Below are 57,671 nucleotides of genomic sequence, written 5' to 3' on the forward strand. Positions count from 1 at the left end.
ACTGTTGTCTATCGCGCAATAATGTCCACGACCCGACATCGTGTTGGACGACGCGCTTTGCATCACAATCTAAAACTTTGCAGAGACTGCACGTTTGGTCCTAGGGTTCTGCCGTGACCTCCAACGACCCGACGCGGCTGGGCCGACGCGACCGCAAGAAGCGGCAGACCCGCACCGCCCTCGCCACCGCGGCGCTGCGCCTGGTCGCCGAACGCGGACTCGACCAGGTGACCGTCGAGGAGATCAGCGAGGCGGCCGACGTCTCCTCGCGGACCTTCTTCAACTACTTCCCGTCGAAGGACGACGCTCTGGTCGGTGACACCGAGGCCGACCGGGACAGCGTGCTGCGCGCCCTCGCCGCCGTGCCTGCCGAGCACTCCGCGCTGGAGGCGCTACGGCGCAGCTTCGCCGAGGTCGTCACCGAAGTGCAGGGCGACGCCGAACTGTCGCTGCTGCGGATGCGGGTGGTGACGCAGTACCCCGTGCTGCTGGCTCGCCTGATCTCCGGCAACGCGGTCACCGAACGGGCGCTTGTCGAGGCGATCGCCGCGCGAACCGGGCTACCGCCCGAGCACGCGTACCCCGCACTCGTCGTGGCGGTCGCCGGAGCCGCCCTGCGTACCGCGTTGATCCGGTGGGCGACCGACGGCGGCACCGGCTCCCTGGCCGCGCTGCTCGACGAGGCGTTCGCCGTCGTCGCCGCCGGACTGCCCGACCCCCGCACCGGTTGACGGCCGCGCGGACCGCCCCCGACTTCCGTTCCCACCGCCGGCGTGACCGCGCCGGGGGCAGCACCATGCGTGAGGAAAGGTTCATGACAGCTTCGACCGAGCCGATCGACGCGCCCGAGACGGGTGCCGACCGGATGTCCCGCCGGGAGATTCTCCAGGCCCTCTCGGGGTTGATGGTCGGCATGTTCGTGGCGATTCTCGCCTCGACGGTGGTGGCCAACGCGCTGCCCCGCATCATCGCCGACCTCAACGGCACCCAGACCGTCTACACCTGGATCGTCACCACCGAACTGCTGGCCATGACCGCCACCGTGCCGCTGTGGGGCAAGATGGCCGATCTCTACAGCAAGAAGCTGCTCATCCAGCTCTCCCTGGGCCTGTTCGTGATCGGCTCGCTGATCGCCGGCCTCACCCCGAACGTCGAGGTGTTGCTGGTCAGCCGGGTCGTGCAGGGCATCGGCGCCGGCGGTATGACCGCGTTGGCGATGATCGTCATGGCCGCGATGATCCCGCCGCGGGAACTGGGCCGCTACGCCGGCATCTTCGGTGCCGTCTTCGGCGTCGGTACCATCGCCGGTCCGCTGATCGGCGGCGTTCTGGTCGACACGTCCTGGCTGGGCTGGCGCTGGTGCTTCCTGATCGGCGTGCCGTTCAGCATTCTCTCCATCGTGCTGCTCCAGCGGACCCTGCACCTGCCGGTCGTCCGCCGCAAGGTACGCATCGACTGGCTCGGCGCGGCGCTGATCACCGCCGGGGTCTCCACCCTGCTGATCTGGTCCTCGCTGGCGGGCCACAAGTTCGCCTGGGCCTCCGGCTGGACCGCGCTGATGGTCCTCGGCGGTCTGGCACTGCTGGTGGCGGCCGTCCGGGTCGAGGCCCGGGTACCCGAGCCGATCATCCCGCTGAAGATCTTCCGTAGCCGTACCATCGCGCTGACCACCGTCGCCAGCATGCTGGTCGGAGTGGCCCTCTTCGGCGGCACGGTGTTCCTGTCCCAGTACTTCCAGACCTCGCTGGGCAAGTCACCGACGGTCGCCGGCCTGATGAGCCTGCCGATGATCCTTGGCCTACTGGTCTCCTCCACGGTCGCCGGCCAGCTCATCACGAAGTACGGCCGGTGGAAGGCGTACCTGGTGGCCGGGGCCGCGGTGATGGTCGTCGGGATGCTGCTGCTGTCGACAATCGACGTCGACACTCCGCTGCCGCTGCTGTTCAGCTACATGGCGCTGCTCGGCATCGGGGTCGGCATGCTGATGCAGAACCTGGTCCTGGCGGCGCAGAACGACGTACCCGCCCACGAACTGGGGGCCGCCACCTCCGTGCTCACCTTCTTCCGCAGCATGGGCGGCGCGATCGGGGTGAGCGTTCTGGGTGCGGTGCTGGCCAACCGGGTGACCAGCCTGATGACCGAGCAACTCGGGCCGGCGGCCAGCCCCACCGGCGGCGGTACGACCGAGGTACCCGACCTGTCCGCGCTGCCCGAGCCGATCCTGCGGATCGTGCGGGACGCGTACGCCACCGCCACCTCGGAGTTGTTCCTGATCGGTGCGCCGATCGCCTTCCTCGCCCTGGTCGCGGTCCTGTTCATCCGCGAGAAGGCACTGCACACGGTCAGCGGCGACGAGCGGGCCCGCCAGGAGGCGAGCCTGACGGCCGGCCACTGACCACCCGTGCCCGACAACGCGGGGTGTCCGGTCCGCCGGGTGCCCCGCGTTGTCGTACCGTCGGGCCGCGCACCTGAGCAGGGTGCGCGGCCCCGCCTGCTCAGCAGGCCAACCCTGTCGATGGCGCACCCTCAGCAGGCGCCGCCCTGCCGGAAGTTGCGCTCCACGAAGGACGCCGGGCCGACCTGGAAGGCACCCACGCCGGGCCGGATCGGATGCCCGGTGAACAACTCCACCCGCGCACCCACCCGCACCAGGTACGCGGTGGCGGTGCCCGCGTCGTTGCTGATCAGGCCACCGCGCGGGCCGTAGATCGTCTCCAACTGAGCGAAGGTCATACCGACTCCCGCTCCGGCGGGGGAGTAGGGCGGGACGGTGGCGGTGCTCACCTCGACCAACCGGCCGTGCCGGAAGGCCAACAGGATGACGCCCGCCCAGGTGCCGGTCGCGCCGGCCGCGACCACACCGTCGCAGGTCGCGACGGACCAGTCGATCAATCCGGCGGCGGTGAGCCGGTCAAGGCTGGCCCCGATCCGGTACGGCCCGGCACCCCGCACGCTCATCACGGCGGTGGTGGTCGGCGGCTGTGCGGCCACCACCGAGGGGACCGAACGCGGTAGTGGTGCGGCGTTGGCGGGAGCGGCTCCGACCAGGGTCAGGACGGTCGCGACTGCGACATACACGAGACGGTGCACAGAAATCGCCTCCTCGGCATCGAGTTCCTACTCCCTTCGTCTCCCCACCCACCCCCACAGTTCGCCCCACCCCCCACCACCCCCACCCAACCCCGCGATCTTGCAGTTGTGGTCGCTGATTTGCGTCTTATGTCCTTTATGGTGGGACGAAAACTGCAAGATCGCGGGGCTGGGTGGAGGGGGTTGCTGTGGGGGTGGGGGAGGGGGAGGGTGGCAGGGAAAGGACAGGGGGAGGGTGGGGAGGGGTTGGGAGGGGCGGGTGGTGGGGGCGGAGCGGATCGGGGCGTACCGGGTGGAGCGGTTGCTCGGTGTGGGCTCGTTCGCGACCGTCTGGCTGGCGTACGACCCGGTGCTGGACATCCGGGTAGCGATCAAGGTGCTGGCGGAGAACTGGCACCACGACATACGCGTCCGGGAACGGTTCCTGGACGAGGCCCGGCTGCTGCGCCGGCTGGAGGACGACCGGCTGGTCCGGGTACGCCTGGTGGGAGAGCTGGCGGACGGACGGCCTTACACGGTGCTGGACTGGGCCGACGGCGGCAGCCTTCGGGAGCGGCTGGCCGCCGGACCCCTACCCGTGGCAACCGCCCTGACCATGCTCGCCGAGATCGCCGCCGGGGTGGCGGTGCTGCACCGGCACCGGGTGGTGCATCGCGACCTGTCGCCCGGCAACATCCTGTTCCGCTCGACCGCTGACGGCGAGCGGGTGCTCATCGCCGACCTCGGCCTGGCCAAGGCGCTCGCCGTAGCGTCCGGGCTCACCATGCGTGCCGGCACCCCCGGTTACATGGCGCCCGAGCAGGACGACGCCCTCGCCATCGTGGACGAGCGGGCCGACGTGTACGCCCTCGGCCGGCTCGGCCTCCGACTGCTCGCCCACCCGGCCCGCGACGCGGAACCGACCGCCGCCGCGGCTGTCGAGGTGGGACCGAACGCCTCCGCTGCCGACGCGGGACTGTCCGCCTCCGTGGCGGCGGTGCTGCGCCGGGCCACGGCCAGCCGCCCGGACGACAGATACCTGGACGCCGAGGCGTTCCGCACGGCACTGCTGGAGGCGGTGCGGCAGACCCGGGATCCGATCAACCCGGGCACCGAACCGGAGCCGGCCCACGGCCCACTCCCCGTCGACGCCCCAGCTACGGCCCCGGCTTCTGCGGTCCCGGCTCGTGCGGGTCCGGGGACGGCGGGTGGGGCCCGTTCGCCGTGGCTTCGTGCGATCGCACTGACGGTGGTCCTGGTGGCGGCGGCGGGCGCGGTGGCGGCGGACTCGGCGACGCCCAGCGGTACGGCGACGAGTGGCCCGCTGACCGTCGTGCTGCCGGACGGTTGGCGGGCGGCCGGCACCGGCTGGGCCGGGCGGTACGACACGTCCGGCCGGCTCGAACCGGCGCTGGTGATCTCGCCGGAGCCGCGTCGGTGGGCGACCGACCCGAGGGTGCCGGGCGCCTTCCTCGGGCTGTCGGCGGCCGCCGGCAACACCGATCCGGGTACGTTCGTCGCCGCGCAGCCGCACGCCGACTGTGCCGCCACGCCGCCACGGCGGGTACGGCGAGGTGGCCTGGACTGGGTGGTCGCCCGCTTCGACTGCCCGTACGGGCGTCCGGTGCTGGTGGAGGCCGCCGCCCGGGGCACTGCCGGGCTGCTCTACGCGCAGGTCGTGCCCCCGCCCGGGGCCGGTGACGAGTTCGTCGACGCGTTGCTCGACGGGGTACGGACCCGACGTCCGGTCATCGCACCACCACCGTGATCACGTGGGTGCCCGCCTCGCGGGGAATGAACACGTCCACGGTGCCGGTCCGGACGAACCGGAGATCGACCACGCCGGCCTCGTACTGGCTGTCCACCAGGTCCTCGCGGTCGACGGTGACCTCACCCGGACCGATGCCGGTAAGGCGCAGCACCCCGCCGGTGGCGAAGCAGAGTGACGTGGGTAGTGGTCCGGGGTCGGACAGGGGCAGCTCGTAGCGGACCGCGCCGAGGCAGGTCTCGGACATGGTCGCGGTGGGCGTCGGGGTGCGGGTGCTCCGCCCGGGGGTGGGGGACCGAAGCGCCGGAGTCGGTCGCGTGTTCGGGACCGTCCCGACGGTCGGTGCCGCGACGACGGGTGTCCCGCTCGGCCGGGCCGTCGGCGGAGAGGGCGGAACCGGCGGCGGCGCGGTGCTCGGGGCGGGTGGGCGTACCGGCAGCGGCGCGACGGGCTCGTCGGCGCAACCGGCGGCACCCACGACGAGCACGACGGCCAGGGCCAGCGCCGTCGGACGGTGCCGGCCGGCCGGGTCAGCCGGCACCGGTGAGCCGCCGCCGGACCTGCCGGCGGGCCTCGTGGATGCGGGACTTGACAGTGCCCTCGGGTACGTCGAGCAACTCGGCGATCTCGCGATAGTCGAGATCGAGCACGTCACGCAGGGTCAGCGCCTCGGCCAGTTCGGGTCGGACCGCGTCGAGGGCCTCCAACAGGTCCAGTCGGGTGCCGGCGACCACGCTGGTGCGGCGCGGGTCGGGGCGGTCCGGCAGCGGCGTCCCGGCGGCCTCCATCAGCCAGCGTCGGCGCAGCGCCCGGTAGGTCGAGCGGGCCCGGTTGGCGGTCAGCCGGTACAGCCAGGTGTGGAACGACGAGCGGCCCTCGAACCGGTCGATGCCCCGCGCCACCGCGAGCAGCGCGTCCTGGCAGGCCTCCTCCGCGTCCTCCCGGTTGGGCAGTAGCCGACCGCAGAGCCGCAGCACCTCCGGGCGAATCGCCGCCAGCAGGGCGTCCAGGGCGGCCCGGTCGCCGCGGGCCGCGGCGACGGCCAGGTCGTCGATTCCGTCCGCGAGGGTCATCGCGCCGTCCCGTGTTCGACGGTGTTGCGGTGGTCGTTCAGGCTACGCCGACCGGGCCGCCGTGTCCGGCCCCGAGTCCACCAGCCGACAGGGCGCCAGCGTCGACAGCGGCCGGACCGGGCGCCGCCGACCGGGGGCGGGACCGGACCGTCGGGCGGTGCGGCGGGGCCGCCGATCCCGGCGCGCGGCGCGCTGGAGTGGCCGGCGGCGGCGGGGTTAGGGTTACCCCCGACCGACTCGATCATCCGACCCGGGGGGGCCTCCGCATGGGCGATTCGTTCGCGCATCTGCACGTGCACACGGAGTACTCGATGCTCGACGGGGCGGCCCGGCTCAAGGACCTGTTCGCCGAGGTCAAACGGCAGGGCATGCCGGCGGTGGCGATGACCGACCACGGCAACATGCACGGCGCGAACGACTTCTACAAGCAGGCGATGGCCGCCGGGGTGACCCCGATCCTGGGCATCGAGGCGTACGTGGCGCCGGAGTCCCGGTTCCACAAGTCTCGGGTGCGGTGGGGCCGGCCGGAGCAGAAGAGCGACGACGTCTCGGGTAGCGGTGGCTACACCCACAAGACGATCTGGGCGCGTAACAAGACCGGCCTGCACAATCTGTTCGCACTGACCTCGCGCTCGTACACGGAGGGCTACTTCGTCAAGTGGCCACGGATGGACACTGAACTGCTCGCCGAGTACTCCGACGGCCTGATGGCCACCACCGGCTGTCCGTCCGGCGAGGTGCAGACCCGGCTGCGGCTCGGCCACGACGCGCAGGCCCTCGAAGCCGCCGCGAAGTACCAGGACATCTTCGGTAGGGAGAACTACTTCCTGGAGCTGATGGACCACGGCCTGGACATCGAGAAGCGAGTCCGCGACGGGCTGCTGGAGATCGGCCGCAAGCTCAACATTCCGCCGGTGGTCACCAACGACTCGCACTACACCCACGAGGCGCAGTCCGAGGCGCACGATGTGCTGCTGTGCGTGCAGACCGGCAGCAACGTCGCCGACCCGAACCGGTTCAAGTTCGGCGGCAGCGGCTACTACATCAAGTCGGCCGACGAGATGCGCGGCGTGGACAACTCCGACGCCTGGCTGGAGGGCTGCCGCAACACGCTGCTGGTGGCGGAGCGGGTCGACCCGGCCGGAATGTTCGAGTTCCACAACCTGATGCCGCGCTTCCCGGTGCCGGAGGGGGAGACCGAGGAGTCCTGGTTCCGTAAGGAGACCTTCGCCGGGCTGGCCCGCCGGTACCCGGAGGGCATCCCCGAGGGGCACGTCGTGCAGGCCGAGTACGAGTTGGGCGTCATCATCCAGATGGGCTTCCCGTCGTACTTCCTCGTGGTGGCCGACTTCATCCAGTGGGCCAAGGCGCAGGGCATCGCCGTCGGTCCAGGCCGTGGCTCCGCGGCCGGTTCCCTTGTCGCGTACGCCCTGGGCATCACCGACCTGGACCCGATCCCGCACGGATTGATCTTCGAGCGGTTCCTCAACCCCGAGCGGGTCTCGATGCCGGATGTCGACATCGACTTCGACGAGCGTCGGCGCGGTGAGGTGATCAAGTACGTCACCGACAAGTGGGGTGAGGACAAGGTCGCCCAGATCGCCACCTTCGGCACGATCAAGGCGAAGGCCGCGATCAAGGACTCGGCCCGGGTGCTCGGCTACCCGTACGCGGTCGGCGACCGGATCACCAAGGCGATGCCACCGGCGGTGATGGGCAAGGACATCCCGCTCACCGGCATCTTCGACCCGAAGCACCCGCGTTACGCCGAGGCCGGCGAGATCCGCGGCCTGTACGAGTCGGACCCGGACGTGCGCAAGGTGATCGACACCGCCAAGGGCATCGAGGGGCTGATCCGGCAGACCGGGGTGCACGCCGCCGGCGTCATCATGTCCGCCGAGCCGATCATCGAGCACATCCCGCTGATGCGCCGCGACGCCGACGGGGCGATCATCACCCAGTTCGACTACCCGACGTGTGAGTCGCTCGGGTTGTTGAAGATGGACTTCCTCGGCCTGCGCAACCTGACCATCATCGACGACGCGCTGAAGAACATCGAGCTCAACCACGGCCTCAAGGTGGACCTGCTCAAGCTGCCACTTGACGACAAGCTGACGTACGAGCTGCTGGCCCGCGGCGACACCCTCGGTGTGTTCCAGCTCGACGGCGGGCCGATGCGTTCGCTGCTGCGGCTGATGAAGCCGGACAACTTCGAGGACATCTCCGCCGTCCTGGCGCTCTACCGGCCCGGCCCGATGGGTGCCAACTCGCACACGAACTACGCGTTGCGGAAGAACGGGCTCCAGGAGATCACCCCGATCCACCCGGAGCTGGCCGAGCCCCTGGAGGAGATCCTCGGCCCGACCTACGGCCTGATCGTCTACCAGGAGCAGGTGCAGCGCGCCGCCCAGGTGCTCGCCGGTTACAGCCTCGGCAAGGCCGACCTGCTGCGCCGGGCGATGGGCAAGAAGAAGAAGGAGGTCCTCGACAAGGAGTTCATCCCGTTCCGCGACGGGATGAAGAGCAACGGCTACTCCGACGAGGCCATCAAGACCCTGTGGGACATCCTCGTCCCGTTCGCCGACTACGCCTTCAACAAGGCGCACACCGCCGGGTACGGGCTGGTGTCGTACTGGACCGGCTACCTGAAGGCCAACTATCCGGCCGAGTACATGGCGGCGCTGCTGACCTCCGTCGGTGACGACAAGGACAAGATGGCCATGTACCTGTCGGAGTGCCGGCGGATGGGCATCCAGGTGCTGCCACCTGACGTGAACACCTCGGCCGGCCCGTTCACCCCGGTCGGTCGGGAGATCCGCTTCGGCCTCGGCGCGATCCGCAACGTCGGCGCGAACGTGGTCGCCGCGATCATGCGGTGCCGCGAGGAGAAGGGCGAGTACACCGACTTCTACGACTTCCTGTCCAAGGTGGACGCGGTGGTCTGCAACAAGAAGACGATCGAATCCCTGATCAAGGCGGGCGCGTTCGACTCGCTGAAGCATCCCCGCAAGGGCCTGCTCACCGTGCACGCCGACGCCATCGACGCGTACGCCGACGTCAAGCGCAAGGAGGCCGTCGGGCAGTACGACCTGTTCGGCGCCGGCTTCGGTGACGCCGAGGTGGCGACGAACACCACTGTCATGCCGGTCATCGCCGAGGGGGAGTGGGACAAGCGCGACAAGCTCGCCTTCGAGCGCGAAATGCTCGGCCTGTACGTCTCCGACCATCCGCTGTTCGGCCTGGAACACGTCCTCGGCGCGGCGGCCGACACCACCATCGCGGCACTCTCCGAGGAGGGCACCGTGCCCGACGGCGCGGTGGTCACCCTCGCCGGCATCCTCTCCGGCGTGCAGCGGCGGGTCACCAAGCAGGGGCGGGCGTGGGCCTCGGCGACCCTGGAGGATCTCGCCGGTGGCGTGGAGACACTGTTCTTCCCGAACACCTACGAGGTGATCGGGCAGTACATCGCCGAGGACGCGATCGTGGTGGTCAAGGGTCGGGTCGACAGGCGCGACGACACCCCGCGCATCATGGCGATGGACATGTCCCTGCCGGACGTCAGCATGAGTACGGCGAACAAGCCGGTGACCCTCACCATCCCGGTGACCCGCTGCACCCCTCCGCTCGTGGAACGGCTCAAGGAGACCCTGGTGCTGCACCCCGGCGACGCCGAGGTGCACGTCAAACTCCTCAACGGCACCCGCACCACCACCCTGCGCCTGAGCCCCGTACGCGTGGCCGCCACCACCGCCCTCATGGCCGACCTCAAAAGCGTCCTGGGCCCCGCCAACGTCACCTGACCCCCCACCCCCACCCCCCGGGCTGGGTGGGGGCCACGAGGGTGGGATTGGCGCTTCGGGGTGGGGCGGCGGGGCGGTTAGCGTCGGGGCGTGGAACTGGAGCAGGCGCAGAAGCTGTGGCAACCGCAGCCGGGCTGGCTGAACACCGCCAGCTACGGGTTGCCGCCCGACCCGGCCTGGGACGCGTTGCAGGACGCGCTGGCCGCGTGGCGGGTGGGCCAGGGTTCGTGGGAGACCTGGGGTACGGCGACCGATAGGTGTCGGACGGCGTTCGCTCGACTCGTCGCGGTACCGGTGGCCGATGTCGCGGTCGGTGCCACCGTCTCCCAGTTGCTGGCGCCGGTCGCCGCCGCGCTACCCACCGGTGCCCGGGTGCTGGCGCCCGAGGTCGAGTTCACCTCGAACCTGTTTCCCTGGCTCGTCCAGGCCGAACGGGGCGTCGAGGTACGCACCGTCCCGCTGCCCGAGCTGGCTGCCTCGGTCGACGCCGACACCGACCTGGTGGCGTTCAGCCTGGTGCAGTCCGCTGACGGCACCGTCGCCGCGTACGACGAGATCGTCGCGGCGGCCCGGGCCCACGGCGCGCTCGTCGCGGTCGACGCCACCCAGGCGTGCGGCTGGCTGCCGTTCGACGCGGCCCGCGCGGACGTCGTGGTGGCCGGCGGGTACAAGTGGCTGATGGGTCCCCGGGGCACCGCGTTCGCCTACCTGGCTCCCGGGTTGCGGGACCGGCTGCGACCCGACGCCGCCGGCTGGTTCGCGGGTCGCGATCCGCACGCCTCCTACTACGGGCCGCCGCTGCGGCTGGCTGACGACGCCCGCCGGTTCGACCTCTCGCCGGCCTGGTTCAGCTGGGTCGGCGCCGCCCCCGCGCTGGAACTGCTGCTGGAGATCGGGGTCGAGCAGGTACGGGCGCACGACGTGGCGCTGGCCAACCGGTTCCTCACCGGCCTGGGGCAGCCAACCGGGCGCAGCGCGATCGTCACCGTCGAGGTGCCCGGCGCGCAGGAGAAGCTGGCGCGTGCCGGGGTTCGCGCGGCGGTGCGGGCCGGTCGGGTCCGGGCCTCGTTCCATCTCTACTCCACCACCGAGGACGTCGACCTGGCCCTCGACGCGCTCACCTCCTGACCGCGCCGTCCTCGCCGCACCGGACGGCTCGCCGGTGTGCGGCCGGCGCTCGCCGCCCGCCCTCATCACCTGACCGGTGAGGGCGGGCGGCACTGTTGGCGCCCCCTCGGCCCGGGGCCGCCGTACGGTCGGGACGTCCCCCGCGCCGGTCCCGCTGATCCGCGGTCGGGACGTCCCGGTGACGGCCCGCCGGGTCACTTGCCGGTGACGATGCCCGGGTTGATGCACAGGCCCGGCGTGCTGCCGTGCTTGTCCGCGATCTCCAGGCAGCGGGTCACCTTGTCGACGGTCGCGTTGGTCTCGGTGACCTGCTTCTGGATCTCGGCGTTGAGGCGGTCCTGTTCGAGGTTGCGGGTCTGGGCGAGCTTGTCCTGGAACGCCTTGATGTTGCCCTCGGTCTTGTCGTCGTGGTTGACCCGGGTGATGGTGACCGACAGGATCTCGACGTCGTCGGCCAGCCGTCCCTCGGCGTTGGACTTGATGCTCTCCGAGAAGGGCTTGAGGTCGACGTTCAGGTTGCCGGTCTTCGAGTCGATGCGCTCCAACGGGTTGTAGGTGGCGAAGGCGTCGTTGACCGCGCTGTCGAGCTGGACGCCGACCCGCTGTCCCCGGAAGCTCTCGAAGTCGCCCTTGTAGTCCATGAACTGCTGCGGGGCGTTCTCCGGCTGGACCTGCCACTCGACAAGCACCTCCACGCACGCGTCCGCGAGGGTGCCGGTACGCACCCGCACGCACTGGTCGCTGCCGATGTGGTCGTACTTCTGCCGCCCGGCGTCCCACTCGCCGACCCGCTGCCACGGGGTGACCCATTTCAGGCCGGAGCCGGTGACCTCGCCGGTCGGTTTGCCGAAGCTGGTGACGATGCCGACCGAGCGGATCGGTACCGAGTGGGCGCTCGATGCGACGGTGAGGACCGCCGTCCCGACCAGGGCGCCGACCGCCGTCAGGACTCCGATCTGCCGCACCTGGCGTTGCGAGCTGAGCAGGACGACGGCGACGGCGATGATCGCGATGACGGCGGCGACGATCGCCAGGATGAAGCCGAATGGCATGACGGGACCTTTCCGGGAACGGCCGTGCTGAGTTGATCATCAACGTAGCTGCCCCGGTCAAGGTCACCGGCGAGCGCATCCGGGACGCGGCGTCCCGACGAATTCCTCGGTGGAGAGCTGTTCATCCGGGAGGAAGTCTGGTGTCTGGGGTACCGATGCCGGCCGAGGTCGTGCAGGTCGCGCGTAAGCGCCTGACGACCGCCGCCGAGGAGTTCGACGGCAACCGGGTCGCCGCGCTCGTGGTCGAACTGGCCGAGGAGTGGGGCGTCGTACGGCTGTGGGACGACGTCTGCGTGCCGGTGCTCACCGTGCGGAGCGGGCGCACCGCCGCCGGGATCGCCGTCGAGCACGCCCTGTCCGAGGGCGTCCGGATCGGTCTGGACGTGTTCCGCCGAGATCCGGCGGTCGGCCCGCCCGCCGACGGCGTGCTGCTGGCCGGGGCGGAGCAGGAGGAACACTGTCTCGGACTGCACGCCCTCGCCGCCGCGTTGCGCGAACGCCGCCGGGGCTGCCTGCTGATCGGGCCCGCGCTGCCGTGGCCGGCGTTGGCCAGCGCCGTCCGCCGGGCCCGGCCGCACACCGTCGCGGTCTGGTCCCAGTCCGCGGTGACCGGCCGGTCGTACCGCATCGGCCGCTTCGCCCGGGACTTCCCGGGTGTACGGGTGTACGGGGCCGGCCCCGGCTGGGTCGGACCGCTCGCTCCACCCGTGCGGCGCCTGGACTCGCTCTCCGCCGCTGTCCGGGTGTTGCGGGAGAGCCCGGTCGTCGACCCGGCGCTGTGACTGGCGTCATACCGAAACGGAACCGTGCCGTATCGTAAAAGCTCTACGCTCAGAGTCGACGCGGACGGGACCGTATCGAAAACCGGGGGCGGAGATGCAGCCGAACGAGAACACCGGACACCCGAGGAGGTGGGCGATCCTCGGGGTGCTGGTGATCAGCCTGCTCGTGGTCGTCCTCGACAACACAATTCTCAACGTCGCGCTTCGGACGCTCGCGGACCCGGTGCACGGACTCGGGGCGAGCCAGGGCGAGCTGGAGTGGGCGATCAACTCCTACACCCTGGTCTTCGCCGGGCTGCTGTTCACCTTCGGGGTGTTGGGGGACCGGGCCGGCCGACGCAGGATGCTGCTGATCGGGCTGGTGCTCTTCGGTCTGGCGTCACTGCTGTCGGCGTACGCGCAGACTCCCGGCCAGCTGATCGCGGCCCGGGCGCTGATGGGGGTCGGCGGCGCGGCCATCATGCCGGCGACGCTGTCCATCATCTCCAATGTCTTCGACCCCCGGGAACGGGCGCGGGCGATCGGCATCTGGGCCGGCGCGGTCGGTCTGGCGGTGGCGATCGGGCCGGTCCTCGGCGGGTTGTTGCTGGAGCACTACTGGTGGGGCTCGGTCTTCCTGATCAACGTGCCGGTGGTGGCGCTCGGCGTGACCCTGGTCGCGGTGCTGGTGCCGGAGTCGCGCGACCCAGCGCCGGGCCGCATCGACGCGTTCGGTGTGCTGCTCTCGGTGATCGGCCTGGTCGCCCTCACCTACGGCATCATCGACGGCGGCGAGCACGGCTTCGGCCGACCCCTGGTCTGGGCCTCGATCGTCGGCGGGGTCGCGGTGCTGGCCTGGTTCGTGCTGCACGAGCGGCGCAGCAGCCACCCGTCGCTGGACGTCCGACTGTTCCGGGTGCCCCGGTTCGCCGCCCCGGTGGCGATGATCGGCCTGGTCTTCTTCGCCGCGATGGGCGTGATGTTCTTCAGCTCGTTCTACCTGCAACTGGTGCGCGGCTACAGCCCGCTCGAGACCGGCCTGCTCTTCCTGCCCTTCGCGGTCGCCCAGCTCGCCTTCGCCCCGCGCAGCGCCACAATGGTCCGCAGGTACGGCGGCCGGGCGGTGTCGGTGGTGGGGTTGGTGCTGACCTCGGTCGCCCTTGGCGCGTTCGCCTTCGTCGACGCCGCCACGCCCATCTGGGTGGTGCTTGTCGCCTTCTTCCTGCAGGGCGTCGGGATGGCCAACATCATGCCGCCGGCCACCGAATCGATCATGTCGGCACTGCCCCGGGAGAAGGCCGGCGTCGGCTCGGCGGTCAGCAACACCATCCGGCAGGTGGCCGCCGCGCTCGGCGTCGCAGTGATCGGCTCGGTGCTGGCCGCCGGCTACCGAAACGGGATCGAGCCGGCCCTGGCGGATCTGCCGCCGGCAGCCGGCGAGGCGGCCGGTGAGTCTCTCGCGGGGGCGTACGCCGCGGCCGGTCAGCTCGGTTCGGCGGGCCCGCAACTGGTCGCCACGGCCAACGACTCCTTCGTCTCGGCCATGCACCTCTCGGCGGCGCTCGCCGCGCTGGTCGCCGCGGCCGGCATTCTGGTGGCCCTGCGCTGGATGCCCGGCCGGTCCCCGACCGGGGGGTCGGCGCCGATCGGCGAACCCGAGTTGGCCGGTGCCGCACCACGGCAGGGACAATGAGGCAATGACCAGCACGGCGGACGCCGCACGACCACCCGGGCGGCCACGGAGCGTCCGCGCCGACGAGGCCATCATCGAGGCCACCCTGGATCTGCTCGCGGAGGGCAGCACCATCGAGACGATCTCGGTCGAGGCGATCGCCGCGCGGGCCGGGGTGGGCAAGGCCACCATCTACCGCCGCTGGTCAGGCAAGGACGCGCTGCTCCGCGACGCGTTGCGCACGCTGAAGGGCAACGTGCCGCAGCCGGCCGGGCGATCCGTCCGTGAGGACCTGATCACACTTGTCGGCGCGGTCGGGCACGCCATCGACCCCCGGGCGGAACGGATCATGCCCTGCCTGGTGCCCGAGGTGAACCGCAGTCCCGAGCACCACGCGCTCTACCAGAACATCATCGAGCCGCGCCGGGCGGTGATGCGGGAGGTCCTGCAACGCGGCGTGCGCGACGGCGACCTCCGAGCGGACCTCGACATCGACGTGACCATGGCGATGCTCACCGGTCCGATGCTCATCCAGCGGGTGATGCGCTGGCATCCCGACCTCGACGAGACCACGCTCGCCGAGAAGATCGTGGACGGCGTGCTCGCCGGCATCCGCCCCAGCGATGCGTGATGTCGCGCGTCGGTGGCGCGGGCGCGGCCTGGACTACGGACGGGGCCTAGACTACGGACGTCCGCAGGCATGCGGGCAATACGACCGTAGCCTTCGGAGGGTTCTTCGTGCCGACGCCCATGACCACTCTGGCCCTCGGACCGGACTGGCTCGATCCGGAGTGGCTGATCTCGACGTTCGGGTTGATCGGCATCCTGGTGATCGTTTTCGCCGAGTCCGGGCTGCTCATCGGGTTCTTCCTGCCGGGCGACTCGCTGCTGTTCACCACCGGGCTGCTGGTCGCCGACGGCCGGTACCTCAAGTACCCCCTGTGGCTGGTGTGCCTGCTGATCACCATCGCCGCGATCGTCGGCGACCAGGTGGGCTACCTGTTCGGCCGGAAGGTCGGCCCGACGCTGTTCCGGCGCCCGAACTCGCGCCTGTTCAAGCAGGAGAACCTGCTCAAGGCGCACGAGTTCTTCGAGAAGTACGGTGCCCGCTCCATCGTGCTGGCGCGGTTCGTGCCGATCGTGCGGACGTTCACCCCGATCGTGGCCGGAGTGAGCCGGATGAACTACCGCACCTTCGTGATCTACAACGTGGTGGGCGGCATCCTCTGGGGTACCGGCGTGACGGTGCTCGGCTACTTCCTGGGCCAGATCCCGTTCGTCAAGGCGAACATCGAGTACATCCTCATCGCCATCGTGGCGATCTCGGTCCTGCCGATCGCGGTCGAGCTGCTCCGGGCGTGGCTGGCTGCCAAGCGCGGCACCACCGCGCAGGAGCGGGCGGCGGCCGAGGAGGCGATACGCGAGGCCCGGCAGCACCTCGGCGAGCACTGACCACGACCGCCATCGAGAGCGCGGACCGCCACCGAGGTCACGGGCTGGCGGCGAGGAAGACGAAGGCGGCGAACAGTACCAGGTGCACCCCGCCCTGCAGCAGGGTGGCGCGCCCCGGCACGATGGTCAGCACTCCGGTGACCACGGTCAGCGCGAGCAGCGCCATCTCGGTGCCGCCGAGGCCGAGTAGCAGGGGTCCGTCGAGCCAGATCGAGGCGATCGCGATCGCCGGGATGGTTAGGCCGATGCTGGCCATCGCCGAGCCGAGCGAAAGGTTCAGGCTGATCTGCATGCGGTCACGGCGGGCGGCGCGGGCCGCGGCGAGCGTCTCCGGCAGCAGCACCAGCAACGCGATGATCACCCCCACAAACGCCGGCGGCAGGTTCACCGCGGCGACACCCGCCTCGATCGCCGGCGAGACCGACTTGGCGTCACCGACCACGGCGACCAGGGCGACCAGCAGCAGCCCGACGCTGACCATGGCCTGCCGGGTCGACGGCGGGTCGGCGTGCACCTCCTCCGGCAGCGCCGTTCCCTCGCTGCCCACCGGCAGGAAGTAGTCTCGGTGTCGGCCGGTCTGCACCATGACGAACAGGCCGTACAGGGCCAGCGACACCACCGCGGCGAAGGTCAACTGGGCGGGGCTGAACTGCGGGCCCGCCCGACCGATGGTGAACGTCGGCACCACCAGGCTCAGCGTCGCGAGGGTGGCCACAGTGGCCAGCGCCCCGCCGGTGCCCTCCGGGTTGAACACGGCCACCCGGTGGCGCAGTGCGCCGATCAGCAGCGACAGGCCGAGGATGCCGTTGCAGGTGATCATCACGGCGGCGAAGACAGTGTCCCGCGCGAGGGACTGCGTCTTCTCCCCGCCACTGATCATCAGCGTGACGATCAGCGCCACCTCGATGACGGTGACGGCAACCGCGAGCACCAGTGACCCGTACGGCTCACCGACCTTGTGCGCGACCACCTCGGCGTGATGGACGGCCGCCAGCACCGCGCCGGCCAGGAACGAACCGACCACGATCACCATGACGCCGTCGAGCTGCTGGTTCCAGGTCAGGGCAAGTACCAGGAGAGCGGCGACCGGGATGGAGACGGTCCAACTGGTCAGGGAGCGGAGCAGCGCGAGCACGATCTACATCCTGCCACATTTGTGATCATGAGCAGTGAAAACCCGTCGAGGTCGACGCTCCGTCGTGGTCGTCGTCAGCCGGGCGTACGCAGGCGGTGCAGACGCAGGGCCAGCTGCACCTCCAGGGCCCGGTCGGGTCGCTGCCAGTCTCCACCGAGCAGCTGCCCGACCCGCTCCAGGCGCTGCGTCACCGTGTTGACGTGCACGTGCAGCTGCTCGGCGGCCCGGGCCAGGCTGCCACCCACCCCGAAGTACGCCTCCAGGGTCCGCACCAACGCGGTACCCCGCCGGGCGTCGTAGTCGATCACCGGCCCGATGGTCGCGGTGAGGAACCGGCTCACGTCGGCGTCGCCGCCGTCGTCGACGGCCCCCAGCAGCAGCCCGACGAAACCCAGCTCGGCGCTGCTCGCCCCCTGCCCGGACCGGCCCAGCGCGCCGAGCGCGGTCAGGCAACGGTCCGCCTCCCGGAAGGCGGCGGCCAGCGACCCGGGGCCGGTCGACGGGCCGCTCGCCCCGGCGGTCACCGGCCGACCGGTGATCCGGGACAGGTCCCGGGCCACCGCCCGGGCGCTGCCGCCGGCGTCCTGCCCGGGCAGCATCAGCGCCACCCGACCGTCCCGCGCCGCGGCCAGCCCACCCCGGGTCGAGGCGTACGTGGTGGCCCAGGAGAGCACCCGCAGTCGGGCGGAGCCGGTCGCCGCGATGGCGTCGTCGCCGACGGCCACCAGCACGTGCGGGGCGTCCAGGTCGACGCCCAGCCGGCGGGCTCGACTACGCAGCGCGTCGGTGTCGCGCAGCGGTCGGGCGATCAGGTCGTCGAGCAACTCGCCCCGGACCCGCCCCTCCGCCTCGGCGACGGTCCGCCGGAACAGCAGTAGCAGGGCGGTCACCAGCGCCGCCCGTTCCAGGATCCGCTGGTCGGCGTCGGCCGGTTCGCCCTCGGGACGCAGGACCAGCACGCCCAGGTTCTCCGCGCCGGCCACCACAGCGGCGTACCACAGGACCCCCCGGCGTACGCTGCGTCCCTCGGTCCGCGACGCCGCGACCGCCTCGACGATCTCCGTCCGGTCCGGCTCGTCGATCTCACCGACCTGGGCCAGCCGCCGCCCCTCGGCGTCGAGCGCCAGCAGCGCACCACCGAGCACGTCGGTGACCGCCGCGGCCACGTCCTCCACCCCGCCGCCGCGCAACACCAGCGCGGTCATCCGGTCGTGGGCCGCCGCGGCCCGCTCCACGGAACTGCTGTGCGCGCTGATCGTGGTGTTCGCCGAGGACAGTTCCTCGAGTGCCGAGCGGGTCTCGGCCAGCAGCCGGGCGGTGTCGATCGCCACCGCGGCGTGGGCCGCCAGCGAGAGCAGCAGCGCCACCTCCTCGCGGGCGAACGGCCGGGCCGTGCGGTTGGCCGCGTAGAGCACCCCGATGCTCGTCGAGCCGAGCCGCAGTGGCACCCCGAGGATGGCCACCAGCCCTTCCTCACCCACCCCGGCGTCGATCTCCCGGGTGTGGTGGAACCGCTCGTCCTGCGGATAGTTGGCGGTGACGTACGGGGCCCCGGACTGGGCCACCAGACCGCCGAGCCCGGCACCCATCGGCAGCCGCAGCCGCTGGAACTGGGCGGAGACCGAGCCGTCGGTCACCCGCATGTAGGTGTCGCCGCGCTCGGCGTCGTTGAGCGTCATGTAGGCGACGTCCGCGCCGAGCAGGTGCCGGGCCCGGTGCACGATCGCCCGCAGCACCTCGTCCAGGTCGCGTAGCCCCGCCAGGTCGCTGACCGTGTCGTACAGGCCGGACAGTTCGCTCTCCCGGCGGCGGCGGCGTTCCAGCAGCGCCCGGACCCGCAGCGCCACCGTCTTGGCCTGCTCCAGCTCGGCGAGGCGCTCGGCGGGCAGCCCGGCCGAGCGGGCCGCGACCAGCGGTCCCTCGAACTCGACCGCGGCCGCCTCCCGGGCGAGCAGTTCCAGGAACTCCACCGGCGACGACATGACCGACATTCTGCGGGTGGCCGGCGCTAATTCGCCGTCCAGCCCCCGTCGAGCGCGATCGAGGCACCGGTGAGGAACCCCGCCGGGGGCGAGCAGAGGTATGCCAGCAGCTCCGCCACCTCCTCGGGCTCGATCAGCCGCTTGACCGCCGCGCGGGCCAACATGATCTTCTCGATCACCTCGGACTCGGGGATGCCGTGGGCGGCCGACTGGTCGGCGATCTGGCTCTCCACCAGCGCCGTCCGCACGTACGCCGGGTTGATGCAGTTGGCGGTCACCCCGTGCGCCGCCCCCTCCAGCGCGACCACCTTCGACAGCCCCTCCAGCGCGTGCTTCGCCGAGACGTAGGCCGCCTTGTACGGCGAGGCGCGCAACCCGTGCACCGAGGAGATGTTCACGATCCGGCCCCAGCCACGGGCGTACATGTGCGGCAGGGCCCGCCGGATCAGCAGGAACGGTGCCTCCACCATCACCCGCTGGATGTACTCGAAACGCTCGACGGGAAAGTCCTGGAGCGGTGCCACGTGTTGCAGGCCGGCGTTGTTGACCACGATGTCGACGTCGGCGTCGAGCGCGTCCACCGCCGTCGGGTCGGCGAGGTCCACCCCCTCGGCCCGGCCGCCGGCCTCGGCGGCCACCAGCTTGGCCGCCTCGACGTTGCGGTCCACCACCACGACCGTGGCGCCGGCCGCGGCCAGCCGCAGGGCGCAGGCCCGGCCGATGCCGCCGCCCCCGCCCGTCACGAGGGCGGTACGACCGGCCAGGTCGACGTTCACGACGTGGGGGACCGCCACGGGTTCTGCCGTCATGGCGCATGAAGTTACGAGCTGTGTGGTCGGGCGCACATGGGGTGGCGGCACATACTCCCACCGCACGCTGTGGTCGGTCCCTACACTGCTGTCCCGCCCGCCGTGACGGGCGTGTCCCGCGGCGCGGCGTGGCGGCGGCATCGGTAGGGTGTCGAACACACGTACTGCCCCGGCGGCTGGAGGGAGGCGGCGTGCGGGTGCTCGGCGTCGACCCGGGGTTGACCCGGTGCGGGGTGGGCGTGGTCGAGGGGGTGCCCGGACGGCCCTGCACGCTCATCGCCTACTACGTCGTCTACACCGACCCGGCCGACGAGTTGCCCACCCGCCTGCTGCACCTGGACCGCTCGCTGACCGAGCTGGTCGCCGAGCACCGGCCGGACAGCGTGGCCGTGGAGCGGGTGTTCAGCCAGCACAACGTGCGTACGGTGATGGGCACCGCCCAGGCCAGCGGGATCGCCGTGCTGGCCGGGGCGCGCGCCGGGCTGCCGGTGCAGACGTACACCCCGAGCGAGGTGAAGGCGGCGGTGACCGGATCCGGCCAGGCGGACAAGGCCCAGATGACCGCGATGGTCACCCGGCTGCTGCGGCTCTCCGAGCCGCCCCGGCCGGCGGACGCCGCGGACGCCCTCGCGCTGGCCATCTGCCACGTCTGGCGCGGCGGCACCCGGTCGAAACTGGCCGCCGCGGCGGACCGGGTCAGACGAGGAGGAGCGAGATGATCGCCAGTGTGCGTGGCGTGGTGACCGCCACCGGTCCAGACCACGCGGTGATCGAGGTCGGCGGGGTCGGCCTGGCCGTGCAGTGCGCCCCGGGCACCCTCGCCGACCTGCGGGTCGGCCAGTCGGCGCGACTGGCCACCAGCCTGGTCGTCCGGGAGGACTCGCTCACCCTCTACGGCTTCGCCGACGACGACGCCAAGGCACTGTTCGAGCTGTTGCAGACCGCCAGCGGCGTTGGCCCGCGCCTGGCCCAGGCGGTGCTCGCCGTGCACACCCCGGACGCCGTGCGCAAGGCCATCGCCAACGCCGACACGGCAGCGCTGACCAGGGTCCCCGGCATCGGCAAGAAGGGCGCCGAGCGGTTGGTGCTGGAGCTGCGGGACCGGATCGGCCCGGTGCCGATCGGTGTCGACGGCGCGGCCGGGGTGACCGGCGGCGGCTGGCCCGAGCAGGTCCGTCAGGCGCTGATCGGGCTCGGCTGGACTGCCGGCCAGGCCGACCAGGCCGTGGCCGCCGTCGCCGAGACTGTCGACGGTCCCACCCCGCCGGTGCCGGTGCTGTTGAAGCAGGCCATCCGGCTGCTGGGCCGTACCCGATGACGGGCCCGGACGGCGGACTGGTGTCGGCGTACGTCAACGACGCGGAACGGGACGCGGAGGCCAGTGTCCGGCCGAAGCGGCTTGACGAGTTCATCGCCCAGCACCGCGTCCGGGACCAGCTCGACCTGCTGCTCCAGGGCGCGATGCGGCGCGGCTCCCCACCCGACCACATCCTCCTGTCCGGGCCGCCTGGCTTGGGTAAGCCGGTCGCTGTCGATGCTCTGGTCCTGCTGGAGGACGGCACCCGACGGCGTCTCGGTGACATCGTCGTGGGAGACCGTGTCATCAGCCGGACCGGTGAGGGCGCGACGGTGGCCGCCGTGCACGAGCAGGGGGAACTGGACAGCGTCCGGATCCGTACGGCGAGCGGACGGGAGGTGGTGGCGGCTCCCGACCACCCGTTCTGGACGCCGGAGGGGTGGGTCAAGGCAGGTGATCTGACCGATCGTGATTTCGTGGCGAACGTCCTGTCGCCGGATCTCGTCGCCGACGGCACCGAGAGCACCGACGAGTACCGCCTCGCCGGGTACCTCGTCGGCGACGGTTGCACGACCAATCAGGTGACCTTCACCGGTGGTGACGATGACGTGCTGGCTGATTTCCGGTCCACCTGTGATCGTCTCGGATATGGCCACATCACTCGGCCGAACAGCGCCCGTAGCTCCCTGATCCGCATCTCGGGGCTGCTGCCCTGGCTCTCCGAACACGGCCTGCTCGGCAAGAACGCCTGGTCCAAGCGGGTGCCGGCGTTCGTGTTCCGGGGCGACACCTGGCAGGTGTCGGCGTTTCTCGGTGCCTACTTCGCCTGCGACGGGACGGTGAGTCGTCGTGGGCGGGACAGGTACGACGTGGTGGTCGAGTACTACAGCGTGTCCCGGGAACTGCTCGCCGACGTACAGCACCTGCTTCTCCGACTGGGCGTGCAGTCACGGTTGAAGCTCAAGCGGGGCCGGTACCAGGGCAGACCGCACGAGTCGTGGCGGCTCAGCATCACCAGCCAGGACGACGTGGCCAGGTTCGTGCAGCGAGTCACAGTGCTCGGTGAGCGGGGCAGGCGGTTGGCGGAGTGGGCTCCGCGCCGGGATCGGTTCGAAGAGCGGCTGGCGGCCGACCGAGTGGTGTCCGTAGAGCCGGTCGGCTTGCACGAGTGCCGGTGCCTGACGGTCGACGGCGACCACACGTTCACGGTGAATGACCTGGTCGTGCACAACACGACCCTGGCCAACATCGTCGCCGCCGAGCTGGGTGCCGGCATCCGGGTGACGAGTGGGCCGGCGATCGAACGCTCCGGGGACCTGGCGGCGATCCTGACCAGCCTGGCCGAGGGGGACGTGCTCTTCATCGACGAGATCCACCGGATCGCCAAGCCGGCGGAGGAACTGCTCTACAGCGCGATGGAGGACTTCCGGGTCGACGTGGTGGTCGGCAAGGGGCCCGGTGCCACCGCCATCCCGCTGGACGTGGAGCCGTTCACGCTTGTCGGCGCGACCACCAGGTCGGGCCTGCTCACCGGCCCGATGCGGGACCGGTTCGGCTTCGTGGCGCACCTGGACTTCTACTCACCGGCCGACCTGGAGACGCTGCTGCACCGCTCGGCGCGGATCCTCGGAGTGCCGATCACCGACGACGGGGCGGCGGAGATCGCCGGGCGGTCCCGGGGCACGCCCCGGATCGCCAACCGGCTGCTGCGCCGGGTGCGGGACTTCGCCGAGGTACGCGCCGACGGCGTGGTCACCATCGAGACCGCCCGGGCCGCGCTGACCGTGTACGACGTGGACGCCCTCGGGCTGGACCGGCTGGACCGGGCGGTGCTGACCGCGCTCGTGGAGTCGTTCAAGGGCGGTCCGGTCGGGCTGTCGACCCTGGCCGTGGCGGTCGGGGAGCAGCCGGACACGGTCGAGGAGGTCTGCGAGCCGTTCCTGGTGCGGGCCGGGCTGCTGGCCCGTACGCCCCGAGGGCGGGTGGCCACCGAGGCTGCCTGGCGCCATCTGGGTCGTAATCCGCCGAATGGTACATTTGCGGCAGAAGCTCCGTCCGCGCCCGATCTGTTCTCGGTGGACATCGGCGAGCCGTGATCTGTTCGTGATCTGTGCCGCATTCGGCGTTCCCAGGCAGAGCGACTAGACTCGCCGCGGTCTGTACAGGATGTGAAAATCCGCCTCCGTTCCGGCGCCGACGCGCCGGTCCGGCGGCCAATGGGAAGGTCGACAACCGTGTACTACGCAGCAGAAGGCGGCGGAGCGGGCGGCTTCACGCCGATCCTCATGATCGCTCTGCTCTTCGGCGTCATGTACTTCATGATGATCCGTCCGCAGCAGAAGCGCCGCCGCGAGGCCGAATCGATGCAGGCCAACCTCTCCGCGGGCGACGAGGTGGTCACCATCGGCGGGCTGTACGGCACGGTCACCGGTGTCGAGGACGACAGTGTCCTGCTGGAGGTCGCTCCCGGAGTGCAGACCCGCTTCGCCCGGCCGGCGATCGCCCGGGTGGTCACCCCGGCGGAGCGCCCGGTCGAGTCGGCCGTCGAGGAAACCGACTCCGTCAAGGACTGACGTCGAGTCCCGTCCGGGTTCGCCGGTCCCTCGGTGGCTCGGACGGGGGGCATCCGCACGCGTTCCCGGGTGGGTGTCATCCTCGAACCGCGTATTGAGACAATTGGATAGCAGGCCGGCGCCGGGCGCCGGCGCGCCGGCTCGTACCCGGTCCACGCGCCCGCGTCGGCCACCCGAGGCGGCGGCGCCAGCCCGGGCGCCGTCGGAAGGCAGACCGTCGGTTGGGGGATACCGGCCGACCCGCCGCCGCGCCCGCGGCGGCGTGACCACAGGGAGACAGGACAGCCGTGGCACCACCTCAGGGACAGATGCGCCCAGGACGGCAGTTGGCCGTGCTCGGGGCCATCTTCGTCGTCCTCTATCTTTTGGTGTTCTTCTCGGGCGGCGCCAGCGGTGGCTGGAAGGATCGGCTCGAACCCCGCCTCGGTCTCGACCTGGTCGGCGGTACCCGGCTGACGCTGGAGGCCACAAACACCCTGGACGGCCGGGCCCCGACAGCCGACAACCTGGAGCGCGCCCGCCAGATCATCGAGAACCGGGTCAACGCGTACGGCGTGGCCGAGGCCGAGGTGGTCACCGAGGGCGACCGCAATATCGTCATCTCCCTGCCCGGCGAGAACCGCGACCTGAACGAGGTCGGCAACCCCGCTGAGCTGCGCTTCCGCAAGGTGCTGAAGATCGTTGACGGCAGCGGGTCGATCCCGTCGCCGGCGCCGACGGAGAGCCCCGAGGCGACCCCGTCCGGCACGGCGAGCCCCGGTGCCACGCCGTCGGGCACCGCGAGCCCCACGCCTGACGCCGAGGCCACCTCGTCGCCGTCGCCAAACGGCGGCCAGGGCGGTGGCGCGCCGACGCCGACACCGTCGGAGAGCCCGTCGCCCACTCCGGCGCCCACTGCGAGCGAAGAGGTGACGCAGACCATCGAGGAGCAGCGCCGCGCCGTCGAGCAGAAGGTCGGCGCGGAGGCGTGGGCCGCCGCGAGCGGATTGCAGGCACCTGCCGACCTGAGCGCCGACCCGTCGCTTGCCGACAAGCTCAAGCCGTTCGGTGAGCTGAGCGGGCGTGAGGTCGCGGTGCTGCCGGCGCAGATGCAGTTCAACGTGCCGACGATCAGCTGCGTCCAGCTCGACGACCGGCCTCCGGCGTCGATCTCCGACCCGGAGCAGCAGGTCATCGCCTGCGAGGGTGGCTACGCCAAGAACCTGCTGGACGTGGCGAAGGTGCTCGGCACCGACGTCTCCGGCGCCAGCGCGGTGCGCGACCAGACCAGCCAGTGGGTGGTCAGCCTGAACTTCACCAGCTCCGGCCAGGAGAAGTGGACCGCGCTGACCCGCGAGGCGTTCAACAACGAGGGCCAGGCGTGCGACGCGTCCGCGCTCGGCGACGAGGGCAAGTGCCGGGTCGCGGTGGTGCTGGACAAGCAGATCGTCTCGTCGCCGCAGATCCAGGGTGTGCTGACCGGCAACTCGCAGATCACCGGCAACTTCACCCAGGCCGACGCCGCCGAGCTGGCCGGCTTCCTGAGCTACGGTGCCCTGCCGGTCACCTTCGAGGCGCAGGAACAGCAGAACGTCACCGCCACCCTGGGCGCCAGCCACCTGCGGGCCGGTCTGCTCGCGGCCGGTATCGGCATGCTGCTGGTCATCATCTACTCGTTCTTCTACTACCGCCTGCTCGGCTCGGTGATCTTCCTGAGCCTGATCCTGTCGGCGCTGCTGCTCTTCGGTGCGCTGGTGTTCCTCGGCCGGCAGATCGGCTTCACGCTCACCCTCGCCGGCATCGCCGGCATCATCGTCTCCCTCGGTGTGGCGGCGGACTCGTTCGTCATCTACTTCGAACGACTAAAGGACGAGATCCGGGAGGGGCGCAGTCCGCGCAGCGCGGTGCCCCGGGCCTGGATCCGGGCCCGCCGGACGATCATCTCCGCCAACGCGATCACGATCATGTCGGCCCTGGTGCTCTACATCGTCTCGGTCGGCACGGTGAAGGGCTTCGCCTTCGCTCTCGGCCTGGCCACGGTGCTGGACCTGCTCGTGGTCTTCCTCTTCCGGCATCCGATCATGACGATGCTCGCCCGCAGCCGGGCGTTCCTGTCCCCGCGGGTCAGCGGCCTCGGCCGGGCACTCCCGGCGCGGTCGGAGCAGGCCCAGCCCCGCAACCAGCGTGTCAAGGAGGCCTGAGATGGCTGAGACTGGTCTGGCAGCCCGCCTCTACCGAGGCGAGGCCGGCCTCAACATCGTCGGCCGACGCAAGATGTGGTTCACCGTCGCCGCGCTGCTTGTGGTGATCGCCCTCGGCAGCGTCATCTTCCGGGGCTTCAGCCTCGGTATCGAGTTCGAGGGTGGCAACTCGTTCCAGGTGCCGACGAGCGTCGGCACCATGGAACGGGCGGAGACCGGTGCGAACGAGGCGCTGACCAGCGCGGGCGACGGCGCCCACGTGGTCACCGCCCAGCAGGTCGGTGGTGGTGGCGGCGACTTCTATGAGCTGCGTACCACCCAGCTCGACGCCGAGCAGGCCGAGGCGGTCCGGGCCGAGATGGGCCGGCTGTTCAACATCGACCCGGCGGAGATCGCCAGCAACCGGGTCAGCGAGGCGTGGGGCAGCCAGGTGACAAACCGGGCCCTGCTCGGTCTGCTGGTCTTCCTCGCGCTGGTGACCGTCTACCTGGTGCTGCGGTTCGAGTGGCAGATGGCCGCCGCGGCGATCTTCTCACTGGTGTCGAACCTGGTCCTCACCGCCGGCCTCTACTCGATCGTCGGGTTCGAGGTTACTCCGTCGACGATCATCGGTTTCCTCACCATCCTGGGCTTCGCCCTCTACGACGTGGTGGTGGTCTTCGACAAGGTGCAGGAGAACAGCAGAGGGATCACCGCGAACAACAACCAGACGTACGGTCAGGCGGCCAACCTGGCGGTCAACCAGAGCCTGATGCGGTCGATCAACACCTCGGTGGTCGCCCTGCTGCCGGTCGGCGGCATCCTGTTCATCGGTGCCGGCCTGCTCGGCGCGGGCACCCTGAAGGACCTCGGCCTGGTGCTGTTCGTCGGTATGGCGATGGCCTTCATCACCTCGATCACGCTGGCCACCCCGCTGCTGGTGGTGCTCAAGAACCGTGACCCGCGGATCCAGGCGCACAACAAGCGGGTGCTGGCCCGGCGCAGCACGGTCAGCCGGGGCGAGACCCCGGCCAAGGCCAGCGCGGCTGCCACGGCCGAGCCGGAGCCGGAGCAGGAGCCGGTCACCGCGGAGGCCGGCGCCCTTGCCGGTGCCGCCGCGCCGAAGGTGGGTGCCCGGCCGGCGGGCAAGCGTTCCGGCGGTGCCCGAGGCGGGCGGCCCGGTGGTGGCAACCGTCCGGGCGGCGGAAAGCGACGCTGAGGACGCCGGGGACCACCCGGTAGGAACAGGTACCGGCGGCGTCCTGCATGCTGTGCGAGCAGTGTGCGGGACGCCGCCGTCGTGTGGAAGGGATGCGGAACTGCCGTGACGGAGACCCACAGCACCGGGGTACGGGGAGACAGCGGGCCGGAGGTGGCCCGGCTGGTCGCCAGCCGGGTGCTCGACGTGCCCGACTTCCCCAAGCCCGGCGTGATGTTCAAGGACCTGATGCCGTTGTTCGCCGACGGCGACGCCTTCCGCGACGTGATCGACGGGATCGTCGCGTACCACGGGCGGGAGTCCTTCGACACCGTGGTGGGCATCGAGGCGCGGGGGTTCGTGGTCGCCGCCGCGATCGCGTACGCGACGGGGGTCGGTGTGGTGCCGGTGCGCAAGGCCGGCAAACTGCCCCGCCCGGCCTACGCCGCCTCCTACGAACTTGAGTACGGCGAGGCCACGCTCGAGGTGCACCAGGACGCCTTCACCGCCGGTCACCGGGTGCTGGTGGTCGACGACGTGCTCGCCACCGGTGGCACGGCGGCGGCCACGCTGGATCTGGTGGAGCGGGCGGGTGGCACGGTGGCCGGCTTCACCGTTCTGCTGGAGTTGTCGTTCCTCGGCGGGCGTGACCGACTGGCCCCGCGTCCCGTGCATGCCCTGTTGACCGTTTGAGACGACGGCGACCCCGGACGGGCCCGGCACGGTCCGTCCGGCGGAGCGGCACGGCACCCCGGGTGGGGGTAGCATTGCCCATTGCTGACCGGGCGGTGACCCGTCTGTGCGGCGTTAGACCAGACCGGCCGGCGCACGGTCGGTGTCGTCGCGGCGAGCGGTGAGGAGGCCGGTGTCCCACGAGGTCGTCCCTCCGGTGGAGGGCACGGTGCACCCGACAGGTGACGCGGAGGGCTCGCTGACCGACCGCAACGGCGCCGTACCGGCGTCGGGTGGCGGGTCCGGCGCGGCGCAGCCGACCGCCGACCCGGCTCGTCCGGCCGTCGGTGCCGGAGACGGTGCCGGCGATTCCTCGGCGGCCAGTGGATTCGCCCTGTCCCACGCGCCCACCGGGCGGCGGGTCCGGGCCCGGCTCGCCCGGTTCAACGCGCCATGGCAGTCGTCGCAGGTCAGCGAGGTGCTGGAGCCGCTGATCGCGTCGCATCGGGAGAATCACCCCAAGGCCGACGCGCGGCTGTTGCAGCGGGCCTTCGACACCGCGGCGCGCTGGCACTCCGGTCAGTACCGCAAGTCCGGCGACCCGTACATCACCCACCCGCTCGCGGTGGCGACCATCCTGGCGAACCTGGGCATGGACACCACCACCCTGGTCGCCGCGTTGCTGCACGACACCATCGAGGACACGGAGTACTCCCTCGACCAGATGCGGTCGGACTTCGGTGGTGAGGTCGCCCTGCTCGTCGACGGGGTCACCAAGCTCGACAAGGTCAAGCTCGGCGACGCGGCGAAGGCCGAGACGATCCGCAAGATGGTCGTCGCCATGGCCAAGGATCCGCGCGTCCTGGTGATCAAGTTGGCCGACCGGCTGCACAACATGCGGACGCTCACTTTCCTGCCGCGACCCAAGCAGGAGCAGAAGGCGAAGGAGACGCTGGAGATCCTCGCCCCGCTGGCCCACCGGCTCGGTATGAACACCATCAAGTGGGAGCTGGAGGATCTGGCGTTCGGGACGTTGTTCCCGAAGCGGTTCGAGGAGATCAACAGGCTGATCGGGGAGCACCAGCCGCAGCGGGAGGCATTGCTGCGGCAGGTGACCCAGAAGGTGCAGACCGACCTGAAGGCCGCCAAGATCAAGGCGGAGACCACCGGTCGGCCGAAGCACCTGTACTCGATCTACCAGAAGATGATCGTGCGGGGTCGGGACTTCAACGACATCTACGACCTGGTGGGTGTGCGGATCCTTGTCGACACGGTGCGGGACTGCTACGCGGCGCTGGGTGTGATCCACGCGAACTGGCAGCCGGTGCCGGGCCGGTTCAAGGACTACATCGCGATGCCCAAGTTCAACATGTACCAGTCGCTGCACACCACGGTGATCGGGCCGACCGGTAAGCCGGTGGAGATGCAGATCCGCACGTACGCGATGCACCGTACGGCGGAGTTCGGTATCGCGGCGCACTGGAAGTACAAGGAGCACAAGGGCACCCAGATCGTCGGCCCGCCCGCGCACATCGACGAGATGACCTGGCTGCGGCAGCTGCTGGACTGGCAGCGGGAGGCGGCCGACCCGAGCGAGTTCCTGGACGCGCTGCGCTTCGACCTGTCCAGCCAGGAGGTGTACGTCTTCACCCCGAAGGGTGACGTCATCCCGCTGCCGACGGGGTCGACGCCCGTGGACTTCGCGTACGCGGTGCACACCGAGGTGGGGCACAAGTGCATCGGGGCGCGGGTCAACGGCAAGCTGGTGCCGTTGGAGTCGACGCTGTCCAACGGTGACGTGATCGAGATCTTCACCTCGAAGTCCGACACGGCCGGCCCCACGCAGGACTGGCTGGGCTTCGTGAAGAGCCCCCGGGCGCGGACGAAGATCCGGCAGTACTTCAACAAGGAGCGTCGCGAGGAGGCGATCGAGGAGGGCAAGGACGCGATCGTCAAGGCGATGCGGAAGCAGGGCATGCCGTTGCAGCGGATGCTCACCTCCGACAACCTGATGGCGATCGCCCGGGACCTGCACCTGCCCGACGTGGCGTCGCTGTACGCCGCTGTCGGCGACAGCCAGGTCTCCGCCCAGTCCGTGGTGCAGAAGCTGATGGCCTCCTACGGCGGCGAGGAGGGCGCGGCCGAGGACATCGCCGAGACGGCGGTGGCCACCCGCCCGCCGCGCAGCCGCTCCTCCAGCCACGACCCCGGTGTGGTCGTACGCGGCGTCAGCGACGTGTGGATCAAGCTGGCCCGGTGCTGCACCCCGGTCCCGCCGGACTCGGTCTTCGGGTTCGTGACCCGCTCCGGCGGGGTGAGTGTGCACCGCGACGACTGCGCCAACGCGGAGGACCTGCGTGCCCAGGGCGAGCGGGTGGTCGAGGTGAACTGGAAACTCACCTCCGCCTCGACGTTCCTGGTGGCGATCCAGGTGGAGGCGCTCGACCGGCACAAGCTGCTCGCTGACGTCACCCGGGTGCTCTCCGAAGAACGGGTCAACATCCTCTCCGCCACCGTCACCACCACCCGCGACCGGGTGGCGGTGAGCCGGTTCAGCTTCGAGATGGCCGACCCGAAGCACCTGGGGCACCTCCTCGCGGCGGTCCGCAAGGTCGACGGCGTCTTCGACGCCTACCGCGTAACCTCCGGCGCCTAACCACCCACCACCCACCCACCCTCTCCCCCACCAGACCCGCCGCGTAACGGCGACACAAAGCGCAAGATCGCGGGTGCGGGTGCGGGTGCGGAAAGGGAAGCGCCCGCCGGGATTGCCGGCGGGCGCTTCGGGTTGGTTGGTGCGGGTCAGGCGTCGGTCATGGTGAGGTCGGTGATGACGACCTCCTTCTTGGGGTGACCGCCGCCGGCCTGCTGGGCGAAGGCCCCGTCGTCACCGGCCGCCGCGACGTCCTTGACGATGTCCATTCCGCCGGTGATGGTGCCGAGGACCGTGTAGTTCGGGTCCAGCGGCGAGTCGCCGTACACGATGAAGAACTGGCTGCCGCTGCTGGACGGCTGGCCGGAGTTGGCCATCGCGATGACGCCCTCCGGGTACGGCGGTCGCTTGTCGGCGGGCAGGTTCTCCTCCGCCATCCGGTAGCTCGGGCCGCCGGTGCCGTCGGTGTCCCGCCAGCCCTCGCCGGTGGCGCTCGGGTCGCCACACTGGAGCACCTTGATGCCCTCGGTCACCAACCGGTGGCACTTGGTGTTGTCGAAGAAGTTCTGCTCGGCCAGGTGGGTGAAGCTGCCCGCCGTGCACGGCACCGCGGACCTGTCGATCCGGGCGGTGATCGGCCCGAGGTTCGTGGTGATCGTCATGGTCTGGACACCAACCTTGCTCTGCTGGGTGTCCGGCAGCCCGACGTCCTTGACCTGCGGGGTGCGCTCGCCGTCGGGCAGCTCGACCCAGTCGCACTGCACGGAGTTCGCGTCCTGGGCCGCGTTGTCGGTGCCGCTGTCGTCGCCGAGCATGTTGCTGGCCAGCCAGGCCGTGCCGGCGACCACCAGCAGCAGGACCACGCCGGCTCCGACGACCGCCTGCGTCTGGCGGCGCTTACGGGCCCGAGCGGCCCGCTCGGCCATCTCCTTCTCGAGCCGGGCGCGGGCCGCCGCGCGCTGCCGCTCTCTGGTGGACGTCACGCCTCGATCCTCCTGGACTGTATGTGTATGCCGCTGCGGTGGGGTGGTCCCCGGTCGCCTGCTGGTCAGCCGGCGCTGGCGCTGGCCTCGGGAGCGCCGGAGGCTTCCGGACTCGGCGTGCCCGAGGGGGCCGGATCGGCGGGCGACGCCGGGTCCAGCACGGGCTCGCCGACGGTCAGGCTCTGGATGACCACGTCGTCGTTCTCCGGCTTGACCTTCTCCCCGGACCCATTGTCCACCGTCGGCAGGGCACCGATCTTCTCGACGACGTCGAGGCCCTCGGTGACCCGGCCGATGATCGGGAACTTCGGCTCGGCGGTGGTGAAGTCCTTGAAGAAGATCAGGAACTGGCTGCCGTTGGCGCCGGGCGGGTTCGCGATCATCGCGACCGTGCCCTTGGGGTACGTCGGTGGCGCGTCCGGCGACGGGCTCGGCTCCGGCGACGCCTCCGGCGCGGTCGGCACGTTCTCGTCGTAGAACGAGTAGGCCGGGCCGCCCAGACCGGTGCCGCTGGGATCGCCACAACGCACCGCGCCGTCGGCGGTGATCTCGTGGCACTTGGTGTTGTCGTAGAACGACTGGCTCGCCAGGTGGGCGATGCTCGCCGCGGCACACGGGGCGCTCGCGAGGTCCAGCTCCACGGAGATCGGCGCGCCCTGGTTGGTGACGATCGACATCGGCCGGGTGCCGGTGACCGGCAGCCCGGTGGTCGGAGGCTCGCCGACATCCTTGAGGTTGCTGTTGCCCTCGGTGTTCTGCGGGGTCCAGAGGCAGACCTCGTCGGCTGCGGTGTTCTCGGTCGGCTCGCTGTCGAACGCCCCGAGTGCCCACGCCGAGCCGGCGACCACCAGCACGAGGATCAGGGCGGCGCCGACACCTGCCTGGATCCGTCGGCGACGCCTGGCGGCGGCGGCCCGGCGGGCCAGTTGCCGGTCGAGCTTGGCCCGCGCCAGTTTGCGCTGCCGGTCCCTGCTGGAAGCCACCCGTGCTCCCCTTTCCTCTACCCTGGTCGTCACCCGGTGGTCGTGTACCTGTCGGGCGGCAGGTGTGCCACGCCACACGCCCGCCAGAGTGTACGGGTACCGGCTGGGAAAGTGGTGTACGAGGTCGGTGCCCGTCTTCATCGGGATCCGTCAGTGCCCCCGCACCTCGGCCGGCGGGTCGGACCGGCCGGACCGCGACGCCGGTAGGCTGCCGGAGAGGACGACTCGACGGAAAGGGGAGCGGACGTGCTCGTGGCCGGCTTTCCCGCGGACGCCTTCGGCACCAACTGCTACGTGGTCGCCACCGGTCCGGGGGAGCAATGCGTGGTGGTCGACCCCGGCATCGGGGTGATCGACCGGCTCGACGCGCTGCTCGCCGAGCATCGTCTGCACCCGGCCGCGGTGCTGCTCACCCACGGCCACCTCGACCACACCTTCTCCGTGGCGCCGGTCTGCGGGGCGCGCGGGATCACCGCGTACGTGCACCCCGACGACCGGGAATTGCTGGCGGACCCGACGAAGGCGCTGTCGATGGACCTCACGCAGCTCTTCGGCGGGCGGCTGCCGTACGCCGAGCCCGAGGACGTGGCCGAGTTGGCCGACGGTACGACGCTCGCCCTCGCCGGGCTGGAGATCACCGTCGACCACGCGCCCGGCCATACCGGCGGGTCGGTGCTCTTCCGGCTGCCCGGTGCCGGCTCGCCCTGGGAGGCGGAGCAGGTCTGCCTCTCCGGTGACGTGCTCTTCGCCGGGTCGATCGGCCGCACCGACCTGCCGGGCGGCAGCATGCCGTCGATGCTGACCAGCCTGCGGGACAAGATCCTGCCGCTGGCCGACGACACGGTCGTGCTGCCCGGCCACGGCCCCGCGACCACCATCGGCCGCGAGCGCGCCACCAACCCGTACCTCGTCGAGGTGGCGGAGCTGGGCGGCGCGCGACCGGCGGCACCCACCCGCGGCCTGTAACGGCCGCGTCGAGACCGCACCGCGCGGACCGCGCGGCATCGCCAGCAGACTCTGCCGCGCAGCGCGCGGCTGCCGAGGGAGTACGTCATGAGCAAGCCCACGCCCATCTCCGGCTTCCCGGAGTGGACGCCCGCCCAGCGGATGATCGAGCAGTTCGTGCTGGACCGGATCCGGTCGACGTTCGAGCTGTACGGCTTCGCGCCCCTGGAGACCCGGGCGGTCGAGCCGTTGGACCAGCTGCTGCGCAAGGGGGAGACCTCCAAGGAGGTCTACGTGATCCGGCGGCTGCACGGTGATCCGGACGGCCCGGCCGGTGACGACAGTCTCGGCCTGCACTTCGACCTGACCGTGCCGTTCGCCCGGTACGTGCTGGAGAACGCCGGCAAGCTCCAGTTCCCGTTCCGCCGCTACCAGATCCAGAAGGTGTGGCGCGGCGAGCGCCCGCAGGAGGGGCGCTACCGCGAGTTCCTCCAGGCCGACATCGACATCGTCGACCGGGACACCCTCGCGACGCACCACGAGGCGGAGATGCCGCTGGTGATCGGGGACGCGCTGCGCTCGTTGCCGATCCCGCCGGTCCGTATCCAGGTCAACAACCGAAAGATCTGTGAGGGTTTCTACCGGGGCATCGGGTTGACCGACCCCGAGGCGGCGTTGCGCGCCGTCGACAAACTCGACAAGATCGGCCCGGCCGGTGTCACGGAGCTACTGGCGACCACGGCCGGGGCGAGCGAGGCACAGGCCAAGGCGGTGCTGTCGCTTGCCGAGATCTCCGCGCCGGACGCCTCCTTCGCCGACGCGGTGCGTGCGCTCGGAGTGACCGATCCGCTGCTCGACGAGGGTGTCGAGGAGCTGGTCCGGGTGGTGGAGACGGCGGCCGAGCACGCACCCGGCCTCTGCGTGGCGGACCTGCGGATCGCCCGGGGCCTGGACTACTACACCGGCACCGTCTACGAGACCCAGCTGCTCGGGTACGAGCGGTTCGGCTCGATCTGCTCCGGCGGCCGGTACGACAACCTGGCCAGCGCCGGCAACGCCCGTTTTCCGGGGGTTGGCATCTCCATCGGGGTGACCCGGCTGCTGGGGCTGCTCTTCGGCGCGGGCGCGTTGTCCGTGTCGCGGGAGGTGCCGACCTGCGTGCTGGTCGCGGTGACGAACGAGGATCTGCGGCCGGCCAGCAACTCCGTCGCGGAGGCGCTGCGGTCCCGGGGGATCCCGACCGAGGTGTCGCCGAGCGCGGCCAAGTTCGGCAAGCAGATCCGGTACGCCGAGCGGCGCGGCATCCCGTACGTCTGGTTCCCCGGCACCGACGGCACCCCCGACGAGGTCAAGGACATCCGCTCCGGCGAGCAACTAGCCGCCGCCCCCGGCGAGTGGACCCCACCCCACGAGGACCTCAAACCCCTGGTGAGCTGACCCCGTCCCCGTCCCCTTCCCTCCGCGATCTTGCACTTTCGGTCGCCGACACGGGTGTTGTGTCCCGGTTCGGCCCGACGAAAAGTGCAAGATCGCGGGGTGAGGGTGGGGGCTACCAGGCGAAGCCTGCGGGGTAGGAGGTGGTGGCCAGGATCTGCTGGCCGGTGGTGTTGGGGTGGAAGTAGTCCCAGGTGGAGAGCTGGGCGAGGGTGAAGGGGTAGCCGAAGACGGCGTTGCCGTCGTACCGGCAGTTCGAGCCGTACGCGGCGCAGGCCGCGGCGAGCTGGCCGTTGAAGTCGATCACCCGCTGCCGGACCCGGTTGCGCCTGTCGACGTCGGCCTGGGCGGTGGAGGTCGGGTTGGCCAGGATGGACTGGCAGATGCCAAAGAGCGACCAGGCGGTACGGGCGCTGCCGCTGCCCTTGCCGACCGTCCAGAGCCGGTGCACGTCCGGGATGCTGATCACGTAGACCTTGGCGTTCGGCAGGCCCGTCTTCAGCCGGTTCAACGCAGAGTCGATGTTCGCCCGGAAGGTGGCCGGCGAGGTCATCGTCGACTCCGAGCTGGTGCAGGCGTCGTTCGCGCCGATCAGGATCGTCACGTAGCCGACGCCCTGGCTGATCGCGGTGCCGGCCTGGCCGTACAGGTCGGCTGATTTCGCACCGGTGCGGGCGGCGTTGTGGTTGCGTCCGTTGATGGCCGGGTTGATCCGGAGGATGCGCAGGTAGTGGCTGTTGACGGTGGAGTCGTCGCCGGTGCTGAACGAGCGGCTGGTGCAGTCGACGTACCACCCGCAGGCGTTGAAGCCGCGGGTGATGGAGTCGCCGAGGCTGGCCATCGAGGTGGGCGGTGGGCCGGGGTCGGCCGTCGCGGGGCTGGTGACGAGCAGGACGAGGGCGGTGACGCCGGCGAGGGTGGCCAGCGTACGTCGGACGAGGGTCATGGTGGCCTCCGGTTCACGGGTGCCGGACAGCGGCGGTTACCGGAGCGTATAGATGACTTTCTGTGTCCACAATGTTGCGGAGAGGTTACCTGTGGCCGGTGGGTGAATTCGGGCAAACAGGGGTCTTGCTTACGATCTTAAATATGTGAATACTTTCCATCGCTTGGTCATTTCCCCAGGTGACCGAGTTGCCCCCGCCCCTGTCGGCATGACAGGGCCCTCAACCCCCATCCGGGAGGCTGTTACATGCGACCCACGAGGTCAATGCTGCGCCGCGTCGTCACCGTCGCCGCGGCCGGAACCCTGGTCGGCGGCCTGTTGGCCGGCGCACCCGCTCAGGCGGCACCCGCATCCGTCTCGCCCGACGACGCCGCCGCCCTCGCCGAGCGCCTCGGTGACCGCGCCGCCGGTGCCTACGCCGACGCCACCGGCAAGATGGTCGTCGCCGTCACCGACGCCGTCGCCGCCCGCCAGGTGGCCGCCGCCGGCGCCACCCCCAAGGTGGTCAAGCGCGGTGCCAAGGAGCTGAACCGCGCCACCGCCGAACTGGACCGCTCCGCCGCGATCCCGGGCACCGCCTGGTGGGTCGACCCGGCCACCAACCAGGTCGTCGTCTCCGTGGACAGCACCGTCACCGGCGCCAAGCTGGAGCGGGTCAAGGCCGCTGCCGCGCGGACCAACGGCGCGGTGCGCATCGAGGCCGAGGCCGGCGTGCTGAGCACCCGCATCTCCGGCGGCGAAGCCATCTACGCCCAGGGCGGCGGGCGCTGCTCGCTCGGCTTCAACGTGCGGGCCGGCAGCACCTACTACTTCGTCACCGCCGGGCACTGCACCAACATCGCCGCCAACTGGTACAGCAACTCGGGTCAGACCTCGCTGCTCGGCTCCCGCGCCGGCAGCGTCTTCCCCGGCAGCGACTACGGCATCGTGCGGTACAGCAACCAGAGCACCGTGCAGCCGGGCAACGTCTACCTCTACAACGGCAGCTACCGGGACATCACCGGTTCCGGTAACGCGTACGTCGGCCAGTCGGCGCAGCGCTCGGGCAGCACCACCGGTCTGCGCAGCGGCTCGGTGCAGGCGCTCAACGCCACTGTCAACTACGCCGAGGGGCAGGTCCGCGGCCTGATCCGCACCAACATCTGCGCCCAGCCCGGTGACAGCGGCGGTTCGCTGTTCAGCGGCGGTACCGCGCTCGGCCTGACCTCCGGCGGCAGCGGCAACTGCTCCACCGGCGGCACCACCTACTTCCAGCCGATCGGGCCGGTGCTGAGCCGCTACGGCGTCAGCGTGTACTGATCCTTCCGTAGGGGAGAACCTTTCTCCGCAAGCGGGCCGCCGGATTCCTCCTCCGGCGGCCCGCATCGCTCTGGTCAGCTCAGGTCGCATCACATACGGTCACCGGATGGTCGGACGATTCCTGGCTCAGCTGCGCGCACCGGTTCTCGTGTGCGGGCAGGTGCTGGCCTGGGCGCTGCTCACCGTGGACGCGCGTCGTGAATGGAACGCGTACTGGTTCGTCGGGCTGCTCCTGGTGCTTGCTGCGCTTGCCGCGATACCAGCGGGATGTGTCGACGCGCCGGAGTTCCGGGTGGTCGCCCTGGTCACCCAGACCATCGGCGCCGGCATCGTCGCGTTGGCCCTGTACGACACGGCGGACAAGCGGGCCCTCTGGGCGTACGCCCTGGCCGCCCTCGGCGCGGTGGCCCTGCCGGCGGGTCGGCCGACGCTCGGGACCCCGCCGACGGGTCGGACCGCGCTCGGGGGCTTGCCGGCGGGTCGGCCGGCGCTCGGTCGGGCGACCGTGACCGGCGTGGTGGTGGCTCTCCTGCTCACCATCGGCGCGTCGGCTCCGGCCCTGGCCTGGGATGGCGGGCAGCCCGAGGTGACGGTCTGCGTGCGGCCGGACGTGGCCGTCGACGAGTTGATGAGCAAGAGCCACCACGTCGATCCCCATCACCTCATCGCCGGCTTCGGATCCGACGGGCCGCACACACCGTGCCTGGAGGTGCTCTTCGATCCCGGTGCCACCGCCGGCGACGCCGACGACGTCGCCCGCCGCTACGCCGCGGACCCGAGGGTCGTGTCCGTGACCCGGACGAGCTGAGGACGTGCGGAAGGGGTCCATGCTCTACCGCAGGCGTTAACAGGGGGCCCTTCCGCACACCGGGGAAACGGGGGCGGGCAGAATGCGGGAGCACAGAGGTTGAGCAGACGAGGGAGACGTACGTCGTGATCCGTACCCATGACGCCGGCAGCCTGCGCGCGACGGACGCCGGCACCACGGTGACGCTCGCCGGGTGGGTGGCCCGCCGGCGCGACCACGGCGGTGTCATCTTCGTCGACCTGCGCGACGGCTCGGGCGTGGTGCAGGTGGTCCTCCGCGAGGAGGACGCGCACGCGCTGCGCAACGAGTACTGCGTCAAGGTCGTCGGTGAGGTCACCCGGCGGCCTGAGGGGAACGAGAACCCGGAACTGCCCACCGGTGAGATCGAGGTGACGGCGGCCGAGCTGGAGGTGCTCTCCGAGGCCGCGCCGCTGCCACTGCCGGTGGACGACCAGGTGGTGGCCGGCGACGACGTCCGGCTCAAGTACCGCTACCTCGACCTGCGTCGCGGCGGCCCGGCCCGGGCCATGCGGCTGCGGTCGCGGGCCAACCAGCTGGCCCGCTCGGTGCTGCACGAGCGGGACTTCCTGGAGATCGAGACGCCGACGCTCACCCGGTCCACCCCGGAGGGCGCGCGGGACTTCCTGGTCCCGGTGCGCCTGCAACCGGGCAGCTGGTACGCGCTGCCGCAGTCGCCGCAGCTGTTCAAGCAGCTGCTGATGGTCGGCGGCATGGAGCGCTACTACCAGATCGCCCGCTGCTACCGCGACGAGGACTTCCGGGCCGACCGGCAGCCGGAGTTCACCCAGCTCGACATCGAGATGTCCTTCGTCACCGAGGACGACGTGATCGACCTCGGTGAGGCGATCGTCGCCGCGCTCTGGTCAGACCTGGCCGACCACGAGATCCCCCGGCCCATCCCGCGGATCACCTGGCACGACGCCATGGCGCGGTACGGCTCGGACAAGCCCGACCTGCGGTACGGCGTCGAGCTGACCGAGCTGACCGACTACCTGCGCGGCACCCAGTTCCGGGTCTTCGCCGCGGCGATCGACGCGGGCGGCTACGTCGGCGCGGTCGTCATGCCGGGCGGGGCCAGCCAGAGCCGGAAGGAACTTGACGGCTGGCAGGACTGGGCCAAGGCCCGTGGTGCCAAGGGGCTGGCGTACGTGGTGCTCGACGCCGAGACCGGCGAGGCACGCGGGCCGGTGGCGAAGAACCTGTCGGCCGAGCACCTGGCCGGGCTGGCCGACGCGGTGGGCGCCAAGCCGGGCGACGCGATCTTCTTCGCCGCCAGCGGGGAGACCCGCGAGGCGCAGGAACTGCTCGGTGCGGCCCGGATCGAGATCGCCAGGCGGGCAGGGCTGGTCGACGAGAGCGCCTGGGCGTTCTGCTGGGTGGTCGACGCGCCGATGTTCGAGAAGACCGACGAGGGCGGCTGGACCGCTGTGCACCACCCGTTCACCTCACCGAATTCGGAGTGGATGGACCGGTTCGAGGAGGCGCCGGACCGGGCCCTGGCGTACGCGTACGACATCGTCTGCAACGGCAACGAGATCGGCGGCGGCTCGATCCGTATCCACCGCCGCGACGTGCAGCAGCGCGTGTTCGACCTGCTCGGCATCACCCCCGAGGAGGCGCAGGACAAGTTCGGCTTCCTGCTGGAGGCGTTCAGCTACGGCCCGCCGCCGCACGGCGGTATCGCGTTCGGCTGGGACCGGGTCTGCATGCTGCTCGCCGGCGCCGACTCGATCCGCGAGGTGATCGCCTTCCCGAAGACCCGAGGCGGCTTCGACCCGTTGACCGGTGCCCCCACCCCCATCACCGCCCAGCAGCGCACCGAAGCCGGCATCGACGCCAAGCCCAAGCCCCAGCCGGCACCCGCCCACCCCGGCACGGCAGGCCCCGCCGCCCCCGTAGCCGACCCCACCTGACCCCCGCCCCACCCACCCCGCACCCCGCGCTACCCCCGTTGACCAAGAAGTTTGCGTCATGATCCAGGCGTTCCGGTGACGCAAACTTCTTGATCAACGCGACAAATGGGAGGCCTAGCGGTGCGGGTGTTGGTGGTGGGGGGTAGTGGGTTTCTGGGGCGGGAGGTTTGTCGGCGGGGGATCGCGGCCGGGTGGGGGGTGGTGGGGACGTGCCACTCGGGTGAGCTCGGCGTGGCCGGCGTCGAGGTGCGTCGGCTGGACGTGACCGACCGGGCCGCGGTGGTGGCGCTGGTCGCGGAGGTGTGCCCGGACGCGGTGATCGCCACGCCGTACCGGTACGGCGACTGGGCGGTCACCGCCGACGGGGCGGCGCACGTGGCGCATGCCGCCGCGCGGGTGGGAGCCCGGTTGGTGCACCTCTCCAGTGACGCGTTGCACGCCGGGCGACCCGAGGCGTACGCCGACGACGACCCGCCCACTCCGATTTTCCCGTACGGGGCGGCGAAGGCGGCTGCGGAGACGGCGGTGCGGGCAATCGACCCGGGCGCCGTGCTGGTACGTACCTCGCTGATCCTGGGGGAGGGGAGCAAACAGATCCAGCTCTGCCGGGACGCCCTGGCCGGCCGGGCGACCCTGTTCAGCGATGAGCTGCGCTGCCCGATCGACGTCGGCGACCTCGCCGCCGCCGTGCTGGAGCTGGTGGGCTCCGATGTCGCCGGCCCGCTCAACGTGGCGGGCCCGGACGCGGTGAGCCGGGCGGAGCTGGGACTGCTGGTGGCTCGCCGGGAGGGTGTCGACCCGTCCGGTCTGAAGACCACCACCGGAGCCGCCGCCGGAGTGGTGCGCCCCACCGAGGTACGCCTCGACTCCTCCCGCGCCGCCGGCCTGCTGCGTACCCGGCTGCGTGGTGTCTCGGAACTGCTCGCCGGCTCCGCCGGCCGCTGAGCGCACTCCGGCCGGATCGGGTCAGGTCACCTGAACATGATCATGTCCAGGTGACCTGACGGCGAGCAGCGCAGCCACCTGAAAGCCACGCCATCCCACACCCCGATATGCACAACTCTTGTGCACACCAACTGTGCACAGATATCGTGCATCCATGGGAACTGGCGAGAACCGACCGCCACGGCAGGTGTGGCTCGACCACCGGCAGGTCCGGGTCCTGGCGCATCCGCTGCGGGCCCGGCTGCTCAGCGCGTTGCGGGTCAAGGGGCCGGCCACGGCGACCACCCTCGCCGGGCTGCTCGACACCAACACCGGCGCGACCAGCTACCACCTGCGTCAGCTGGCCGAGGTCGGCCTGGTGGTCGAGGAGCCCGACCGGGGCACCGCGCGGCAGCGTTGGTGGCGGGCCGCGCACGAGGTGACCAGCTGGGAGAACACCGACTTCGACGACGACCCCGACGCCCGGGCCGCGATGGAGTGGATCCAGGCCGAGCAGGTCCGCCTCTTCGTCGAGTACACCGAGCGGTGGTTCGCCGTCCGCGACGAGTGGTCGCCCGAGTGGCGGGACGCCTTCGGCATGAGCGACGCCTTCATGACCATCCCGGCGACCCGGCTCAAGGAACTCCAGGAAGAGCTGTGGCGCACCCTGGAGCGCTACCGGGCCGAGGCTGATCCGGACGAACCCGGCGCCGAGCAGGTGCAGATCTTCCTCGCCTCCCTCCCGCTGCTGCTCAGGAGGACGTCGTGAGCGAGCTGTCGGTACGCCAGGTCCGGCGTCGGTTCCTGGTCCTGCACGGTCTGCGCTGGCTGCCGACCGGCCTGCTCATCCCGGTGGTGATCCTGCTGATGCAGGAACGGGGCCTGACCCTGACCCAGATCGGCCTGGCCGCCGCCGCCCAGGGAGTGGTGGTGCTCGCTCTGGAGTTGCCGACCGGCGGGTTCGCCGACGCGCTGGGTCGCAAGCCGGTGCTGGTGGTGGCCAGCTCGGTAAGCCTCCTCTCGATGGGCCTGCTGGTGGTGGCGGACTCGTTCGCCCTGCTGGCCGCCGTCTGGGCCTTGCAGGGCGTGTTCCGTGCCCTGGACAGTGGCCCTCTGGAGTCCTGGTACGTGGACAGCACCCTGGCCGTCGACCCGGATGCCGCGTACGAGAAGGGGCTCGGTCAGGGCGGTGCCGTGCTCGGCCTGAGCATCGCGGCCGGCGCCCTGCTCAGCGGCGGCCTGGTCGCTCTCGGTCCGCTGGGTCCGGTCAGCGCCCTGACCACGCCGGTGCTGGCCGCCGTCGTTCTCCAGGGGATCTCGTTGGTGGCGCTACTGATCCTGCTCGTGGAACGGCGACCGGCGAGCGGGCCCGGTGCGGTGCGGGCCTCGGTCCGGGCGGCTCCGCGCATGGTCGGCGAGGCGTTCGGTCTGCTACGTCGCTCCCGGGTGCTGCTCGCCCTGGTCGCGGTCGAGCTGTTCTGGGGCTTCGGAATGGTCACCTTCGAGAGCCTGCTGCCGGTCCGGCTGGCCGAGGTGATCGGCGACGCCGACCGGGCCGCCGCCCTGCTCGGCCCGGCGAGCACCGTGGCCTGGCTGGCCTCCGCGGTCGGCGCGGCGCTCACCCCGCTGCTCATCCGCTGGCTCGGTGCCGCGCCCGGTGCCGCGCTGCTGCGGATCGTGCAGGGCGGCACAGTGGTCGGGATGGCGCTGCTCGCCGGCCCGGTCGGCGTGCTCATCGCGTTCTTCATCTGCCATGCCGTGCACGGCGCGTCCAACCCACTGCACATGGGGCTGCTGCACCGGCAGGTCGACGGCCCGTACCGGACCAGCGTGATCTCGGTGAACTCGATGGTGGCCATGCCGGCCGGTGCGCTCGGCGGCGTGCTGCTCGGCTTCATCGGTGACCGGGCCGGGGTGAGCACCGCGATGCTTGTCGGCGCGGTTGCATTGGCGGTCGCCGCGCCGCTGTACCTGCCCGCCTGGCGGGCCGGCCGGACCGCCGCCTCGGCCACCGGCCAGCCGCGGCGGGCCGACGACGATCAGGCGGAACCGTCCGACGGTGGCCCGACCGAGAATCAGGCGAAGCGCACCGAGGTGAGCGGGAACGTGCCGGTGTAGCCGAGCCGCCGGTAGAGCCGGACCGCCGCCACGTTGCTCGGATGGACGCCCAGCGCCACCACGCCGTACCGGGCCGACAGGGTCCGGGTCAGACCGGCCGTGATCGCCGCACCCAGGCCGCGACCCCGGTGCCGCGGCGCCACCGTCAGCCCGGCGAGGTAACCGACCTCGCCCCGGGTACGGTCGGCGCCGCAGGCCACCAGTCGGTCACCGTCGTGGATGCCGTACCAGTCGAGCACCTGAGGATTGCCGGGGCGGGTGGTGCTGGTCGGGAACGCCTCGTCGATCAACGCCGTCAGGGCCGGATGGTCCGCCTCGGTCAGTCGGACCACCCGCTCCTCGCCGGGCTGTGCCGGCGGCGCGCTTGTCGTCCAGAGAAAATCCCAGTCTTCGGATGCGGCGACGGCCGGCTCGATCGGTGCGGGGTCCGTACGGGGGAGATGAACCCAACGCCCAGCAGCGAATCGCCGCTCCGCGGCCACTGCGCCGAACAGGTCTATCGCCGTGTCCGGCGTACCGATCACGCCACCGATCGGCCCGTGTTCGACGGTGAGCAGCCAGCACACGGTGTCGGTCCGTCGCCATCCGCGCGCCGGCTCCTGCCTCGGCAGCGAGTGCCGGACGAACGGATGGCGGCCCGCCGCGGCCAGCACGGCGTCCCGCCCGTCGAGGATCTCGTCGGCGACGATCATGCCGCCAGCCTAGGCCTCGTCCTGCTGATCACTGTGCAGCGACGACCGCCGGCCTGATCGACAGGACCGGGCCTGGACAGCGTGATCCACCGTGGAGATTGGCGAGTCGACCGATCGGGTACATCCCGCGCCGACCTACTGGAACCCCCACCGGAGGAACGTCATGCTCGCCATCGCCGCAGCCGTCGTCTTCGGCTTCGCCCTGTTGCTCGACCTGCTGGACACCAAACTCGGCGCCCCGGACCTGTTCAACTGGAACACCCTGGTCCTGATCGGTCTGCTGCTGCTCTCGCTCTACCTGGCCGGCGTCGGCCGTGGCCCGGGCGGCGGGGGCGGTCGCTGGTACCGGGGCCGCCGCCCCGGCCGCGGCTGACCGGAAACGATCATCCCGGGCTCGGCCGGCGGCGCGATTCCGGCGTTGCCGGCCGAGCCCGGTACTGTTCTCGTGATGGAGTCCGACGCCCTCTTCACCCTCGGTGAACCCGCCGCAGCACCCGGTGCGCAGGCGGGTTCCGGTGGTGTCGGCGGCTTCACCCCGGTCGGGCCGGACGCACCGCTGCCGGTCCGGATGCGCCCGGCCGATCTGGACGAGTTGGTCGGCCAGGAACACCTGCTCACCCCCGGTGCGCCGTTGCGGCAACTGGTCGCCGGCAGCGCGCCGATGTCGGTGATCCTCTGGGGGCCGCCGGGCAGTGGCAAGACCACGATCGCCCACCTGGTCGCCGCCGCCACGGACCGGCGGTTCGTCGCCATGTCCGCGCTGACCGCAGGGGTGAAGGACGTCCGTGCCGTGATCGACACGGCCCGACGGCAGCGACGCTCCGGTGGCCCGCCGACGGTGCTCTTCATCGACGAGGTGCACAGGTTCAGCAAGACCCAGCAGGACTCGCTGCTCGCCGCCGTGGAGGACCGGACGGTCACGCTGCTGGCGGCCACCACCGAGAACCCGTACTTCTCGATCATCTCTCCGCTGCTCTCCCGGTGTGTGCTGCTCACCCTCCGGCCCCTGGACGACGAGGCGGTCCGCGGGTTGCTGCGCCGTGCGCTTGTCGACGAGCGGGGGCTGGCCGGGGCGCTCACCCTCGCGCCCGAGGCCGAGGAGCACCTGGTCCGGTTGGCCGGCGGGGACGTCCGCAAGGCGCTCACGGCGCTGGAGGCGGCGGCCGGCTCGACGACCGCGCTCGGCAACGACCTCATCGACCTGGCCACCGCCGAACGAGCGGTGGACACCGCGGCCGTCCGATACGACCGGGCCGGGGACGCCCACTACGACGTGACAAGCGCGTTCATCAAGAGCATGCGCGGTTCCGACGTGGACGCCGCACTGCACTGGCTGGCCCGGATGCTGGTCGCCGGGGAGGACGCCAGGTTCATCGCGCGGCGACTCGTCATCTTCGCCAGCGAGGACGTCGGCATGGCCGACCCGGGCGCGCTCGGTGTGGCGACCGCCGCGGCTCACGCGGTGGAGTACGTCGGCCTGCCCGAGGCGCAGCTCAATCTCGCCCAGGCCGTGATCCACCTGGCCACCGCGCCCAAGTCCAACTCGGCGACCACCGCGATCGGGGCGGCGATCGCCGATGTGCGGGCCGGGCGGGGTGGTCCGGTGCCCCGGGGCCTGCGCGACGCCCACTACTCAGGTGCCCGGGGTCTCGGGCACGGCATCGGCTACCGCTACCCGCACGACGACCAGCGGGGCGTGGTCACCCAGCAGTACGTGCCCGACGACCTGGTCGGCACCGACTACTACCGGCCGAGCCAGCACGGCGCGGAGCGATCGGTGGCCGGCCGGCTGCCATTGCTGCGCCGGATCGTCCGTGGGCTGTCCACCCCCGCCCGCGTGGACGAGCCGGCGAAGGGCGGTCGGCCGGACACGCCGACGTCGTCCCGGGGGCACGACGGTGGTACGGCCACGGACGCCCAGGTGGCCGAAGAGGTCGGCGCGAGCGCCGACGGGAGGGGTCAACAGTGAATTCGTCGGACCGACCGGACGAGGGCCCGGACGCGCGGCGCGGCAAGGGCCGCCGCTGGGGTCGGGGCAGATCCGAGGCCGCCCCGGAGGAACCGGGTGGCGGCGAGGACTTCGGCTGGATCGACGACCTGCGTTCGGCCAAGCAGCAGCGCACCGAGCTGGGCCCCGACGGCGCCGCTGGCGAGCCGCCCGCCGCACCGCGGAGCGGGCCGGCGCGGCCCGGCCAGGAGCCGCCCGTACGGCCCGGCCCCGCACCGGCAAACCTTCCCGGGCCGGTCGCGCCGCCACCCGGCCGCGGACCGGCCGAACCGCCACGAGCGCGTCCGGTCGACGGCCCCTGGCCGGGTGCCCCGGCTGCCCGGCCGACCGCCGGCCCGCCGCCGATGGGCCGGGAGCGGCCGCCGGCCACCCCGCCGTTCGCCACCCCGCCGCCGGCCACCGGCCGGCACGAGCCCGGTGCACCGAACACCCCGCCGACCGGTTGGCCACAGCAGCCCGGCGTCGCCGGGCCGGCCTCTCGGCGACCACGTCCCGGTGAGCCGGTTGCGGGTGGCCCGGGCGGTCCCGGTCCAGTTCCGGAGGCGGGCCCGGTGTCCGGGGCACCGAATGGACCGGGCCGGCCGCCGGGACCGGTGTCGGGTGCGCCCGCAGGCCCCGTGGCGGGCCCACCCGGGCAGCGTCGCGTGCCCGGCGGGCGGCCGAACGCCGCTCCCGCCGGCCCTCGCCGCCTGCCCTCGCAGGCCGAACCCACCCCTGCCCCGGCACCGGCGGAGCCGGTCACCGGCGCTCTTCCGCCGGACCGCACCGATCCTGGTCGCGTCCCCGACGCCCGAGCCGGACGCTTTGGCGGGCCGGGCCGACCTCGTACGGCCGACGCTCCGGTGGGACCGCCGCCCGCCGGTGTTCCGGACCCGACGCCACCGCGAGGCGCCCGGCGCGTCGCACCGGACCCGGCCGGCCTGCGCGGTCCCGAGCGGCCCGGACCGGCCACCACCCCCGTCTCAGGGGCACCGGGCATGACGCCCGCCGCCGGTCGACCGGGCGGCGCTCCGGCGGGGGGCCAGCGCGCTGGCCGTCGGCGAGCCGCTGAGCCGGAACAGGAGCGGCCCGTGGTGCCGCTGTCCGGCAACGCGCCACCGATTCCCGGCGTACCCTCCGGCCACCCGACCGCTGGACCCGCTCGTACCGCACCGGCCGGGCGGAGCGAGCCGGGCGTCCCGACCGCCGTCGACCGGGACCGCCGGGTCCCACCCGGTCCGGACGGGCCGGCCGAGCCACCGCGGGGACGCCGCGCGGCCGATGTGGACGACACACCGGCTCGGGGCCGGCGCGCGGCGGACGAGGAGCCGTCCGGACGGCATTCGGTAGCGGGTGCCGGTGCCGAGGCGCCTCCTGCCGGTCGGCCGGCGGAGGGCCGGGCCGGACGGCCGGAGCGGCCGTCCGACTGGCTCCGGCAGGCCGGGCGGCCGCACCACACGGATCCGGCGTTGCCCACGATCAGCAAGCGGCCCACGACACCGTCGGGCGCGCCGTCCGGTCGCGTGGTCGGCACACCTTCAGGGGGTACGCCGACGGTCGGCGACCGCCGTGGCGTGGCCGGCGGCCCGCCCGGTCGGCCGACGCCGGGCACCGCACCGGCTGAGGGACGCGGTGTCGAGCCGGGACCGGAACGTCCGGGAGCCGGTCCCGCCCGGCGCGCCGACGGGCCACCCGCCGGCCGTGGCCGTCCCACTCCCATGACCGGCCCCGTCCCGGGGTCGGATGGACCCGAGCCCGCCGGCCGGGCCGGCGCACTGCCGCGGATCGGCGGCACCGGCCCGACCACCCGACCCGACGGCTCGCCCGTGGGCCCGCCGCGTGGTGCGGCGCGTCCCGATGGTGCGCCCGGGGTGCCGCCGCGTGGCGCGGTGCGGCCGGACGGCCCGCCTGGCGGCCCGTCGCGTGGTGCGGCGCGTCCCGATGGGACGCCTGCGGTGCCGCCGCGTGGTACGGCGCATCCCGATGGGACGCCTGCGGTGCCGCCGCGTGGTACGGCGCGGCCGGACGGCCCGCCTGGCGGCCCGCCGCGTGGCGCGGTGCGGCCCGACGGGACGGCCGCTCGCCCGGGTGGCCCGGGCCCAGCCCGGGGCGCGGTGCGGCCCGACGCTGGCCCGCAGCGGCCCGACGTCGGCCCACCCGGCGGTGTCGGCCCCGCCGATCCCGTGCGGGCCGTCGGCAGCGGACCAGCCGGTTCGCCGGTGACGGCTCGAGCCGGCGCGCCGGTGCGTCCAGAGGACCGGCTCACCGGCCGGGCGACCCCGCCGCATCGGAACCCGGCGCGACCCGAACCCTCCGGCGTGCCGCCGGTGCCCCCGACGCGGACCGGTGAGGCTCCGGCGGTGGCCCGCGCCGCGGCTGCCGTGGCACCTGTCGACCCGGCCGCGCCGCGTCCGGGGGCGGAGCCGATGGCTCGACGTCCCGACGCGCCGGAGTACCCCGACGTCGATCGGTCCGAGGGCGACCTGGCCGGCGACGGTGGTGAGCCGCGTCGGCAGACGGCGGGCTCCGCGCGCCTGCGTACCGCCGTCCTGGTGCTGGCCAGCGTGCTCCTGCTCGGTGTCCTGCCGGCGTTCTTCGGCGTGCAGACCATGAACCGGGACCCGGTCTTCGCCTCGCTCGACGAACTGGACGTACCGTCCTGGGCCGCTGTCGAACCGGTCGATGACGTCAGCGGCAGCCAGTGGTGCCTGCTCGACTGCCGGTTGCGGGAACGCACCGTCACCTCCGACCGCTCGCCGGACGAGACCGCCCAGGCCTACGAGGCCGCGCTGAGCCGCGACGGTTGGCAGCGGTGGACGCCGAACTACTGCCCGGAACAGGAGGAGAAGGGCAGCTACACCTGCTGGCGGCAGGACGAGCTCACCCTCGATCTCTGGGTCCGGGAACGGACCTGCGTGCCGCCACCCGTGGACGGCGAACCCGCGGTGGTGCCGGTGCCCGACCCGTCCGCCGCGGCGCAGGAGTGCCCCGGATCGTTGGTGTCGGTGAAGGTGCGCAACGCGATCGACGACGAGCGGACGCGGCCACAGCCGAGCACCGATCCGTCGCTGACCGGTGAGGATCCCTTCCCGACACTTACCGACGACCCGTTGGGTGACCTGACGCCGTCACCACCGTCCTGAGCCGATCGTCATCACGGACGGTAGGGTCAGGTGCTGGTGGTGACCGGTCGTCGGCCGGGCACTCGACGTTGACGTGGGCGAGACGGTCGTGCGACTCGGGATCTTGCGCCCGAAAGCACTGTTTGAGGAGGACTGGCGTGGGCTTTTTGGAGGTCGCGGCGCTGATCGCGGCGATCGCGTTCGCGATGCTGGTGCTGATCCTGACGCTGCCCATCCTGCGGTTGCGGCACACCGTGGACGCCACCACCCGCATGATCAACGACCTCAACGACCGGACGGGCCCGCTGCTCGGTGATGTCAACACCACGGTACGCAACGTCAACGTGACGTTGGAGCAGGTGCAGACCTCCCTCGACGGCGTGAACCTCCAACTGGCCAAGGTCGACACCATGACCAGCCACGCGCAGAACATCAGCGCCAACGTCGCCAACCTGGTCACCGTGGTCTCCGCCGCCGCGGCCAACCCGCTGGTCAAGGTGGCCGCGTTCGGGTACGGCGTGCGCAAGGCCGCCGCCACCCGCCGGCACGCCGAGACCGAGCGCGAGGTGCGCGACACCATCAAGGCCCAGCGGCGCGCCGCCCGGCGCGGGAACCGCTGACCCGACGGCACCGGGAGGTACGAGCATGAGGCGCCTTTTCTGGCTTGGCATCGGGCTGGCCGTCGGTGTCGTGGTGGTGCGCAAGGCGACCCGCGCCGCGCACGCGTACACCCCGGCCGGCATCGCCGACAACCTGTCGCAATCCGCTGGCGGACTTGTCGAGGAACTGCGTAGCTTCGTGGCGGACGTACGCGCTGGGATGGCCGAGCGGGAGCACGAGATCCACGAGGCGTTCGCCCAGGGTGAGGCGTTCGACGACCAGTTCGCCGAGCTGCGGGAGGACCCGCGAGTCGGCGACCGAGAGATCTTTCCGGAGGAACACCAGCGATGAAGACGGCGGAGATCAAGCGGCGGTATCTCGCCCACTTCGAGGCGAACGGTCATGCCGTGGTGCCGTCCGCTCCGCTGCCCGCCATCAGCGACCCGAACCTGCTGTTCGTCAACGCCGGCATGGTGCAGTTCGTCCCCTACTTCCTGGGCCAGCAGACGCCGCCGTACCGGCGCGCGGTGAGTGTGCAGAAGTGCATCCGGACGCCGGACATCGACGAGGTCGGCAAGACCAGCCGGCACGGGACGTTCTTCCAGATGAACGGGAACTTCTCGTTCGGCGACTACTTCAAGGACGGGGCGATCCCGCTCGCCTGGGACCTGGCCACGAAGTCGGTCGAGGCCGGTGGGTTCGGGCTGGATCCGGAGCGGATCTGGGCGACGGTCTACCTCGACGACGACGAGGCGTACGAGATCTGGCGCCGTACCGGGGTGCCCGACGAACGCATCGTGCGACGGGGCAAGAAAGACAACTTCTGGTCCATGGGCATCCCCGGCCCGTGCGGCCCGTGTTCCGAGCTGTACTACGACCGGGGCCCGGCCTACGGCGCCGAGGGCGGTCCGGAGGTCGACGAGGACCGGTACCTGGAGTTCTGGAACCTCGTGTTCATGCAGTTCGAGCGGGGACCGGGCACCGACAAGGAGAACTTCCCGATCCTGGGTGACCTGCCGGCGAAGAACATCGACACCGGCATGGGCCTGGAGCGGATGGCCTCGCTCCTGCAGGGTGTCGACAACCTCTACGAGATCGACGAGGTCCGCCCGATCCTGGACCGGGCGGCCGAGTTGACCGGCAAGCGGTACGGCGCGCACTCGGGTCACGCCGCCAACCAGTCCCACCCGGACGACGTGCGGCTGCGGGTGATCGCCGACCACGTGCGTACCGCGCTGATGCTCATCGGTGACGGGGTGACCCCCTCCAACGAGGGCCGTGGGTACGTGCTGCGGCGGATCATGCGCCGGGCGATCCGGGCGGTGCGGCTGCTCGGTTGGCAGGAGCGCGCCCTGCCGGAACTGCTTCCGGTGGCGCGGGACTGCATGGCCCCGTCGTACCCGGAGCTGGCGGCGGACTTCGACCGCATCTCCGCGTACGCGTACGCCGAGGAGGACGCGTTCCTGGCCACGTTGCGGGCCGGTACGACGATCCTGGACACCGCGATCACGCAGACCCGCAGTGCCGGCGGCAGCGCACTCTCCGGTGAGCAGGCGTTCCAGCTGCACGACACCTACGGCTTCCCGATCGACCTGACCCTGGAGATCGCCGCCGAGCAGGGCCTCAACGTCGACCAGGAGGGCTTCCGCCGGCTTATGGCCGACCAGCGGGCCCGCGCCAAGGCCGACGCGCAGGCGCGCAAGACCGGGCACACCGACCTGTCGGCGTACCGGTCGGTGCTCGACGCCGGCGGTCCGGTGACCTTCACCGGCTACACGGAGGTGGCCCGCGAGTCGACAGTCCGCGCGGTGCTCGGCACCGAGGGTCCGCGCGCGGCGGCCGTCGAGGGTGACACGATCGAGCTGGTGCTCGACACCACCCCGTTCTACGCCGAGGGCGGTGGTCAGCAGCCCGACCTCGGCATGATCACGGTGGGCGGCGGTCAGGTCGAGGTTCTCGACGTGCAGCAGCCGGTGCCGGGCCTGATCGTGCACCGCGCCCGGGTGCTGCGGGGTGAGGTGCGGGCGGGGGAGACCGGCTACGCCGAGATCGACACCAGCCGGCGGCGCGCGATCTCCCGGTCGCACACCGCCACTCACCTGGTGCACCAGACGATGCGCAACTTCCTCGGGGAGTCCGCCACCCAGGCCGGTTCGCTGAACGCCCCCGGTCGGCTGCGCTTCGACTTCAACACCGCCACCGGGGTGGCGCCGAGCGTGCTGCGCGACGTCGAGCAGCAGGTCAACGAGGTGCTGCTGGCCGACCTGGAGGTGCACGCCTTCATCACCTCGCTGGATGAGGCGCGGCGTATCGGTGCCATGGCGCTCTTCGGTGAGAAGTACGGCGAAAACGTCCGGGTGGTCGAGGTCGGTGACTACGCCCGCGAGCTGTGCGGCGGTACCCACGTGGCCCGCTCCGGCCAGCTCGGTCTGGTGAAGATCCTCTCCGAGTCGTCAATCGGTTCCGGCGTACGCCGGGTCGAGGCGCTCGTGGGGATGGACGCGTTCAACTTCCTGGCCCGCGAGCACCTGCTGGTGGCGCGTCTGGCCGAGTTGTACCGCGTCCCCTCCGAGCAGGTCGCCGACCGGGTCGAGCAGACGGTCACCCAGCTGCGCGACGCGGAGAAGGAGCTGGAGAAGCTGCGCGCCCAGCTGGTGCTCGGTGGCGCGGCGGCGCTCGCCGCCCAGGCCAAGGACGTGCACGGGGTCGCCTACGTGGGCACCGAGGCGCCCGAGGGAGCGGCCGGCAACGACGTACGCACCCTCGCCCAGGAGATCCGGGGCCGGATCGACGCGTCCCGGCCGGGGGTGGTCGCGGTGGCTGCCCGGGCCAACGGCAAGGCGTCGCTGGTGGTGGCGGTGAACCAGGCCGCCCGGAGTCGGGGCATCGCCGCGAACGATCTGGTCAAGGCCGCGTTCTCCGGCCGTGGCGGCGGTAGCCCGGAGCTGGCGCAGGGCGGCGGGCTGCCCGAGTCGGAGGTGCCCCGGCTGCTGCTCACGGTCGAGAAGGCGCTCGCTGACGCGTGAGTCCTCAGCGCGGCGGATCAGGGCGGGCCGGCACGGTCCGCCCTGACGCGTCTGTCGGGGGAGGTGACGTGGCGTGAGCGACTCGCCCCGGGGGGTACGCCTGGGAGTGGACGTCGGGCAGGTGCGGATCGGGGTTTCCCGGTCCGATCCGCACGGGGTCCTCGCCACCCCGCTCGTCACCCTCGCGCGGGAACAGAAGCCCAGGCCAGAGGGGGTGCCGTCGGACCTCGCCGAACTCGCCGCGCTGGTCGCCGAGCACGAGGCCGTCGAGGTGGTGGTGGGCCTGCCGGTCAATCTCGCCGGCAAACATGGCCCCGCAGCCGAACACGTGAAGGCGTACGCTCGACAACTGGCCGGTGTGATAAGTCCTGTCCCGGTGACGCTCACCGACGAGAGGATGTCCACGGTCGTGGCGAGCCGTAGGCTTGCCGAGCGGGGTGTCCGGGGGAAGAGACAGCGGGCGGTGGTCGACCAGGCCGCCGCGGTGGAAATTCTGCAGAGCTGGCTGGATGCGCAGCGGAGGCGGACGCAATGATGGACGATCTGGACCTCGGGTTCGACGAGCAGGAGCGGGGGGAGAAGGGCAAGCACCGCCGGGGACGCCGCAAGGGCGGCCGGTCCGGTGGCGGGCGGGGCAAGACCGTTCTGGCCCTGTTGCTCGCCGTGGTGCTGCTCGGCGGCATCGGCGGTGGGGCTTTCTACGGCTTCGACCGGATCCAGAGCTACTTCGTGACCCCGGACTACGACGGCGGGGGCACCGAGGACGTGACCGTCCAGATCCCGCAGGGTGCGTTCCTCGCCGACATGGCTGTGGCGCTCTACGACGCCGGTGTGATCAAGAGCACCAAGGCGTTCATCGAGGCGGCCGACGGCAACTCCCGCAGCCGCAACATCCAACCCGGCACCTACAAGCTGCGCAAGCAGATGAGCGCTGAGCTGGCCCTCGCAGCGATGCTGGACCCACAGAACCGGATCGTCAACGGGCTCACCATCCCCGAGGGGCGCACCGCGAAGAGCATCTTCAAGCTGCTCAGCGACGAGACCGAGATTCCGGTCAAGGAGTTCGAAGCCGCCGCGAAGGACCCGGAGAAGCTCGGCGTACCGGACTGGTGGTTCAAGCGGGAGGACGGCAAGAAGCCCAAGAAGTCGATCGAGGGCTTCCTCTTCCCCGACACCTACGAGATCCCGCCGGACGCCACCGCTGAGACGATCCTCAAGCAGATGGTCGACCACTTCCTCACCGTCACCGGTGAGATGGAGTTCGCCGACCGGGTGCAGAAGGAACGCGGCGGGATCAGCCCGTACGAGGCGCTGATCGTGGCTTCGCTCGCCCAGGCCGAGGCCGGCACCAAGAAGGATCTCGGCAAGGTCGCCCGGGTCGCCTACAACCGGGCCTACTCGGGCACGTTCCCCTGCGGCTGCCTGGAGATGGACGTCACGGTCAACTACTACCTGGAGTCGACCGGGCAGAAGACCAAGACGTCGGCCGAGATGACCCGGGACGAGTTGCTCGACACCAAGAACCCGTACAGCCGCAAGCTGCGCGGCATGATCCCCACCCCGATCAACAACCCGGGCAAGGATGCCCTCGAGGGCGCCATGGATCCGCCGCCCGGCGACTGGCTCTTCTTCGTGGCCGTCGACAAGGAAGGCAACTCCGAGTTCGCCGAGACCTACGAGGACCACCTGAAGAATGAGGCCAAGGCCCGGGAGGCCGGAATCATCTAGTAACGACGGCCACGGCCCCCGGCGGCGCTCGGCCCAGTCGGGTGCCGCTGGCGAGCAAGCAGGATCGCATCGTTGAGGGCTTGTCGGCACCGCGTACCGGGGGTCGGCGAGTGTGGGCGGCGGTGCACATGTTCCGGACCGCAGCACTCGGCCACCGACTGCCGAGCCCACCTCCCGGGGGCAGGTCGATATCACAGGCCGTGCGGTCGCAGATGACAGATTCATGTCAGTGAATTATTTACTCGTTTCCAGTGGTCCAGTATGGTTGCTGTGTCGCCGACACTGGAGGTGGTAAGCCTTGAAACAGCTGACTCGTCGTCGCCGGCTTCTCGGCAATTCGGCTCGGGTTCTGGTGCTCTTGACGGTTGCAATGGCAACATCCAACGTTACCGCGACTTCTGTCTCGGCCGCTGAACCGTTGAGCTGCCCCCAGTCCTGGAGTGACAAGAGTTGGTTCGAGGGCACGATCTCCGGCACCAACGTCAACTACCGCACCGGACCCCACACCACATGCACCTCGTACGGACAGTGGTCGAACGTCCGCATTACCCACCACTGCTGGGCTACCGGCACCCACGTCAATGGGAGTTCGCAATGGTGGCATGTGCAGCGGGTGGGTACCTCCCAGCAGGGTTGGGTGCATGAGTCCTACGTCAGCGTGACTTCGAGCACTCCGTCGATGCGCTGCTAGTGTCTCAGCCTGATTTTGCCGGCGTCTTTCCTAGGTGTTGGCAAGTGGCGCTGCAGATTTGGTCGGACCCGGGGCACCGTAGTTCTACGCGCCCCCGCAGGCAGTAAGGCTGCAAGCGGAAAAGACCGAATATGAGGAATGCGTGCGTCAATTTGCGTTGAAGCCGCCGATCAGACGCTACCGAGAGGCAGCCGCGCCGCGCGGCTTGTAATACGTGGTCCATCGTGGGTCGACATGTATCGGCAGGACTCTGACCAGTGCTTGATGGCTGCCGCTCGGCATTGTTGCACGCGCGGGACGCCGGTATCGTTCAGCGATCCGGCGTCCCGATCCTGGGTTCCCCCAGTCCTGGTCAGGCCAGGTCAACCGTGTTCGTGGTCTGGGCGGCGTCGATGGTGAAGCGCGCGGTGCGGTCTCCGACGGAGACCGTGTAGTCGCCTAGGAAGCCCGCGACGGTGACGGTTCCGTCCGCGCCGGTACGCAGCTCCGTCGGCGGCAGCCACCACTCGCCCTTGACGAGCGCGGCCAGGGCCTCGTACGACGGCTTGGGGCTGCCGTCGGCGCGGACCAGCCCGGCGGGCGCGCCGAGCCAGGCACCGTGGTCGGTGAGCCCCCAGTAGTTGATCGACTGGACCGACGGGTGGGCGAGCAGCAACCGGTAGTGCCGGACGATCTCCTCGGCCTGTCGGGCCTCGCCCTCCGGGGTGCTCGGCCAGTGCGGGATCTGGTAGTCGTTGAGATCCTCGATCTCGGGCGGCATGAGGTGGCCGGAGACCAGCGTGGTCTCGGTCAGGTGCAGCGGCAGCCCGTACCTGGCGAACCGGTCGAGCATCTGCTGCATGTACTCCTCGCCCCGGTAGCCCTGGTGCATGTGGGTCTGCAAGCCGATCGCGTCGATCCGGACGCCGGCTTCGAGGACGCCCTCGATGAGACACTCGTAGGCCGAGCTGAGGTCGAAGTCGTTGAGCACCAGGGTGGCCGCAGGGTTGGCGGCCCTGGCCTCCTCGAACGCCATCCGGACCAGGTGGATGCGGCCGCGCGCCCGGGCCAGCGGGGTGATCGCGTTGTCGCCGTTGTCGAAGACGGGCATGATGACCGCCTCGTTTATCGCGTCCCAGGTGTCGATCAGTCCGGCGAATCCGCCGGCCAGGTCACGAATCCGCGCCCGCAGCAGCTGCTCGACCTCGTCGAGGTCCAGGCCGAGCAGCCATGGCGGCTGCACGGTGTGCCAGACCAGCGGGTGACCCTTGACGGTGACGCCGTGTTCGGCCAGCCACCGGGCGGTGGCGGTGAGACGTGCGGTGTCGGGGGCGCCGCGTTGCGGCTCGTAACGGCCCCAGTAGAACGGCAGGGTCGCGGTGTTGAACACGTCGAGCCACAGCTCACCCAGCCGGTCGAGGTCCAGGTGGGCGGTGCCGCCGAAGCTCTCGACGTCGCTGCTCCCCGCCGGTCCGGGACCGCCGACCAGGTCGACGAAGTCGAAACCGATGTTGCCGAAGGCGAACGCGTGCCGGTCCTGGGCGACAGTGATCACCTGGTCGGCGAGCGGCTGCCGGTCGGGACCTCGGACGGTGAGGGTGATCTCGCCCTTGCGGTGCCGCAGACTGCTGTCAGACATTGTTGGATGTTAGGCGACTGCTGGGTCTGCTGTTGAGGAGCGATTGTGGCTGAGTCGGCGCGTGAGGCGTCCGCACCCGAGGAGGCGGTGCACCGGGCGGCGGTGCTGGGTAAGCCGATCGCCCATTCGCTCTCCCCGGTGATCCACAACGCCGGTTACGCCGCCGCCGGGTTGACCGGGTGGTCGTACACCCGAGTCGAGTGCGCGGCGGCGGAGCTGCCGGCCCTGGTCGCCGGCCTGGGCCCGGAGTGGGCCGGGCTGTCGGTGACCATGCCGGGCAAGGAGGCGGCGCTCACGGTGGCCGCCGAGGTCTCGCCGGTCGCCGCCGCCGTGGGCGCGGCCAACACGTTGGTACGCCGTCCGGACGGTTCCTGGTACGCCGACAACACCGACGTCACAGGCATGGTCGAGGTGCTGACCGAGGCGGGGGTACGCGCCGGTGCCACAGTCACCGTGCTCGGCGCGGGTGGTACGGCGCGGGCGGCCATCGCGGCGGCGGCCCGGCTGGACGCGGCCGGGGTGACAGTGGTCGCCCGCCGCCCGGCGGCGCTCGCCGAACTGGAACCGGTCGCGGCGGCGCTGGGTGTGACGATGACCGCCGCGTCGTGGCCGGAAAGTCCGCAGGGTGAGCCGTCGCGGCCGGAGGCGTCTGCGCGGTCCGAGGTGTCCGTGCTGGCCGGTGTCGACGTGCTGATCTCGACGGTGCCGAAGGGCGCCGCCGACGAGCTGGCCGGCAGGGTGCACTGGCGAGCGGGGACTGTGGTTTTCGACGCGATCTACGACCCGTGGCCGACCCCGCTGGCTGCCTCCGCCGCGACCGCCGGCTGCCGCGTCGTCTCCGGTCTCGACCTGCTGCTGGCCCAGGCGATCGGCCAGTTCGAGCAGTTCACCGGCGTACCCGCGCCCCGCTCGGCGATGGCCGCCGCCCTCACCGCCGCCCGCTCCGCTACCTGATCCTCCCACCCACCCAGACCTTGTTGATCATGAGGTTGGCGGCGTAGATGATCTCCGAAACTGCCGCTAACCTCATGATCAACGGAGTAAGGCGAGGTGGGAGGCGGGGAGGGAGGCGCAGGGGTGTCTTAGGTGAGGTTTAAGACGCGCTTAGGTCCTGCCGACGTTCGCACGCTCTGTTGTGTACACGGATACGCTGCTCAGCGTTATCGTCGTAGACACGAGGAGTATCCGTGGCCAGTCGCGGACTGCACCGACTTATTCCGCATCGCGGCCCTCGGCGAAAGGCCATGGTGCTGGGCGTCATCGGCACCACTGTGGTCCTGGGGCTCGGCGCGACAATGGTGCCGCTGCTCGCCGATGACGACCTGTCGATTGCGGTGGTGGCCGACACCACCGCCACGGTGGTGCCGCAGGACGGCGACAACAGCGTCAAGACGACGCTCGCGACCTGCCCCGCGCCCTGTGACGGGAACCCGCGCGGCGCCCGCGAGGCGGTGCTCACCTTCCTGGTCGCCACGCTGCCGGCGAACGCGGTGAACGTACGGGCCACTCTGCGGGTGCACACCTGGCAGAAGTTCGACGCGACGGTGACCGCGCACGAGTCCCGGCTCGACGCCCGGGCG

General features: G+C 71.2%; 47 protein-coding genes and 2 pseudogenes (1 of these 49 running past the window's edge). 37 read left to right on the forward strand and 12 right to left on the reverse strand.

Annotation, left to right across the window (positions count from 1 at the left end; genetic code table 11):
* The first annotated feature begins 113 nt into the window (after positions 1–113).
* Positions 114–731: a TetR family transcriptional regulator gene (locus AB0I71_RS22535; RefSeq protein ID WP_357587606.1), complete on the forward strand. Its 618-nt coding sequence runs from the start codon at positions 114–116 to the stop codon at positions 729–731.
* A gap of 83 nt (positions 732–814) precedes the next feature.
* Positions 815–2,395: an MDR family MFS transporter gene (locus AB0I71_RS22540; RefSeq protein ID WP_357587608.1), complete on the forward strand. Its 1,581-nt coding sequence runs from the start codon at positions 815–817 to the stop codon at positions 2,393–2,395.
* 131 nt (positions 2,396–2,526) lie between these two features.
* Here AB0I71_RS22540 and AB0I71_RS22545 read toward each other — a convergent pair whose 3' ends face one another.
* Positions 2,527–3,090, reverse strand: a complete 564-nt coding sequence (locus tag AB0I71_RS22545) for a hypothetical protein (RefSeq protein ID WP_357587610.1) — start codon at positions 3,088–3,090, stop codon at positions 2,527–2,529.
* 235 nt (positions 3,091–3,325) lie between these two features.
* On the opposite strand from AB0I71_RS22545, the gene AB0I71_RS22550 reads away from it, so the two are divergent.
* Positions 3,326–4,837, forward strand: a complete 1,512-nt coding sequence (locus tag AB0I71_RS22550) for a protein kinase (protein ID WP_357587612.1) — start codon at positions 3,326–3,328, stop codon at positions 4,835–4,837.
* Here AB0I71_RS22550 and AB0I71_RS22555 read toward each other — a convergent pair.
* Entirely contained in the window at positions 4,818–5,378 is a 561-nt protein-coding gene (locus tag AB0I71_RS22555; RefSeq protein ID WP_357587614.1) for a hypothetical protein, read from the reverse strand. The two genes, AB0I71_RS22550 and AB0I71_RS22555, sit on opposite strands and share 20 nt — an antisense overlap.
* The gene (locus AB0I71_RS22560; protein WP_357587616.1) at positions 5,368–5,910 is read right to left on the reverse strand and encodes an RNA polymerase sigma factor; all 543 of its coding nucleotides are present in this window, start codon (positions 5,908–5,910) and stop codon (positions 5,368–5,370) included. Before AB0I71_RS22560 ends, AB0I71_RS22555 begins: the two co-directional genes overlap by 11 nt.
* Before the next feature lie 266 nt (positions 5,911–6,176).
* On the opposite strand from AB0I71_RS22560, the gene dnaE reads away from it, so the two are divergent.
* Positions 6,177–9,710: a DNA polymerase III subunit alpha gene (dnaE, locus tag AB0I71_RS22565; protein ID WP_357587618.1), complete on the forward strand. Its 3,534-nt coding sequence runs from the start codon at positions 6,177–6,179 to the stop codon at positions 9,708–9,710.
* Positions 9,711–9,800: 90 nt separating this feature from the next.
* Positions 9,801–10,838, forward strand: a complete 1,038-nt coding sequence (locus tag AB0I71_RS22570; RefSeq protein ID WP_357587620.1) for an aminotransferase class V-fold PLP-dependent enzyme — start codon at positions 9,801–9,803, stop codon at positions 10,836–10,838.
* Positions 10,839–11,032: 194 nt separating this feature from the next.
* On the opposite strand, the gene AB0I71_RS22575 is transcribed toward AB0I71_RS22570, so the two are convergent.
* The gene (locus AB0I71_RS22575) at positions 11,033–11,890 is read right to left on the reverse strand and encodes an SPFH domain-containing protein (protein ID WP_357587622.1); all 858 of its coding nucleotides are present in this window, start codon (positions 11,888–11,890) and stop codon (positions 11,033–11,035) included.
* Between the two features lie 140 nt (positions 11,891–12,030).
* Here AB0I71_RS22575 and AB0I71_RS22580 point away from each other — a divergent pair, with 140 nt between their 5' ends.
* The 4 genes from AB0I71_RS22580 (at position 12,031) to AB0I71_RS22595 (ending at position 15,775) form a co-directional block, all read left to right on the forward strand.
* Positions 12,031–12,672 carry a transcriptional regulator gene (locus tag AB0I71_RS22580; protein WP_357587624.1) on the forward strand — a complete coding sequence of 214 codons (642 nt, stop codon included), beginning with the start codon at positions 12,031–12,033 and terminating at the stop codon, positions 12,670–12,672.
* Between the two features lie 94 nt (positions 12,673–12,766).
* Positions 12,767–14,344: an MFS transporter gene (locus AB0I71_RS22585; protein ID WP_357587626.1), complete on the forward strand. Its 1,578-nt coding sequence runs from the start codon at positions 12,767–12,769 to the stop codon at positions 14,342–14,344.
* Positions 14,345–14,348: 4 nt separating this feature from the next.
* Positions 14,349–14,954, forward strand: coding sequence for a TetR/AcrR family transcriptional regulator (locus tag AB0I71_RS22590; protein ID WP_357587628.1), 606 nt, complete (start codon positions 14,349–14,351; stop codon positions 14,952–14,954).
* Between the two features lie 107 nt (positions 14,955–15,061).
* Positions 15,062–15,775, forward strand: a complete 714-nt coding sequence (locus tag AB0I71_RS22595) for a VTT domain-containing protein (RefSeq protein ID WP_357587630.1) — start codon at positions 15,062–15,064, stop codon at positions 15,773–15,775.
* A gap of 37 nt (positions 15,776–15,812) precedes the next feature.
* On the opposite strand, the gene AB0I71_RS22600 is transcribed toward AB0I71_RS22595, so the two are convergent.
* From AB0I71_RS22600 to AB0I71_RS22610, 3 genes are all read right to left on the reverse strand, one after another.
* Positions 15,813–16,910, reverse strand: coding sequence for an ionic transporter y4hA (locus tag AB0I71_RS22600; protein WP_357587632.1), 1,098 nt, complete (start codon positions 16,908–16,910; stop codon positions 15,813–15,815).
* A gap of 74 nt (positions 16,911–16,984) precedes the next feature.
* A complete protein-coding gene (locus AB0I71_RS22605; protein WP_357587634.1) occupies positions 16,985–18,901 on the reverse strand; it encodes a helix-turn-helix domain-containing protein in 1,917 nt (638 codons plus the stop codon).
* Positions 18,902–18,918: 17 nt separating this feature from the next.
* Entirely contained in the window at positions 18,919–19,701 is a 783-nt protein-coding gene (locus AB0I71_RS22610) for a 3-hydroxybutyrate dehydrogenase (protein ID WP_204008235.1), read from the reverse strand.
* A 191-nt stretch (positions 19,702–19,892) separates the two neighbouring features.
* On the opposite strand from AB0I71_RS22610, the gene ruvC reads away from it, so the two are divergent.
* From ruvC to AB0I71_RS22660, 10 genes and pseudogenes are all read left to right on the forward strand, one after another.
* Positions 19,893–20,420 (forward strand): crossover junction endodeoxyribonuclease RuvC, encoded by a 528-nt coding sequence (ruvC, locus tag AB0I71_RS22615; protein ID WP_357587637.1) that lies wholly within the window; start codon positions 19,893–19,895, stop codon positions 20,418–20,420.
* Positions 20,417–21,019 carry a Holliday junction branch migration protein RuvA gene (gene ruvA / locus AB0I71_RS22620; RefSeq protein WP_357587639.1) on the forward strand — a complete coding sequence of 201 codons (603 nt, stop codon included), beginning with the start codon at positions 20,417–20,419 and terminating at the stop codon, positions 21,017–21,019. The genes ruvC and ruvA overlap by 4 nt, the downstream gene beginning before the upstream one ends.
* Positions 21,016–21,303, forward strand: a pseudogene (locus AB0I71_RS22625) (hypothetical protein); the annotation flags it as partial. The gene ruvA and the pseudogene AB0I71_RS22625, both read left to right, overlap by 4 nt.
* 96 nt (positions 21,304–21,399) lie before the next feature.
* Positions 21,400–22,038: pseudogene (locus AB0I71_RS22630) on the forward strand (LAGLIDADG family homing endonuclease); the annotation flags it as partial.
* Entirely contained in the window at positions 22,039–23,094 is a 1,056-nt protein-coding gene (gene ruvB, locus AB0I71_RS22635; protein WP_357587705.1) for a Holliday junction branch migration DNA helicase RuvB, read from the forward strand. It abuts the pseudogene before it with no gap.
* Positions 23,095–23,232: 138 nt separating this feature from the next.
* Positions 23,233–23,571, forward strand: coding sequence for a preprotein translocase subunit YajC (gene yajC / locus AB0I71_RS22640; protein ID WP_357587641.1), 339 nt, complete (start codon positions 23,233–23,235; stop codon positions 23,569–23,571).
* A gap of 287 nt (positions 23,572–23,858) precedes the next feature.
* Positions 23,859–25,751, forward strand: a complete 1,893-nt coding sequence (secD, locus tag AB0I71_RS22645; protein ID WP_357587643.1) for a protein translocase subunit SecD — start codon at positions 23,859–23,861, stop codon at positions 25,749–25,751.
* 1 nt (position 25,752) lies between these two features.
* Complete coding sequence (secF, locus tag AB0I71_RS22650) at positions 25,753–26,949, forward strand: protein translocase subunit SecF (RefSeq protein ID WP_357587645.1); 1,197 nt, start codon at positions 25,753–25,755, stop codon at positions 26,947–26,949.
* Positions 26,950–27,054: 105 nt separating this feature from the next.
* The gene (locus tag AB0I71_RS22655) at positions 27,055–27,621 is read left to right on the forward strand and encodes an adenine phosphoribosyltransferase (protein WP_357587647.1); all 567 of its coding nucleotides are present in this window, start codon (positions 27,055–27,057) and stop codon (positions 27,619–27,621) included.
* A gap of 196 nt (positions 27,622–27,817) precedes the next feature.
* Positions 27,818–30,256, forward strand: coding sequence for a bifunctional (p)ppGpp synthetase/guanosine-3',5'-bis(diphosphate) 3'-pyrophosphohydrolase (locus AB0I71_RS22660; RefSeq protein WP_357587707.1), 2,439 nt, complete (start codon positions 27,818–27,820; stop codon positions 30,254–30,256).
* A 146-nt stretch (positions 30,257–30,402) separates the two neighbouring features.
* On the opposite strand, the gene AB0I71_RS22665 is transcribed toward AB0I71_RS22660, so the two are convergent.
* Both AB0I71_RS22665 and AB0I71_RS22670 read right to left on the reverse strand, forming a co-directional pair.
* Positions 30,403–31,236, reverse strand: coding sequence for a peptidylprolyl isomerase (locus AB0I71_RS22665; RefSeq protein ID WP_357587649.1), 834 nt, complete (start codon positions 31,234–31,236; stop codon positions 30,403–30,405).
* 65 nt (positions 31,237–31,301) lie between these two features.
* A complete protein-coding gene (locus tag AB0I71_RS22670) occupies positions 31,302–32,219 on the reverse strand; it encodes a peptidylprolyl isomerase (protein ID WP_357587651.1) in 918 nt (305 codons plus the stop codon).
* A 246-nt stretch (positions 32,220–32,465) separates the two neighbouring features.
* On the opposite strand from AB0I71_RS22670, the gene AB0I71_RS22675 reads away from it, so the two are divergent.
* Positions 32,466–33,185, forward strand: a complete 720-nt coding sequence (locus AB0I71_RS22675) for an MBL fold metallo-hydrolase (protein ID WP_357587653.1) — start codon at positions 32,466–32,468, stop codon at positions 33,183–33,185.
* 87 nt (positions 33,186–33,272) lie between these two features.
* Positions 33,273–34,601, forward strand: a complete 1,329-nt coding sequence (gene hisS / locus AB0I71_RS22680; protein WP_357587655.1) for a histidine--tRNA ligase — start codon at positions 33,273–33,275, stop codon at positions 34,599–34,601.
* A 112-nt stretch (positions 34,602–34,713) separates the two neighbouring features.
* On the opposite strand, the gene AB0I71_RS22685 is transcribed toward hisS, so the two are convergent.
* A complete protein-coding gene (locus AB0I71_RS22685; protein WP_357587657.1) occupies positions 34,714–35,544 on the reverse strand; it encodes an SGNH/GDSL hydrolase family protein in 831 nt (276 codons plus the stop codon).
* 246 nt (positions 35,545–35,790) lie between these two features.
* Here AB0I71_RS22685 and AB0I71_RS22690 point away from each other — a divergent pair, with 246 nt between their 5' ends.
* The 6 genes from AB0I71_RS22690 (at position 35,791) to AB0I71_RS22715 (ending at position 42,627) form a co-directional block, all read left to right on the forward strand.
* Positions 35,791–36,843: a S1 family peptidase gene (locus AB0I71_RS22690; RefSeq protein ID WP_357587659.1), complete on the forward strand. Its 1,053-nt coding sequence runs from the start codon at positions 35,791–35,793 to the stop codon at positions 36,841–36,843.
* 106 nt (positions 36,844–36,949) lie between these two features.
* Entirely contained in the window at positions 36,950–37,651 is a 702-nt protein-coding gene (locus AB0I71_RS22695; protein ID WP_357587661.1) for a hypothetical protein, read from the forward strand.
* Between the two features lie 125 nt (positions 37,652–37,776).
* The gene (aspS, locus tag AB0I71_RS22700) at positions 37,777–39,585 is read left to right on the forward strand and encodes an aspartate--tRNA ligase (protein ID WP_357587663.1); all 1,809 of its coding nucleotides are present in this window, start codon (positions 37,777–37,779) and stop codon (positions 39,583–39,585) included.
* A 120-nt stretch (positions 39,586–39,705) separates the two neighbouring features.
* Entirely contained in the window at positions 39,706–40,530 is an 825-nt protein-coding gene (locus tag AB0I71_RS22705) for a sugar nucleotide-binding protein (RefSeq protein ID WP_357587665.1), read from the forward strand.
* A 154-nt stretch (positions 40,531–40,684) separates the two neighbouring features.
* Positions 40,685–41,278: a helix-turn-helix domain-containing protein gene (locus tag AB0I71_RS22710; protein WP_357587667.1), complete on the forward strand. Its 594-nt coding sequence runs from the start codon at positions 40,685–40,687 to the stop codon at positions 41,276–41,278.
* Positions 41,275–42,627, forward strand: a complete 1,353-nt coding sequence (locus AB0I71_RS22715; RefSeq protein WP_357587669.1) for an MFS transporter — start codon at positions 41,275–41,277, stop codon at positions 42,625–42,627. The genes AB0I71_RS22710 and AB0I71_RS22715 overlap by 4 nt, the downstream gene beginning before the upstream one ends.
* Here the strand turns inward: AB0I71_RS22715 and AB0I71_RS22720 are convergent.
* Complete coding sequence (locus tag AB0I71_RS22720) at positions 42,585–43,319, reverse strand: GNAT family N-acetyltransferase (RefSeq protein ID WP_357587671.1); 735 nt, start codon at positions 43,317–43,319, stop codon at positions 42,585–42,587. The genes AB0I71_RS22715 and AB0I71_RS22720 overlap by 43 nt on opposite strands.
* Before the next feature lie 163 nt (positions 43,320–43,482).
* Between AB0I71_RS22720 and AB0I71_RS22725 the strand changes: the two genes are divergently transcribed.
* From AB0I71_RS22725 to mltG, 8 genes are all read left to right on the forward strand, one after another.
* Positions 43,483–43,692: a hypothetical protein gene (locus tag AB0I71_RS22725; RefSeq protein ID WP_093404409.1), complete on the forward strand. Its 210-nt coding sequence runs from the start codon at positions 43,483–43,485 to the stop codon at positions 43,690–43,692.
* Between the two features lie 75 nt (positions 43,693–43,767).
* A complete protein-coding gene (locus AB0I71_RS22730) occupies positions 43,768–45,288 on the forward strand; it encodes a replication-associated recombination protein A (protein WP_357587673.1) in 1,521 nt (506 codons plus the stop codon).
* Between the two features lie 2,444 nt (positions 45,289–47,732).
* Positions 47,733–48,449, forward strand: coding sequence for a hypothetical protein (locus AB0I71_RS22735; protein WP_357587709.1), 717 nt, complete (start codon positions 47,733–47,735; stop codon positions 48,447–48,449).
* 137 nt (positions 48,450–48,586) lie between these two features.
* Positions 48,587–49,048 carry a DUF948 domain-containing protein gene (locus AB0I71_RS22740; protein WP_099846515.1) on the forward strand — a complete coding sequence of 154 codons (462 nt, stop codon included), beginning with the start codon at positions 48,587–48,589 and terminating at the stop codon, positions 49,046–49,048.
* Positions 49,049–49,073: 25 nt separating this feature from the next.
* Complete coding sequence (locus tag AB0I71_RS22745) at positions 49,074–49,379, forward strand: hypothetical protein (protein ID WP_093404399.1); 306 nt, start codon at positions 49,074–49,076, stop codon at positions 49,377–49,379.
* Complete coding sequence (gene alaS, locus AB0I71_RS22750; RefSeq protein WP_357587676.1) at positions 49,376–52,054, forward strand: alanine--tRNA ligase; 2,679 nt, start codon at positions 49,376–49,378, stop codon at positions 52,052–52,054. Before AB0I71_RS22745 ends, alaS begins: the two co-directional genes overlap by 4 nt.
* 73 nt (positions 52,055–52,127) lie before the next feature.
* On the forward strand, positions 52,128–52,589 hold the full coding sequence (gene ruvX / locus AB0I71_RS22755) for a Holliday junction resolvase RuvX (protein ID WP_357587678.1): 462 nt from the start codon (positions 52,128–52,130) through the stop codon (positions 52,587–52,589).
* Entirely contained in the window at positions 52,586–53,782 is a 1,197-nt protein-coding gene (gene mltG / locus AB0I71_RS22760) for an endolytic transglycosylase MltG (protein ID WP_357587680.1), read from the forward strand. Before ruvX ends, mltG begins: the two co-directional genes overlap by 4 nt.
* Before the next feature lie 1,043 nt (positions 53,783–54,825).
* Here mltG and AB0I71_RS22765 read toward each other — a convergent pair.
* Positions 54,826–56,091, reverse strand: coding sequence for an endo-1,4-beta-xylanase (locus AB0I71_RS22765; protein ID WP_357587682.1), 1,266 nt, complete (start codon positions 56,089–56,091; stop codon positions 54,826–54,828).
* A gap of 45 nt (positions 56,092–56,136) precedes the next feature.
* On the opposite strand from AB0I71_RS22765, the gene AB0I71_RS22770 reads away from it, so the two are divergent.
* Together AB0I71_RS22770 and AB0I71_RS22775 are read left to right on the forward strand one after the other, a co-directional pair.
* Entirely contained in the window at positions 56,137–57,045 is a 909-nt protein-coding gene (locus AB0I71_RS22770) for a shikimate dehydrogenase (RefSeq protein WP_357587684.1), read from the forward strand.
* A 233-nt stretch (positions 57,046–57,278) separates the two neighbouring features.
* Positions 57,279–57,671, forward strand: partial view of a glycosyl hydrolase gene (locus AB0I71_RS22775; RefSeq protein ID WP_357587686.1) — the 5' portion only. Its footprint extends 1,311 nt past the window's final position; only the first 393 of its 1,704 coding nucleotides appear in the window; it begins with the start codon at positions 57,279–57,281; the stop codon falls past the right edge of the window.

Origin of the sequence: Micromonospora sp. NPDC049891, from assembly GCF_040660295.1 — a bacterium.
Classification (GTDB): Bacteria; Actinomycetota; Actinomycetes; order Mycobacteriales; family Micromonosporaceae; genus Micromonospora.

Bases quoted from the DNA above. Each gene is read 5' to 3' on its own strand.
- AB0I71_RS22540 (WP_357587608.1), top strand. From the start codon at position 815: ATGACAGCTTCGACCGAGCCGATCGACGCGCCCGAGACGGGTGCCGAC.
- AB0I71_RS22560 (WP_357587616.1), bottom strand. From the start codon at position 5,910: ATGACCCTCGCGGACGGAATCGACGACCTGGCCGTCGCCGCGGCCCGC.
- dnaE (WP_357587618.1), top strand. From the start codon at position 6,177: ATGGGCGATTCGTTCGCGCATCTGCACGTGCACACGGAGTACTCGATG.
- AB0I71_RS22575 (WP_357587622.1), bottom strand. From the start codon at position 11,890: ATGCCATTCGGCTTCATCCTGGCGATCGTCGCCGCCGTCATCGCGATC.
- AB0I71_RS22585 (WP_357587626.1), top strand. From the start codon at position 12,767: ATGCAGCCGAACGAGAACACCGGACACCCGAGGAGGTGGGCGATCCTC.
- AB0I71_RS22590 (WP_357587628.1), top strand. From the start codon at position 14,349: ATGACCAGCACGGCGGACGCCGCACGACCACCCGGGCGGCCACGGAGC.
- AB0I71_RS22605 (WP_357587634.1), bottom strand. From the start codon at position 18,901: ATGTCGGTCATGTCGTCGCCGGTGGAGTTCCTGGAACTGCTCGCCCGG.
- AB0I71_RS22610 (WP_204008235.1), bottom strand. From the start codon at position 19,701: ATGACGGCAGAACCCGTGGCGGTCCCCCACGTCGTGAACGTCGACCTG.
- ruvA (WP_357587639.1), top strand. From the start codon at position 20,417: ATGATCGCCAGTGTGCGTGGCGTGGTGACCGCCACCGGTCCAGACCAC.
- secF (WP_357587645.1), top strand. From the start codon at position 25,753: ATGGCTGAGACTGGTCTGGCAGCCCGCCTCTACCGAGGCGAGGCCGGC.
- hisS (WP_357587655.1), top strand. From the start codon at position 33,273: ATGAGCAAGCCCACGCCCATCTCCGGCTTCCCGGAGTGGACGCCCGCC.
- AB0I71_RS22685 (WP_357587657.1), bottom strand. From the start codon at position 35,544: ATGACCCTCGTCCGACGTACGCTGGCCACCCTCGCCGGCGTCACCGCC.
- AB0I71_RS22690 (WP_357587659.1), top strand. From the start codon at position 35,791: ATGCGACCCACGAGGTCAATGCTGCGCCGCGTCGTCACCGTCGCCGCG.
- AB0I71_RS22695 (WP_357587661.1), top strand. From the start codon at position 36,950: ATGGTCGGACGATTCCTGGCTCAGCTGCGCGCACCGGTTCTCGTGTGC.
- AB0I71_RS22710 (WP_357587667.1), top strand. From the start codon at position 40,685: ATGGGAACTGGCGAGAACCGACCGCCACGGCAGGTGTGGCTCGACCAC.
- AB0I71_RS22720 (WP_357587671.1), bottom strand. From the start codon at position 43,319: ATGATCGTCGCCGACGAGATCCTCGACGGGCGGGACGCCGTGCTGGCC.
- AB0I71_RS22725 (WP_093404409.1), top strand. From the start codon at position 43,483: ATGCTCGCCATCGCCGCAGCCGTCGTCTTCGGCTTCGCCCTGTTGCTC.
- AB0I71_RS22730 (WP_357587673.1), top strand. From the start codon at position 43,768: ATGGAGTCCGACGCCCTCTTCACCCTCGGTGAACCCGCCGCAGCACCC.
- AB0I71_RS22735 (WP_357587709.1), top strand. From the start codon at position 47,733: ATGGCTCGACGTCCCGACGCGCCGGAGTACCCCGACGTCGATCGGTCC.
- AB0I71_RS22745 (WP_093404399.1), top strand. From the start codon at position 49,074: ATGAGGCGCCTTTTCTGGCTTGGCATCGGGCTGGCCGTCGGTGTCGTG.
- alaS (WP_357587676.1), top strand. From the start codon at position 49,376: ATGAAGACGGCGGAGATCAAGCGGCGGTATCTCGCCCACTTCGAGGCG.
- mltG (WP_357587680.1), top strand. From the start codon at position 52,586: ATGATGGACGATCTGGACCTCGGGTTCGACGAGCAGGAGCGGGGGGAG.
- AB0I71_RS22765 (WP_357587682.1), bottom strand. From the start codon at position 56,091: ATGTCTGACAGCAGTCTGCGGCACCGCAAGGGCGAGATCACCCTCACC.